General features: G+C 67.2%; 47 protein-coding genes (2 of these 47 only partly in view). 35 read left to right on the forward strand and 12 right to left on the reverse strand.

Going from position 1 to position 57,671, the window contains the following annotated elements; translation table 11 throughout:
* The 3 genes in view from ACIA8L_RS00565 to ACIA8L_RS00575 are tightly spaced (at most 20 nt apart) and all read left to right on the forward strand, a layout consistent with a single transcriptional unit that may run on beyond the window.
* Nucleotides 1-104: the final stretch of a helix-turn-helix domain-containing protein gene (locus ACIA8L_RS00565; RefSeq protein ID WP_395898920.1), read on the forward strand. 403 nt of this gene lie to the left of the window's left edge; only the last 104 of its 507 coding nucleotides appear in the window; its start codon lies beyond the left edge, outside the window; the stop codon is at nucleotides 102-104.
* Nucleotides 101-634, forward strand: a complete 534-nt coding sequence (locus tag ACIA8L_RS00570; RefSeq protein ID WP_395898922.1) for a DUF6036 family nucleotidyltransferase — start codon at nucleotides 101-103, stop codon at nucleotides 632-634. Before ACIA8L_RS00565 ends, ACIA8L_RS00570 begins: the two co-directional genes overlap by 4 nt.
* Before the next feature lie 20 nt (nucleotides 635-654).
* Nucleotides 655-1,110: a DUF488 family protein gene (locus ACIA8L_RS00575; RefSeq protein ID WP_395898924.1), complete on the forward strand. Its 456-nt coding sequence runs from the start codon at nucleotides 655-657 to the stop codon at nucleotides 1,108-1,110.
* Here ACIA8L_RS00575 and ACIA8L_RS00580 read toward each other — a convergent pair.
* The 3 genes from ACIA8L_RS00580 to ACIA8L_RS00590 all read right to left on the reverse strand — a co-directional run bounded on the left by ACIA8L_RS00580 (nucleotide 1,076) and on the right by ACIA8L_RS00590 (nucleotide 4,807).
* A complete protein-coding gene (locus ACIA8L_RS00580; protein ID WP_395898925.1) occupies nucleotides 1,076-1,915 on the reverse strand; it encodes a hypothetical protein in 840 nt (279 codons plus the stop codon). The genes ACIA8L_RS00575 and ACIA8L_RS00580 overlap by 35 nt on opposite strands.
* A gap of 258 nt (nucleotides 1,916-2,173) precedes the next feature.
* Nucleotides 2,174-3,067 (reverse strand): hypothetical protein, encoded by an 894-nt coding sequence (locus ACIA8L_RS00585; protein ID WP_395898927.1) that lies wholly within the window; start codon nucleotides 3,065-3,067, stop codon nucleotides 2,174-2,176.
* A 447-nt stretch (nucleotides 3,068-3,514) separates the two neighbouring features.
* Nucleotides 3,515-4,807: a glycoside hydrolase family 19 protein gene (locus tag ACIA8L_RS00590; protein WP_395898928.1), complete on the reverse strand. Its 1,293-nt coding sequence runs from the start codon at nucleotides 4,805-4,807 to the stop codon at nucleotides 3,515-3,517.
* Nucleotides 4,808-4,976: 169 nt separating this feature from the next.
* Here ACIA8L_RS00590 and ACIA8L_RS00595 point away from each other — a divergent pair, with 169 nt between their 5' ends.
* From ACIA8L_RS00595 to ACIA8L_RS00680, 18 genes are all read left to right on the forward strand, one after another.
* The gene (locus ACIA8L_RS00595; protein WP_395898929.1) at nucleotides 4,977-5,543 is read left to right on the forward strand and encodes an RNA polymerase sigma factor; all 567 of its coding nucleotides are present in this window, start codon (nucleotides 4,977-4,979) and stop codon (nucleotides 5,541-5,543) included.
* On the forward strand, nucleotides 5,540-6,340 hold the full coding sequence (locus ACIA8L_RS00600; RefSeq protein WP_395898931.1) for a zf-HC2 domain-containing protein: 801 nt from the start codon (nucleotides 5,540-5,542) through the stop codon (nucleotides 6,338-6,340). Before ACIA8L_RS00595 ends, ACIA8L_RS00600 begins: the two co-directional genes overlap by 4 nt.
* A gap of 41 nt (nucleotides 6,341-6,381) precedes the next feature.
* Entirely contained in the window at nucleotides 6,382-7,179 is a 798-nt protein-coding gene (locus ACIA8L_RS00605) for an ABC transporter ATP-binding protein (RefSeq protein WP_395898932.1), read from the forward strand.
* On the forward strand, nucleotides 7,176-8,519 hold the full coding sequence (locus tag ACIA8L_RS00610) for a hypothetical protein (protein WP_395898934.1): 1,344 nt from the start codon (nucleotides 7,176-7,178) through the stop codon (nucleotides 8,517-8,519). Before ACIA8L_RS00605 ends, ACIA8L_RS00610 begins: the two co-directional genes overlap by 4 nt.
* A 77-nt stretch (nucleotides 8,520-8,596) precedes the next feature.
* Nucleotides 8,597-9,130 carry a hypothetical protein gene (locus tag ACIA8L_RS00615; protein ID WP_395898936.1) on the forward strand — a complete coding sequence of 178 codons (534 nt, stop codon included), beginning with the start codon at nucleotides 8,597-8,599 and terminating at the stop codon, nucleotides 9,128-9,130.
* Nucleotides 9,131-9,149: 19 nt separating this feature from the next.
* Nucleotides 9,150-11,834, forward strand: a complete 2,685-nt coding sequence (locus ACIA8L_RS00620; RefSeq protein ID WP_395898938.1) for an ATP-binding protein — start codon at nucleotides 9,150-9,152, stop codon at nucleotides 11,832-11,834.
* Nucleotides 11,835-11,908: 74 nt separating this feature from the next.
* Complete coding sequence (locus ACIA8L_RS00625; RefSeq protein WP_395898940.1) at nucleotides 11,909-13,357, forward strand: FAD-dependent monooxygenase; 1,449 nt, start codon at nucleotides 11,909-11,911, stop codon at nucleotides 13,355-13,357.
* A gap of 78 nt (nucleotides 13,358-13,435) precedes the next feature.
* A complete protein-coding gene (locus ACIA8L_RS00630) occupies nucleotides 13,436-14,152 on the forward strand; it encodes a hypothetical protein (protein WP_395898942.1) in 717 nt (238 codons plus the stop codon).
* A gap of 52 nt (nucleotides 14,153-14,204) precedes the next feature.
* Nucleotides 14,205-14,519, forward strand: a complete 315-nt coding sequence (locus ACIA8L_RS00635; protein WP_395898944.1) for a calcium-binding protein — start codon at nucleotides 14,205-14,207, stop codon at nucleotides 14,517-14,519.
* Entirely contained in the window at nucleotides 14,516-15,658 is a 1,143-nt protein-coding gene (locus ACIA8L_RS00640) for a hypothetical protein (protein ID WP_395898946.1), read from the forward strand. Before ACIA8L_RS00635 ends, ACIA8L_RS00640 begins: the two co-directional genes overlap by 4 nt.
* Nucleotides 15,659-15,681: 23 nt before the next feature.
* On the forward strand, nucleotides 15,682-16,548 hold the full coding sequence (locus tag ACIA8L_RS00645; protein WP_395898948.1) for a heavy metal-binding domain-containing protein: 867 nt from the start codon (nucleotides 15,682-15,684) through the stop codon (nucleotides 16,546-16,548).
* Complete coding sequence (locus ACIA8L_RS00650) at nucleotides 16,545-17,357, forward strand: heavy metal-binding domain-containing protein (RefSeq protein ID WP_395898950.1); 813 nt, start codon at nucleotides 16,545-16,547, stop codon at nucleotides 17,355-17,357. Before ACIA8L_RS00645 ends, ACIA8L_RS00650 begins: the two co-directional genes overlap by 4 nt.
* 288 nt (nucleotides 17,358-17,645) lie before the next feature.
* The gene (locus tag ACIA8L_RS00655; protein WP_395898952.1) at nucleotides 17,646-19,175 is read left to right on the forward strand and encodes a hypothetical protein; all 1,530 of its coding nucleotides are present in this window, start codon (nucleotides 17,646-17,648) and stop codon (nucleotides 19,173-19,175) included.
* 5 nt (nucleotides 19,176-19,180) lie between these two features.
* Nucleotides 19,181-19,471 (forward strand): hypothetical protein, encoded by a 291-nt coding sequence (locus tag ACIA8L_RS00660; protein ID WP_395898954.1) that lies wholly within the window; start codon nucleotides 19,181-19,183, stop codon nucleotides 19,469-19,471.
* Nucleotides 19,468-20,043, forward strand: a complete 576-nt coding sequence (locus ACIA8L_RS00665) for a hypothetical protein (protein ID WP_395898956.1) — start codon at nucleotides 19,468-19,470, stop codon at nucleotides 20,041-20,043. The genes ACIA8L_RS00660 and ACIA8L_RS00665 overlap by 4 nt, the downstream gene beginning before the upstream one ends.
* Before the next feature lie 61 nt (nucleotides 20,044-20,104).
* Nucleotides 20,105-21,601, forward strand: coding sequence for a phytoene desaturase family protein (locus ACIA8L_RS00670; RefSeq protein WP_395898958.1), 1,497 nt, complete (start codon nucleotides 20,105-20,107; stop codon nucleotides 21,599-21,601).
* On the forward strand, nucleotides 21,598-22,398 hold the full coding sequence (locus tag ACIA8L_RS00675; RefSeq protein ID WP_395898960.1) for a fatty acid desaturase: 801 nt from the start codon (nucleotides 21,598-21,600) through the stop codon (nucleotides 22,396-22,398). Before ACIA8L_RS00670 ends, ACIA8L_RS00675 begins: the two co-directional genes overlap by 4 nt.
* A 16-nt stretch (nucleotides 22,399-22,414) precedes the next feature.
* Complete coding sequence (locus ACIA8L_RS00680) at nucleotides 22,415-23,014, forward strand: TetR family transcriptional regulator (protein WP_395898962.1); 600 nt, start codon at nucleotides 22,415-22,417, stop codon at nucleotides 23,012-23,014.
* Here ACIA8L_RS00680 and ACIA8L_RS00685 read toward each other — a convergent pair.
* Nucleotides 22,970-23,485 (reverse strand): tetratricopeptide repeat protein, encoded by a 516-nt coding sequence (locus tag ACIA8L_RS00685; protein ID WP_395898964.1) that lies wholly within the window; start codon nucleotides 23,483-23,485, stop codon nucleotides 22,970-22,972. The genes ACIA8L_RS00680 and ACIA8L_RS00685 overlap by 45 nt on opposite strands.
* Nucleotides 23,482-24,333, reverse strand: a complete 852-nt coding sequence (locus ACIA8L_RS00690; protein ID WP_395898966.1) for a TetR/AcrR family transcriptional regulator — start codon at nucleotides 24,331-24,333, stop codon at nucleotides 23,482-23,484. Before ACIA8L_RS00690 ends, ACIA8L_RS00685 begins: the two co-directional genes overlap by 4 nt.
* Nucleotides 24,334-24,423: 90 nt before the next feature.
* Here ACIA8L_RS00690 and ACIA8L_RS00695 point away from each other — a divergent pair, with 90 nt between their 5' ends.
* From ACIA8L_RS00695 to ACIA8L_RS00715, 5 genes are all read left to right on the forward strand, one after another.
* A complete protein-coding gene (locus ACIA8L_RS00695; RefSeq protein ID WP_395898968.1) occupies nucleotides 24,424-25,554 on the forward strand; it encodes a YceI family protein in 1,131 nt (376 codons plus the stop codon).
* 9 nt (nucleotides 25,555-25,563) lie between these two features.
* Complete coding sequence (locus tag ACIA8L_RS00700; protein ID WP_395898970.1) at nucleotides 25,564-27,006, forward strand: plasmid pRiA4b ORF-3 family protein; 1,443 nt, start codon at nucleotides 25,564-25,566, stop codon at nucleotides 27,004-27,006.
* Between the two features lie 177 nt (nucleotides 27,007-27,183).
* The gene (locus tag ACIA8L_RS00705; protein WP_395898972.1) at nucleotides 27,184-28,161 is read left to right on the forward strand and encodes a hypothetical protein; all 978 of its coding nucleotides are present in this window, start codon (nucleotides 27,184-27,186) and stop codon (nucleotides 28,159-28,161) included.
* A gap of 62 nt (nucleotides 28,162-28,223) precedes the next feature.
* Entirely contained in the window at nucleotides 28,224-28,772 is a 549-nt protein-coding gene (locus ACIA8L_RS00710) for a hypothetical protein (RefSeq protein WP_395898974.1), read from the forward strand.
* A gap of 124 nt (nucleotides 28,773-28,896) precedes the next feature.
* Entirely contained in the window at nucleotides 28,897-29,793 is an 897-nt protein-coding gene (locus ACIA8L_RS00715) for an esterase-like activity of phytase family protein (protein ID WP_395898976.1), read from the forward strand.
* Nucleotides 29,794-29,849: 56 nt separating this feature from the next.
* On the opposite strand, the gene ACIA8L_RS00720 is transcribed toward ACIA8L_RS00715, so the two are convergent.
* A complete protein-coding gene (locus tag ACIA8L_RS00720; RefSeq protein ID WP_395898977.1) occupies nucleotides 29,850-31,142 on the reverse strand; it encodes a restriction endonuclease in 1,293 nt (430 codons plus the stop codon).
* Between the two features lie 235 nt (nucleotides 31,143-31,377).
* Between ACIA8L_RS00720 and ACIA8L_RS00725 the strand changes: the two genes are divergently transcribed.
* Nucleotides 31,378-32,454 carry a DNA cytosine methyltransferase gene (locus tag ACIA8L_RS00725; RefSeq protein ID WP_395898979.1) on the forward strand — a complete coding sequence of 359 codons (1,077 nt, stop codon included), beginning with the start codon at nucleotides 31,378-31,380 and terminating at the stop codon, nucleotides 32,452-32,454.
* A gap of 44 nt (nucleotides 32,455-32,498) precedes the next feature.
* On the opposite strand, the gene ACIA8L_RS00730 is transcribed toward ACIA8L_RS00725, so the two are convergent.
* The 6 genes from ACIA8L_RS00730 to ACIA8L_RS00755 are packed head-to-tail and all read right to left on the reverse strand — an operon-like array spanning nucleotide 32,499 to nucleotide 40,244.
* On the reverse strand, nucleotides 32,499-32,936 hold the full coding sequence (locus tag ACIA8L_RS00730; RefSeq protein WP_395898981.1) for a very short patch repair endonuclease: 438 nt from the start codon (nucleotides 32,934-32,936) through the stop codon (nucleotides 32,499-32,501).
* A 43-nt stretch (nucleotides 32,937-32,979) separates the two neighbouring features.
* A complete protein-coding gene (locus tag ACIA8L_RS00735; protein ID WP_395898983.1) occupies nucleotides 32,980-33,789 on the reverse strand; it encodes a DUF6339 family protein in 810 nt (269 codons plus the stop codon).
* The gene (locus ACIA8L_RS00740) at nucleotides 33,786-34,712 is read right to left on the reverse strand and encodes a hypothetical protein (RefSeq protein ID WP_395898985.1); all 927 of its coding nucleotides are present in this window, start codon (nucleotides 34,710-34,712) and stop codon (nucleotides 33,786-33,788) included. Before ACIA8L_RS00740 ends, ACIA8L_RS00735 begins: the two co-directional genes overlap by 4 nt.
* Nucleotides 34,712-36,583, reverse strand: coding sequence for a hypothetical protein (locus ACIA8L_RS00745; protein WP_395898987.1), 1,872 nt, complete (start codon nucleotides 36,581-36,583; stop codon nucleotides 34,712-34,714). Before ACIA8L_RS00745 ends, ACIA8L_RS00740 begins: the two co-directional genes overlap by 1 nt.
* Nucleotides 36,580-37,605 carry a PD-(D/E)XK motif protein gene (locus ACIA8L_RS00750; RefSeq protein WP_395898989.1) on the reverse strand — a complete coding sequence of 342 codons (1,026 nt, stop codon included), beginning with the start codon at nucleotides 37,603-37,605 and terminating at the stop codon, nucleotides 36,580-36,582. Before ACIA8L_RS00750 ends, ACIA8L_RS00745 begins: the two co-directional genes overlap by 4 nt.
* Nucleotides 37,602-40,244, reverse strand: coding sequence for a Z1 domain-containing protein (locus tag ACIA8L_RS00755; protein ID WP_395898991.1), 2,643 nt, complete (start codon nucleotides 40,242-40,244; stop codon nucleotides 37,602-37,604). The genes ACIA8L_RS00750 and ACIA8L_RS00755 overlap by 4 nt, the downstream gene beginning before the upstream one ends.
* A 529-nt stretch (nucleotides 40,245-40,773) precedes the next feature.
* Here ACIA8L_RS00755 and ACIA8L_RS00760 point away from each other — a divergent pair.
* From ACIA8L_RS00760 to ACIA8L_RS00795, 8 genes are all read left to right on the forward strand, one after another.
* Nucleotides 40,774-45,381 (forward strand): sacsin N-terminal ATP-binding-like domain-containing protein, encoded by a 4,608-nt coding sequence (locus ACIA8L_RS00760; RefSeq protein WP_395898993.1) that lies wholly within the window; start codon nucleotides 40,774-40,776, stop codon nucleotides 45,379-45,381.
* Between the two features lie 4 nt (nucleotides 45,382-45,385).
* Nucleotides 45,386-47,104, forward strand: a complete 1,719-nt coding sequence (locus tag ACIA8L_RS00765; protein ID WP_395898995.1) for a UvrD-helicase domain-containing protein — start codon at nucleotides 45,386-45,388, stop codon at nucleotides 47,102-47,104.
* On the forward strand, nucleotides 47,101-50,322 hold the full coding sequence (locus ACIA8L_RS00770) for a helicase-related protein (protein ID WP_395898997.1): 3,222 nt from the start codon (nucleotides 47,101-47,103) through the stop codon (nucleotides 50,320-50,322). Before ACIA8L_RS00765 ends, ACIA8L_RS00770 begins: the two co-directional genes overlap by 4 nt.
* Nucleotides 50,312-52,036, forward strand: coding sequence for a DrmB family protein (gene drmB / locus ACIA8L_RS00775; protein WP_395898998.1), 1,725 nt, complete (start codon nucleotides 50,312-50,314; stop codon nucleotides 52,034-52,036). The genes ACIA8L_RS00770 and drmB overlap by 11 nt, the downstream gene beginning before the upstream one ends.
* A gap of 270 nt (nucleotides 52,037-52,306) precedes the next feature.
* Complete coding sequence (locus ACIA8L_RS00780; RefSeq protein WP_395899000.1) at nucleotides 52,307-53,098, forward strand: hypothetical protein; 792 nt, start codon at nucleotides 52,307-52,309, stop codon at nucleotides 53,096-53,098.
* A gap of 38 nt (nucleotides 53,099-53,136) precedes the next feature.
* Nucleotides 53,137-54,546: a hypothetical protein gene (locus ACIA8L_RS00785; protein ID WP_395899002.1), complete on the forward strand. Its 1,410-nt coding sequence runs from the start codon at nucleotides 53,137-53,139 to the stop codon at nucleotides 54,544-54,546.
* Complete coding sequence (locus ACIA8L_RS00790; protein ID WP_395899004.1) at nucleotides 54,543-55,253, forward strand: hypothetical protein; 711 nt, start codon at nucleotides 54,543-54,545, stop codon at nucleotides 55,251-55,253. The genes ACIA8L_RS00785 and ACIA8L_RS00790 overlap by 4 nt, the downstream gene beginning before the upstream one ends.
* A protein-coding gene (locus tag ACIA8L_RS00795; RefSeq protein ID WP_395899006.1) for a hypothetical protein crosses the window boundary here: on the forward strand, nucleotides 55,253-57,671 show its 5' portion. Its footprint extends 1,901 nt past the window's final position; the window shows 2,419 of its 4,320 coding nt (coding positions 1-2,419); its start codon is at nucleotides 55,253-55,255; its stop codon lies beyond the right edge, outside the window. Before ACIA8L_RS00790 ends, ACIA8L_RS00795 begins: the two co-directional genes overlap by 1 nt.

A 57,671-nucleotide genomic window follows, 5' to 3' on the forward strand; every position in this document is an offset into this window, starting at 1 on the left:
TCCGGCAGAACACGCCGTTCGCCGGCCTGCTGACGGACCGGGAGCGGTTGAAGGTGCTGGCGGCGTTCGACGCCACCCATCCCCGGACGGCCAGGTCGGCATGAGACGCGCGCAGCTCGAACACGTGCTGCGAGCCGTGTCCGCGATCGTCGACGACCCCGACGTTCTGGTCATCGGTAGTCAGTCGATTGTTGGTGCGATACCGGAGCATCTCCTGCCGTCGGCCGTCACCCGCTCGTCTGAGGTCGACATCGCGTTCTTCAACGACCCGGACGGGCGCAAGGCCGACCTGGTCGACGGTGGCATCGGCGAGATGTCTCCGTTCGACAGCACCTACGGCTACTACGCCCAGGGCGTCGACACCTCCACGGCGATCCTGCCCGACGGCTGGCGGGACAGGCTCGTCGTGGTCGCCAACGCCAACACCGGTACCGCGCAGGCCCGCTGCCTCGAGCCCCACGACTGCGCGGCGTCCAAGCTCGCCGCCGGCCGGGAGAAGGACCTCGTCTTCGTCTCGGCACTGCTCGAAGCGCGCCTGATCGATGCCGACACCCTCACCGACCGCATCAAAGCGATGGACATATCCACGATGCTGCGTCAGCGCATGCTCAGCTGGGTAGCCTCGGCAAGGTAAAAGTATCGGAGGTACGGATCGTGTCGCCTGGCATCGTGGGCGTCGGGTACGAAGGCCAGACGCTCGAAGAACTCGTCGAGAGGCTCGTGACTGCGGGTGTTTCGCGGCTCGTGGATGTCCGGATGACGCCGATCTCCAGGAAGCGCGGGCTGAGCAAGACCGCGCTCGGAGCCGCGTTGGCAGAAGCCGGCATTCGGTACGAGCATCGACGCGAGCTGGGTAATCCGAAGTCGAACCGGGCCGGGTTCGGCGGTTCGCCCGAGGAGCGCCGAGAGGCGAAGGCCGTCTTCGCCGGCCTGCTCGAAGTCGCGGATGCCGCCGATGCGCTCGACGCGTTGGCGGAGGCGAGCCGGCGGGAGCGGGTTTGCGTGCTGTGTTTCGAGGCCGACCAGAGCCGCTGCCACCGTGACGTGGTGCTTCGCGAGGTGGAGCGCCGCCGGTCTAGCGCTTTGGGTAGTACACGCCCAGCACGCTGAAGACGTTCACCCGCTTGGCCTGGTTGCCGACGTAGAACGCCACCTCGCGGTCGGCGGCGCACATCTGGCTGAAGAACTTGTCCTCGATGGCTCGGCGGGCTTCGTCATCGGTCGTGTCGCCGAGGTTGCGTTGGAAGGCGACGAACTCCCAGTCCAGCAGACCTTGATTGTGGCCCTTGCAAAGCGGGTCATGGCAGCGGTACCGATAGTGGCCCCGGAATCGCGGTGCCTCGAGCGGGGTGCGATTGCTGCTGTCGAAGAGGTCGGGCTGGTTGACGTACGCGTCGATCTTCTTCCGTTCCTCAGGCGTCCAGCCAGGGTGCGGTTCCACTTTGAAACCGCCGATGTCCTTAGGTCGAACAAGCGCGAGCGACTGGGCGTCGGCGTGGTCGCGAGTGTTACGGAACAGGGTGCACATCGAGTCCTCGATGTGCGGGTCCAGATGCGGCCGCCGCGGTCTCCATGGCTGCAGATGCCCGTGGTTGGCGATCGTCTTCGGGTACGGCTTCCAGCTCTCGCGGCGCTGGTCCTGGCGGGCCGGTCGCGCGTCGACGCTGATGATGTCGTACTTGCGGAACCGGTCGTCGAAACTGAGATCGCGGAAGTTGATCGGGTACAACCTGATCCACCGTCGTGGACTCAGGTCGACGCTGAGGCCGGCGATGCAGACTGTCTCGCCGTACTTTTCCGACGGATTCGGTGCCGCCTTGACCGTGATGAGCACCCGAAGCCGCACCAGGTCGTCAGTACTGGGCTTGCGCTCCGGTTCGCCATCGCCGGGTCCGAAGAGCGACAGCTGCGTCATCGTCACCTCCGTTGCGACTGTTCGTACTCGCTCAACTACTGTGTGTTGTATAGCGTGACATGGATGTGTCTCATTGGGAAGGCGCGGCAGAGTCGGCCCGGCGTATCGTCGAGCCCCGTGCTGTACCGCCGACCGTCAACGCCCCGTGGCCGTCGGAGTCGAGCCGGAACTTGCCAGCTGGTCAAGTTCTACGACAAGACATTCGCGCCGAGTTGAACGACGGCGACACCGATGCGCTTGCGAGCAATTCGCGGGTGGCTACTCGATACGACCCTGGTGATGTGGTCCACGAGCGTTCGGAGGCCACGGTGGGTCGTCATAAGCCAGTGCGCGGCGCCCATCGGCGAGGTCGGCTCGACCGCCGGCCAAGTCATCGGCGAGGTCCTGCAGCGGCGTTTGAATGACCAGGCCATACCGGGCTAGGTAGATCACGACATCGCTGACGTCATACCCCTCAGCCTCGGCGAGCAAGGCGTACTTCACGGTCTGCAGCACCGCCTCGGCCAGTTGCTGATCCTCCATGCGCCCGGTCTTGATCTCGACCATGCTGGTCCCGGCAATCAGGTCGCCCATACGGTGGCCGCCGCGGAACGGCACGTCCGCGGCGCGCACAGAGCCGAGCGCCCGCAGCATCATTCGGGGTCCGGCGGTATGCAGGCGCCAGAACGCGTGGAATGTCAGAGCCTCGCCCCTCGCGATCTGGCGGCGGGCTGTGAACGACTCAGCGCGGGAATTCCAGACCTCCAGCATGGCACGGTTTGCTTCGACGGTGTCGCCGAAGCGGTACAGCATCGGCATGAGCTGGGCCAGATTGCTGCCGGCGGCGTGGAGCCATGCCGGCGAGACCGCCTCCCGCCGGTTCCACCGGCCGAAGTTCGCCGCAGGATCATCCAGCGGCGGCGCGAAGCCGGTGCGCCAAGCGGTCCAGATCGCCTCGAATGACGGCAACGCGTCCAGCAGATGCGGGTAGGGCATGCGCTCGGCGAGGTCCAGCACGGTGCACAGTTCGAACGTCGACCCGAAGAGCTGGCCGTGAGGTGCCACTGCCGGCACAGCGGTTGCGCGGTGCACAAGGTTGCGGGTTTGCCGGAGCCAGTCGCAACGGTCGCGAATGGGCGAGCGCAGCCAGCGCGGCAGTTGGGGATGGGACATGGTGATGCTCCTCCTCAGAACGGCATGCACCTGCTTGCATGCGCCCCCGGGTCGGGCGCGCATGGGCAGGTGAGGGCGAACGAGGTCCGTCGTCACGCAAAGACAGATGAGAGAGAGGCCGCGGTGCGGGGTCTCAGCCCGGTGACGGATCTACCGTCGTGATGTGGGCTCCGCTATCGGATACGGCAGTGTTCGAAGGACCAGATCGACGAGGCGACGAACCGATCGAGTGATGTAACTGTACGATCCGTGCCGCTCCAACGGAAGAGCATACCGCCCACCACCCGTCGCGGCTGGGGCCTGAAATCGTCGCCGCGGCCGGACCCCAACTCCACCCAGATCGACTCCTACGTCGGTGACCTTCGGAGTCGAGGAGGCCTTTCGAAAGTAAAGGGCTGGTCACGCCGCAGTGGCGTGACCAGCCCGATAATGCTGCTGCTCAGTGGTTCAGCAGGAGAGGTTGCCGCCCGTGGGGACGCCGAGGATGCTGGCGAACTGGTTGTACAGGTTGACGCGGCTCTGGACCTGGCCCGGGTTGCCGCCGTTGCATTCGATGCTGTTGATGGCGCGGATCGTGGTGCCGAAGCCCTGGCTGTTGACCATCGCGTTGTGGGACGTCGTGCCGGCGTTGCCGGTGCCGGTCATCCAGTACCACAGGCCGGTTTGCCAGGAGATTGATGCGTTGGTGCCGACCAGGCCGGGGTTGTTGAGCAGGTCGACGCCGAGCGCGTCGCCGGCCGCCTTATAGTTGAAGTTCCAACTCAGCTGGATGGGGCCGCGGCCGTGGTACGCGGACTGGCCGGCCGGGCAGCCGTAGGGCTGGCTGGTGTCGCAGTAGTGCGGCCAGTTCGCGGTGTTGATCTCGTCGATGTAGACCAGGCCGCCGGTCTCGTGGCTCACGTTGGCCAGGAACGCGGCGGCTTCCTGCTTCTTGACGGTTTCGCTACCGGTGGTCGCGAACGCGGGGTACTTCTTCATGGCGTCGGTCAGGCCGGCGTAGGTGTAGAAGCCGTTCCGCGACGGGAACATCTGGTTGAACTGCGCCTCGCTGACGACGAAGCCGCCGCCCGTGCTGGGGCCACCGCCGCAGTTGTACGGCGACCAGAACCAGGTGCTGATGGTCGGGTCGTAGCCCGGGTTGTCGTGGGTGGCCTGGTAGAACTGGCCATTCGTGTACCGCACGATCGCGCCGGTGGCGTAGGACTGGCCGGCGACCCAGTTCGGGTAGTTGCACGAACCCGTGCCGCCGCCCGGAACCGTCCACTTCTGGTTGGCGCCGCCGTGGCAGGACCAGGTCAGCAGCGGCGTGCCGTCGGCCGTGCCCCAGCCGGACGCGTCGAGGCACTTGTTGGCCTGCGGGTTGACGATGTCGTTGGCGCCGCTGACGGCCCACTGCTGGGCGCCGGAGTTGTTGCAGTCCCACAGCTGGACCTTGGCCCCGTCGGCGGTGGAGCCGCCGGAGACGTCGAGGCACTTGCCGAGGGCCCGGATCGTACCGTCGGTGCCGACCGTCCAGTTCTGAGCGTTGGTGCCGTTGCAGGTCCACAGCTGGACCTGGGTGCCGTTCGCGGTGTTCGCGCCGGCTACGTCGACGCACTTGCCGCCATAGCCGGAGATGGCACCGGTGCCGGCGGCGGCCGCGGTGCCGGGGTTGAGTGAGACGAGGGTGACGGCGCCGAGCGTGAGAGCGGCGGCCGCGACGAGTGCCCGACGCAAACGCGCCGATCTCGATCTGTCCATTGGGGACGCTCCTCGGGAGGGGGAGTCCTTTTTATCGCAAACCTCGAATAACTGTAAAGACTGTTTACTTTTGTCTGAGCCTGACAAGAACATCGATCGATTCGGAGTCTGTGACTCAGGTCACACCTATTAATGATCCGGCGGGGGCGTCGCGGTCGACCATCTAAGCGTGGGAGGTACTGACCTGGACGAGGAGCGGCTGCTGCGGCGGGTCGCGCGGGCCGACTTGGACGCGTTCGACGAACTGTATCGGCGGACCTCGCCCTGGCTGGCGATTCGGCTGCGGCGCCGCTGCAGCGACGACGGGATTGTCGCCGAGGTCTTGCAGGACACCTACCTGACGGTGTGGCGGGCGGCGGGGTCGTTCACCGGGCTGCGGCAGATCGGTGGGGCCGACTCGCCGGGTGGTACTGCCGTCGGGTGGATCTGGACGATCGCGGCGCGCCGGCTGGTGGACGCGTTGCGGCGGCGGGCGCGGCTGCGGGAGGTGCCGACCGAGGTACTGCCGGAGCGTGCCGTGCCCGCCGCCGAGGACGAGGTGCTCGGCGGGTCCATCGGGCTGGAGCTCGGCGCGGCGCTGGACAAGCTCGCGCCGGAGTTGCAGGCGGTCCTGGCCGCGATGGTCCTCGACGGGCTCACCGTTCGCGAGACCTCGATCCTGCTCGGGTTGCCGGAGGGCACCGTGAAGAGCCGGGCCCGTCGCGCCCGCACCGCACTACGGGAGGCGCTGACATGACCGCGCACGTCGCACCGCCGGCCCTCGCCGCGTACGCCGCCGGCACGCTCAAGCATGACCACGCCGCCACCTGGGCGCTCGAGGTGCACCTGGAGGGTTGCGCGCAGTGCCGAGCGCGGCTGGCCGACCTGATGACCCCGCCGCTGCGAACGCTGCTGGACGACACCCGTACCGCGATCCTCGACCAGGCACGTAACGGGCCGCGGCCGGTGCCGCCACGACGGCTGCGGCGGTGGCGGCTGCGGTGGGCCGACTGGTCAGTGCTCGGCTGGGCGGCCATGACGTTCACCGCGATCCTCGCCGCCGTCCTGCTGGATGTGAGCTACCCCGGCCGGCCGTCGACGGTGCTGCTGCTGGCTCCCGTCGCGCCCCTGGCCGGGCTGGCGGTGGCCTGGTCGCGGCGGGCCAATCCGGCCTGGGAGATGGTCGCCGGGACCGCCCGGGCCGGGCTGGAGCTGTTGCTGCGCCGCACCCTGGCCGTCCTCGTGCTGATCCTGCCGCCGCTGGCGGTGGCCGGGCTGGTGCTCGGGCGCAATCCGGCACTGTGGCTGCTGCCCTGCCTGACCTTCACCGCCGCAACGCTGCTGCTCGGCAGCCGCATCGGTGTGCCGCTCGCGGCCGGCGTGCTCGGCGGTGGCTGGCTGGTTGCGGCCGGCTCGGTGACGTTGACGACCGCGCCCGCCGAGATGCTCATGCGGGCCGAGACCATGCCGGCGTGGGCGGGCGCCGCCGTCGTACTGGCCCTGCTGACGGCGCTGCGGGCCGACCATCTGCGCAGCCCGGTCACCTGGCGCTGACGCAAAAAACAAGCTGACGCAAAAGCAAGAAGGAGACGGCATTGGTACGCGCAGTAAGTGCTGACGAGGTCGCCCCTACCCGGCACGCATGGCCCATCGAGGCGGCGGGACTGTCGGTGAAAGCCGGCCGGCACCTCGCGGTCGACGGGCTCGACCTTCGCCTCGGCGTCGGTGTGCACGGGCTGCTCGGGCCCAACGGCGCCGGCAAGAGCACCCTGATGCGAGCCCTGGCCACAGTCGTGCGCCCGCACCGTGGCCGGCTGCAGTTGCTCGGCGCTGACGCCACGGCGGGTCGGGCATTGCGGCCCGTGCGAGCGCGGCTCGGGTACCTCCCGCAGCAGTTCGGTTTCTATCCCCGCTTCACCGTTCGCGACGCCGTCGAGTACATGGCGTGGCTGCGGGAGATGCCGGCCGCGTCGGTGCCGGCGGCCGCGCAGCAGGCCATCGACCGGGTGCGGCTCACCGACCGCGCCGACGCCAAGCTCAAGTCGCTGTCGGGTGGCATGTTGCGCCGGGCCGGGATCGCGCAGGCGATCGTCAACGAGCCGGAGCTGCTGCTGCTGGACGAGCCGACCGTGGGGTTGGATCCAGAGCAGCGGGTGGAGTTCCGGGAGCTGATCCGGGAGCTTGGGGCCGACAGCTGTGTGCTGGTCTCCACCCATCTCGTCGAGGACGTGGTCGCCGCCTGTTCTGATGTCGTGTTGATGGATCAGGGGCGGCTGGTGTTCCAGGGGGTCCCCGGTGACCTGATCCGGCACGGTGAGACGGGTGGTGTCGGGGACAGCCCGGCCGAGCGCGGGTACTCCGTCCTGCTGCACCGGCACCGGGGCGCGGCATGATCCGGCCGCTGCGCACCGAGCTGCGCCGGTCCAACGCCCCGGCCGTCGCCGTGCTGCTGATTGTCATCGGGGGTCTGTCCGTCGCCAGCATGTACACCTTCTGGCAAGGGCAGTGGTTGCGCTTCGGCTATGTGCAGACGACGGGCATGTTCATCCTGGTGCCCCTGGCCCTGGCCGGCGGGGCGGTGCTGGGGCGCCGGGACCGCCGCACCCGCGCCGAGGATCTGCTGCTGAGCACCGGCCGGCCCCGCTGGCAGCGGGCGCTGCCGGCGATGGGCGCGCTGGGCATCGCCGTCGCGGCCGCGCACCTGCTCGTCCTGGCCGCCGGGGCCGTTCTGGTCGCGGGCACGTACCTGGGGCTGCGCGGGGTCGTGGCAGCGCTGGTCGACGCGCTGGTGCTGGTCGGTGCGGCGTGGGCGGGGGTGGCCGTCGGCCGGCGCTGGTCCGCGCCGCTGCTGCCGCCCGTGCTCGCCGCCGCCGTGCTGGTCGTGCAGGTCGGCGCGTCCGAGGTCGCGCACGGCGACGATCGGCTCGGCAACCTGTCGCTGATGATCTCGTGGCCGCCGGACACCGACTGGGAGACGATGTCCACGCGCCTGCTGCTCAGCCACTTCACTCTCGGCGCCGGGCTGCTGGTGGGCGGCGTCCTGCTCGCGGCGGGCGCGTCGTGGCTGTGGCGGGCCGGCGCGTTCGCGAGCCTGGCGGCCGGCGTGGCCGGTCTGGTCCTGATCGCCATCCCGGGCCCGAACGGCATCTGGCAGCTCGATTCCGGCGCATACCGGTATGTCTGCACGGACAGTACCCCCCAAATTTGCGTCACCGCCGTGCACGCGCATCTTTTGCCCGGGATCACCACTGATGCCCGGCGTGCTTTGCACGCTCTTGCCAAACTGCCCGGTGCGCCGACTCGCGCCGTCGAGCTGCGGCTGGACACCATTGGCCAGAATGACAGTGATCAATGGTATCGGCCGAAGCCACAGCCCGGGACCGTACAATTCCAGCTGGAGATCGACCCCGCCACCGGACGTGATCCCGACGTGGCGGAAAGCATAGTCATGGGTGGGGGTACTCGCTGGTCCGGCTGCGGTCACGGTAGCGACGACATCGCCCAGGCCATCGCCGCGGCGTGGCTGCTGGATACGGACACGGTTCGGCTGTGGGACTCGTGGACCGGTTTCGAATACGCGGACAAATACCAGCCGGACGTGCGGGCCGGGGTGCAGGCGCTGCGGGCACTGCCGGCGGCCGAGCAATTGCAACGGGTGACCGCGCTGCGGGACGCGGCCGCGCGATGCGAGGAGGAGCTCATGCCGTACCTCACCGGTCAGGCTTCGGCATGAATCGCGGACCGTGGCTGTATCTGCGTTCGCGCCGTTTCTTGATTGCCGTCGGCGGTTCGGCGGGCGCGGTGGCACTGGTGACGGCGGCCTGGGCCGGCATGATGGAGCGCGCCGAAGTGCCCGCCGGCCTCGCGGTGCTCACCACCGCCTTGGCGGCGGCGCCGTTCGGGTCGACGCTCGCCGGGCCGGACCCGGCGCTGGACCGGACCGCCGCGCTGCCGTGGCCGCCGCGCCGAGCGTTGCACCTCATCGGCTGCGGCGTTGTGGTCGCCGTGCTGCTGCTCGCCGCCCGGGCGTTCGGCGCCGACTTCGGGTCGGTGGGGGTGGTGCTGCGCAACTCGGCCGGGCTGGTGGGGGTGATCGGGCTCGGCGCCGCCCTCGCCGGGGCGCGCGGGGCCTGGCCGGTGCCGGTGGCTTGGGCGGCGTTCGCGGCGTTCACGGCCGCGCCCGGGGGACCGCGATGGCGGCAGATCGCGCTGTGGATGGTGCAGGAATCGGGCAACCGCATCGCCGCGGTTACCGCTGTGGTGCTGCTGGTGGCCGGGGTCGTCGCGTACGCGGTCCGGGTCGGGCCGCAGGTCGCCCCGGTTGAGGCGACGCTGGATCAATAGACGGCCGTACGATCCCTGCATGCTGCACGGCCGTGAGCATGAGTGCGGGTTGATCGACAGTTTGCTCGACGATGCGCGGGCGGGGCGCAGTGGCGTGCTGGTCGTGCGGGGCGAGGCCGGCATCGGCAAGTCCGCATTGCTGGAGTTCGCGGTGGCGCGGGCGGCCGGGATGCGGGTGCTGCGGGCGCGCGGGGTCGAGGCCGAGGCCGAGTTCCCGTACGCGGCCGTGCACCAGCTGCTGCGGCCGGTGCGGGATCGCACCGACGTGCTGCCGGCCCGGCAGGCGGCGGCGGTGCGCGGGGCGTTCGGGCTCGGCGACGTCGTCGAAGGCGACCGATTTCTTCTCTCGGTGGCCGTGCTGAGCCTGCTCGCGGAGGCGGCTGAGGAGCGGGCGACGCTCTGCGTCGTGGACGACGCGCAGTGGCTCGACGGCTCCTCGGCGGACGCACTCGCATTCGTCGCGCGCCGGCTCGAGGCCGAAGGGGTCGCCCTGCTGTGCGCGATGCGGGACGGTCCCGGGTCGCCCTTCGCCGGGCTGCCGTCGGTGCGGCTGGGCGGGCTGACGTCCGAAGCCGCGCGGTCGTTGCTGGCCGGGTCGGCGCCCGTGGTGGCCGACCAGCTCGTGGCCGGCACCGGCGGCAACCCCTTGGCCCTGCGTGAGCTGCTCGGCGCGCTGACTCCTGGCCAGCGGGCCGGCATCGAGCCGCTCCCGGCGCGGCTTCCGGTCGGTGCCGGTGTCGAGCAGCTCTTCCTGGACCGGGTGCGGCACCGCCCACCGGCCACGCGCACGCTGTTGCTGTTGGCCGCGGCCGAGGAGCGCGGAGATGTCGGCCCCGTTTTGCGAGCGGCAGAACTTTTGGGGGTACCGGCTGAGGCGCTCGACGACGCGGAGCGCGCCGGTCTCGTGCGTATCGAGGACGCGTCGATCGTGTTCGACCATCCGCTCGTGCGATCGGCGGTGTATCGGGGCGCGACGTTCGTCCAGCGGCGCGAGGCGGAGCAGGCCCTCGCGGCCGCCCTCGTCGGCGATGCCGACCGGCGCGTGTGGCATCTCGCGGCGGCGGCGACCGCCCCCGACGAGGCGGTCGCCGAGGAGCTCGACCGAGCGGCCGACCGGGCGGCCCGGCGCGGTGGGCACGCCACGGCGGCCCGGGCCCGGCACCGCGCCGCCGCACTGAGCGGCGAGCCGCGCGCCCGCGTTCGGCGGCTGCTGGCGGCGGCCGAGTCGGACTGGCTCGCCGGCCAGGTCGATCGCGCCCGGACCGCGCTCGACGAGGCGGCCGCCCGGTGCGACGAACCCGGCGAGCGGGCCCGCTGCGCCTGGCTGCGCGGCACGATCGAGGGAGTCTGCGGCCGGCCGGACACGGCGTACGCCATCCTGGCCACCGCCGCCGAACCCATCGAGCCGACCGACCCCGCCGGTGCGGCGCGCCTGCTGGCCGAGGCCGGCCGGCTCGCCTGGGTCAGCGGTGACCTGCCCCGAGTGGCCGCCGCCGGTCGCCGGCTCGCGCGCCTGCCGGAGCGCGGTAGCGCCGTCACGGCCGCGACCCAGCTGGTCCTGGGCATGGGCGCACTGCTGGACGGGGACACCGCGGGGGCCGCCGGGCCGTTGCGCGAAGGCCGCCGGCTGGCCGAGTCGACGGCCGAGCCGGCGTCGCTCGCGTTCGCCGCCGGAGCCGCGCTGTTCCTCGGCGAGGACGCCACGGCTCTGGACCTGTTCACGGTGGCCGTCGTGCAGGCCCGGTCGGCCGGTGCGGTCAGCACCCTGCCGATGCTGCTCGCCCCGCTGGCGTCGCTGCACATGTGGACGGGGCGGTTCGACGCGGCCCGCAGCAGCGCGAGCGAGGGGCTGCGGCTGGCCCTGGACACGGGGCAGGACAACCCGGCGGCACACCACCGGGCGGTCCTCGCCTGGGTCGCGGCCGTCCAGGGGCGCGCCGACGACTGCCGGGACGCCGCCGAGGCCGCGCTCGCCCACGCCGTGCCACAGCGCCTCGGGCCGCCGGCCGCCATCGCCAACTGGGCGCTCGCCCTGCGCGACATCGGCCTGGGCCGGCCCGACGCGGCATACGACCGGCTGGTCGCTCCGGCCGACATGGGGCACCCGCTGGTTGCCGTGTTCGCCGCCGCGGATCTCGTGGAGGTCGCGGTGCGGAACGGGCAGCACGGATCGGCGGCGACGGCACTGGAAACCCTGCGGCGGTGGACCGGGCCGGCCGGGGCGGCGTGGGCGCGAGCGCTGGTGGAGCGGTGCCGAGGGCTTGTCGACGGTACCGATGCAGGCTTTGTCCGTGCCCTTGCCCTCCACGCCGGGGCCGGCCGCCCGTTCGACGCCGCCCGGACCGCCCTGCTGCTCGGCGAGTCGCTGCGCCGCCGGCGGCGCCGGGTGGAGGCGCGCGGGCACCTGCGCTCGGCGCTCGAGACGTTCGAACGGCTGGGCGCCACGCCGTGGGCGCACCTGGCCCGGGTGGAGCTCGAGGCGACCGGCGAGACGGTCCGCAAACGCGAACCCGGCGCGGCCGCCCGCCTCACACCACAGGAGTCGCAGATCGTCCGGCTGGTGACCGAGGGTGGCACGAACCGGGAGATCGCCGGGCAACTCTTCCTCAGCCCCCGCACGGTCGAGTACCACCTGCACAAGGTCTTCGGCAAGATCGGGGTGGCCTCCCGGACCGAGCTCGTGCGCTGGTCCCAGGCCCAGTGACCCCGGTCACCGGGGGCGCCGGACTGGGGAATCCACGGATGCGACCGGTCACGGCCGCGCGGGACCGTGAGGTCATGGAAATGACCGATGTCATCGTGGTGGGCGCCGGCCCGACCGGCCTCATGCTCGCCGACGAACTGGCCCTCGCCGGCGTGAGCGTCCGGGTGCTGGAGCGCCGGGCGGCGGAGCCCAACATCACCCGCGCCTTCGCCGTGCACGCCCGGACCCTCGAACTGCTCGACGCCCGCGGCCTCGCCGACGAACTGCTCCCGCGCGGCGTGCCCGTGCGCGAGATCCAGCCCGCCCCCGGCGCGACGCTTGACCTGCTGGAACTGCCGACGCGGTACCCGATGATCCTGATCGCGCCGCAGAGCGGCACCGAGAAGGTGCTCGCGGCGCGGGCCGACCGGTTGGCCGTCGCCGTGGAGCGCGACGCCGAGGTGGTCGGGCTGCACCAGGACGCCGACCGGGTCGCGCTGGACCTCGCCGACGGGCGCACCGTCGCGGCGAGGTACGTCGTCGGCTGCGACGGCGCCCACAGCACGATCCGCCGGCTGGCCGGGATCGACTTCACCGGCACGCAGTACGAGACGCACATCATGCTGGCCGACGTCCGGCTGACCAGCCCGCCGCCGCAGGCGATGTTCGCCGAGACGAGCCGGGCCGGCGTGGTCATCGTGGTGCCGTTCGGCGACGGCTGGTTTCGGGCCATCGCCTGGGATCGGCTCCGGGAACAGGTCCCGCTGGACGTCGAGCCGACCATGGCGGAGATGCGCGACGCGTTCGGCCGCATCGCCGGCACCGACTTCGGCATGACCGAGCAGCGGTGGAGCTCCCGCTTCCTGAGCGAACGGCGCCAGGCCGCCCGCTACCGCGCCGGCCGCGTCTTCCTGGCCGGCGACGCGGCCCACGTCCACTCGCCGCTGGGCGGCCAGGGCATGAACACCGGCATCCAGGACGCGATGAACCTAGGCTGGAAACTCGCCGCCGCGGTACGCGGACAGGCGGCACCCGACCTGCTGGACACCTACGAAACCGAGCGCCACCGGGTGGGCGCCCAGGTGCTCGCGCTGACCGACGGGTTCAACCGGCTCATCCTCGGCCGCAACCCGCTGCGCCGGGTGCTGCAAGGCCTGGCGATCCGGACCCTGCTGCGGTTCCGGCCGACCCGCACACGGCTCGCCGGCCGCCTGACCGGCCTCGGCATCGCCTACCCGGCCGCCCGTTCCGCCCATCCCTGGACGGGCCGCCGCATGCCCGACGTCACGTGCGTCGAGGGCCGGCTGTACGAGCTCCTGCGCGACGGCCGGTTTCTGCTGGTCGACAGCACCGGAGCGACCTCGCCCGACGCGCGCGTCCGGGTCGTGCGGTCCGCGGACCCGGCCGGCCTGCCGGCGGTTACCCTGGTGCGGCCCGACGGGTACGTGGCCTGGGCCACCGACGACCGTCCCGACCTCGCGGCCGACGCCGTGACCCGGTGGTGCGGCCGTAGCTCATTGGCAGAGCCCGGCCGGCCTTCCTAGGTTGGGCCTTCCTAGGGTGGGCCTTTGTAGGTTGCACACCGCCCCCCACGTATCGATGTTCTATGCCACACTCCCCGGGTGTCGCTGCCCCCTCAGCCGAACTACCAGGGCTATCCGGTCCAGCCCCCATATCCGGGTCCGGTCCCGCCGATGTACGGCCCGCCGATCCCGCCGCCGCGCAAGAGCAACGCCGGCCTCATCCTGGGCATCATCGGCGGCGTCCTCGTGCTGGTCACCGCCGCCTGCGTGGTCGGCGTGCTGGCCTTCACCACTTTCCGGGACAAAGCAAAGACACAAGCGGAAAACGATTCGCCGGTACTGACCTCAACGCGCGACCCGTATCCGACCGACACGTACACAGCGCCGGCCGCCGCCCCGCCCACCACGAAAGCCGCACCCCCACCAGCCCCGGCGCGGGTGGGGGAGTGCATCGGCGTCGACGAGGCCGGAACATATTCGGGGACCGGCAGCTGCAGCGGCACCAAGGGGACGTACAAAGTCATTTCCGTCGACTACTCGCGCGACACCTGCTCCGACCCCGAGTCGCCGTACATCACGCAGAGCGGCTACCGGCTGTGCCTGGAGCTGTACCTGGTACGCAGCTACTGCTACAAATTCCCGAGCGGCCCCGGCTGGGTCGTCCCCGCCCCGGCGTGCAAAGCCAAAGGAACCGTCCACGTCATCGACATCGTCCCGGGCGCGTCCAACGGCAACAACTGCACGAAGGACTACAAGTGGAACCGGTGGTACCAGTTCAACCACCCGACGGTCGTCTACTGCGTCATGCAGTACTGAGCTACGTCATGCGACGGCGGCGTCGGCTTGCAGCGCGGATTATGCTGCCGCGGTGAAGTCGTTGAAACGGGCGGAGCTCGATGCGCTGGTCGAGGAGGCGACCGTCGACTGCTACAACGGGGACGAGCAGTTGACCGGCCTCTACACCATGATCGAGGACAATCTCGCGATGCCGTTCACGACGCGGGTCCTCGGCGTCGAGGTTGTCGTTCGGCGAGTGGATCTGAGAAACGACCGGATCGTGGCGATCTGCCATCGGGGACGTGAGCGACAGGCGGTCGCGATTCTGGATCTTCCGTTGCCGGAGCCGCCGCCGGAGGGCTCGCAGTGGATCGCGGCGTATCGGCACTGGGCCGCTGAGTCGTGAGCGAATACCAGTACTACGAATTCGTGGCGATCGACCGCCCCTTGACCGTCGCCGAGCAGGGCGAACTGCGGGCAGTATCAACCCGCGGGCGGATCAGCGCGTCGAGCTTCGTCAACGACTACCAGTGGGGCGATCTGAAGGCCGATCCGCGCGAATGGATGAAACGGTACTTCGACGCGCACCTGTATCTGGCGAACTGGGGCAGCCGCCGGATCGCGCTGCGGCTGCCGAGGAAAGTACTGGACCCGGCGCTGGTGGCGACGTACTGCGTGGGTCACTCCGCCTCGTCGATGGTCACTAATGAGCACGTGATTCTCGACCTGTCCAGCGGCGACGACTACGACGGCGACGAGGAGTGGTGGGATGAGCAGAGTGCCCTCGCGTCGATCGTTCCCGCCCGCGACGAGCTCGCCGCCGGCGACACCCGGCTGCTCTACCTCGCGTGGCTGTTGTGCGTGCAGAACCAGGAGCTGGACGAGGACGAGCCGGCGCCGCCTGTCCCGCCGGGCCTGGCCAACCTGTCGGGTCCGCTGCGCAGCCTCGCCGACTTCCTCCGCTTGGACCAGGACCTGCTCGACACCGCGGCCAAAGCCAGCGCGTCGCTGACGGCACGGGGACCGTCGAAGGCGGCGATTGCCGCCTGGGTGAAGCAGCTGCCGGCGGCGGACAAAGACGAGGCCATCGTGCGGCTGCTGCGGGGTGAAGGCGTGCATCTGCGCGCCGAGCTGCTGCGCCGGTACGGCAACGGCGCGGCCATCGAGACCGCGACCGACGGACGCACGGTGGGCGAACTGCTGGCCGGTGCGGAGACCCGCTGGTCGGCCCGGCAACGGCAGGCGGAAGAGCAAGCGGCCGCCGAACGGGCTCGCCGGGAGGCGGCAGCCGCGGCCGCCCGCGAACAGCGCGTGGACGAACTGGCCGCCGACCCGGAGCGGGCCTGGCAACGAGTGGCGGAATTGATCGCGACGAAGAAACCCAAAGAATACGACGCGGCAGTGGTACTGCTGGTCGACCTGCGAGCGCTCGGTGAGCGCGACGGCCAACGTAAGAAGTTCCGCGGCCGACTGCACGATCTGCGCCAGGAGCACGCCCGCAAGCCAAGTTTCCTGGACCGGCTGGAGCGCGCCGGCCTCAGCTGATGACGGGGGATGGTGGGGAAGAGGTGCCGTTCACGTCGGGGCCGGCTCTCAACGACTTCGCCGGTCTGCGGACCCTCGGGTTCGAGCCGGTCGGGCGGGTGACCGGGTTGGCTGTGTTCCGGGTCGTTCAAGGCTTCGCGTCGTGCACGAACCGGCCGCGGTTGAATCCGGTCACCGACGAGGTGTCGCAGGAGTTTGAGCGGGAGGCTCGGCGGCTGGCGGTTGAGCGGCTGCGGCGGAAATGTATTGCTGCCGGCGGCGATGGCGTCATCGGGGTTGGGCTGGAGGTGCGGCCGTTCTTCGGGGAAGACACCCTTGAGTACGTCGCTTCCGGTACTGCGGTTCGGATCTGTGGCTCGCAAACGGAGCCTCGAGCGCGGCCATTCACGGCCGGTGTCGGCGCGGCTGATTTCGTGAAGCTGTTGCGGGCCGGGTGGATGGCGGCGTCGTTCTTGGTCGGCGTTGCGGTGAAGGTGGTGCACGACCGGGCCACCGATCTCGAACTGACCTCCGTGGACAATGTGGAGTTGACTACCGCCACCAAGCTGGTGCGGTCGGCTCGTGTCGCGGCGCGATCCGCACTCGCTGTTGAGGCTGCGCACGTTGGTGGGCACACGGTGATCCTTGACGATATCGAGCTGAGCACCTTCGAGCAGACCTGCAACGCGACGCGCAGAGAGGACAACCCCAGCCGCACGTGGGATGACCCGGAGCGCGGGAGTCTGGAAATCGAATCGGAGGATCGGGTCGCCCTCGCGGTCATGACCGGGACCGCCATTGTTCCGCTGCACCGGCCGATCGGACCGCCGGCCGGGCGGCCGCTCACCATCATGCGGCTCGACCGCGACCGTCGCCCCGCCGCGAATGTGAACCGGAGGAACTCGCCATGACGCTCGATCCGGCCGAACTCGGGGTGCCGCAGGACGCGCTCGATCGACTCGATGAATTGAAGCCCGGAAAGCCGGGGCGGATCTTCACCTCGGATCTGACCGTCAACGAGTTCCTGCTCGTCAAGCAGGCCGGGTTCACGCCGCTCGGCTTGGTGCTCGGTACGTCCGTGTACCACTGCGGGTTCCAGTTCGGGCGGTGGGCCAAGAATGCCGAGCTCGACGTGCTCTCCCAGGCCATGTACCACGCGCGCGAACTCGCCATGACCCGGATGCAGGCCGAAGCGGCGCTGCTCGGTGCGGACGGAATCGTGGCGGTGCGCCTTGCGGTGGACTTCAAAGAATGGGGCAACGACACCGCAGAATTTTTGGCCGTGGGTACTGCCGTGAAAGCCGACGACGGCGCGGACTGGAAGCCGAACACCGGTCGCCCGTTCACGTCTGACCTTTCGGGACAGGATTTCTGGACGCTGCTCCAGGCCGGCTACGCCCCGCTCGGGATGGTGATGGGCGTGTGCGTGTACCACGTCGCCCGCCGCACTTTGGGCAACGTGCTGTCCAGCATCGGCCGCAACGTGGAGCTGCCGCAGTTCACGCAGGCGCTGTATGAGGCCCGCGAGCTCGCGATGGCCCGCATGCAACACGAGGCCGAACAGCTCGACGCGGAAGGAATCGTCGGCGTCGACCTGACCCAGCGCAACCATTCCTGGGGTTCGCACACCACCGAGTTCTTCGCCATAGGCACCGCGGTGCGACCGATTCGCGCCGAGCACACCATTCCGGTACCCCAGCTGATCATGGGCCTGGACTGAGCCGCGCGGTCGGGCGACTAGGCCGCGCGGTCGGTCGACCACAAAGAGCACGTTTGGGCGACTGAGGAGCGCAGTCGGGCGACTGAGGAACGCGGGTGGGGGACTGGCGCGGGGCCGAGTCGCTGAGCCGCGCCGAGCCGTAAAGCCGCAGCCGAGCCACTGACCAGGCGGCCGAGCCACTGACCGCGCGGCCGGGCCACCGACCCGCGCAACCGAACCGCTGACCAGCGAGAGTGGCGCCGTGTCGGTACCGTGCCGGGGAGATCGATCGGCAGGAGGTCTTTCCCGGTGTCCGACAGTGCGTTCCAGGACTGGTTGGTCAGCGACAGCTGGCAGGACTACAAGCAGCAGCGGGCGATTCGCGAGATCGAGTCATCACTCGACGGGCAGCGCGCCGAGAGCCGGGCGTTGCGGTCGCAACTTTCCCGACTGCAAGGGTCACTGGAGCAGCGCCTCAACCGCCTGATCAGGTCGTTCGACGCGTTCGTCGAGCTCAGTGATCTCCGCGCCGAGCTCGCCGGATTCGACGATTCGGCGCGGGTACGGTACAAGATGCGCCAGGTCCTCGCCTTTCGCGCCGGTGCCGTTTCAGTCCTCCCAAGTGCATTCGAAGATGTTGATGGGTACTGGCTCGCGCCCGCCGCTGCTGGTGTAGCGGCGCTGACGCGAGGTGACGACGCCTCCGTCGACTTGGAGCGGGCCGTCGATCGCGATCATCGGCGTACCGCGCTGCTCCTGCTCATGTCCGGTGCCGCCGCCGAAGCGCGCTGGGTGAACTCAGCCTTCCCCGAGCTGCTGGCCGACACGCAGGTCACCGCGGCCGAGCGCGCCGTCTGGGTGGCGGCCGCGGACGGCCAGCTCGGCGACGCCGCCCTGGAAGTCGTCGCGGCACGGCTGAATGCGCTGGTCAGCGGCCTGGGCGACGAGCGCCGCGGAGACCTCGACCGTTGGTTGTCGGACCGAATTCAGGCTACGCCGGTGACCGGACTGACGTCCACGGCCGACCGAAAAGCCGTCGCCGCGCTCACCGTCGGTTCTCGCCTCGCTGCGCTCCGTGACTGGGCCGAGGCGCCAACGGAAAAGGTCGCCGAGAGCGAATCGCGAGCCGCCTTGGAGGCGCTGCTGCCGGGGCTCGTCGACGAGGGCAGCGACGAGGAGGCCGCGACCCTCCGCCGAATCGCGGAACTGCGCGCGGTGATCGACGACCGTGAGATCACGCCGGCGAAGCGCTGGAGCGACCCGACCGAACTACCGCTGACCCTCCTGGTCGCGGATGCGTTCGGCGAGGCGCCCGGTCTAAAAGCATTGGCTCGGCGGGTACTGCGAGAGCGTCTACTGGCGGTCGGTGAGGCGCTGCGCGCGCAAACGGACGTCCCGGACCCGCAGGAGCAGACGGTCGCCATCGATGGCCAATCGATTCGCGTGCGCGCCAACGGGGCGATGCCCGCCGATCTGACCGCACTGCAGCAGGCGATGGAGAAGCGCTACCCCGCGCCGGCGCCGAAGATGTGGCAGCGCTACGCCTGGTTCGCCGCCGCGGCCGCACTGCTGCTCGCAGCACTCGCGGTGCCGTTCGGATTCGCGGTTGTCCTCGTCATCGCCGCCCTGATTCTCGGCTTCGTCGGCGTCCGCCGCATCTTCGCCGACCGCGTGGAAGTCAACGAACGAAACGAGCGCATCCGAGCCGCGCAAGAACGAGCCGACAAGGCGGTCGAGCAGGAGCGGAAGTCGCTGGCCGAGTTGAGCCGCCGCCTAGAGGAAACACGCCGCAGGGCACCGGAGGATCTCACCGCCCTTCGTGCCGCCCTGGCATCATGACCGGCATGCGGGCAGCTGTGACGCTCGATGTGAGCGGCGACGACCTGGGCATTCCATACCTCACCAAGCCGATGCTGGACCTGTGGGTCCACGCACTACATGGCCCCGACCCGTTCCTCGTTGTCGGCCGAATCGACGACGACCTGCAATTCATCCAGACGTACCGCAACGCGCCCGACGACTTCACGGTCGAATACCGCGCCGGCGCCGACGCGGACATCGTCTCCACCACAGTGGACACTCCCGGCGCGGTGGTCGAGGCCATCTGGGACTGGATTCAGGAGAAGGCACGATGAGCTACTCGATCATGCCGTACAAAATCCGCCTCTCCGCCCTGAACGACGTCCTGGCCACCCACGACGAAGCGCTGGCAACCTGGGCCCAGACCCGCTGCCAAACCGAACTGGCCGAACTCGACGACTACTTCGAACCGAGCCGCCCCGCCGCCGAATACCTGGCCGACCTGATGCTGGGCCGCCCCTATGTCCAAAGCGACGCGCACCTTTACGGGTACTCCCTGAAAGCGCTCTGCAACCTCTGGGGCGCCCCAATGGCCAACGAAGGTTGGTGGGGAATGCGCTACGCCTGGTTCGAAGACGTAACCCAGGCCGCCGCCCAGTCCGGCGCCGCCTACGACTTCACCGACCTCATCACCGGCGGCCCAGGCGTCAACATCCCCGCCGGCGACGACTTCCCGTCGATGGGCCACATCGTGCACGACCACCTGCAGTCCCACCTCAACCGCCTGAACGCCACAGACCCGTCCCGCCTCACCGACGCACAGGCCGCGACCGCCGTCAACCAGGTCCGCTCCTGGCTGCAGGAATGCCAGCGCGACGACATGGACCTGGTCTGCTTCTACCACTGACCACCACCACTGCTCACGGGCCGCGGTTGTGGTGGCATCGGCATGGGCGTATGTTGAACATGTGTTCAGAACTGGCGTTCAGAACAGTGAGTTTGATGTCGCGGTCGTTGGGGGCGGGCTGTCTGGGCTGGCCACGGCGATGCGGCTGCAGGCTGGGGGGCTTGCGACGGTCGTGCTTGAGGCTCACGGGCACGCCGGTGGTTGCGCGGGGTATTACTGCCGGCGAGGGTTCTCGTTCGACGTAGGCGCTACGACGCTTGTCGACTTCGAGCCCGGCGGTGTCGGGGCTGAGCTGTTCGATGCTGTCGGGATGGCGGCGCCGGCGGCTGAGCTGCTGCCTGGGTATGTCGCTTGGCTGCCGGACCGGAACGTCGTGCTGCATCGGGATCAGGTCGCCTGGCGGGAAGAGCGGCTGGCGGTGCTCGGGGACTCGCCGGCGCATCGGGAGTTCTGGGCGTTGCTTGATCGCCTGGCTGAGGTGTTCTGGCGGGCCAGTCGGGCCGGCGTACGTATGCCTATGCGTAGCCTCCAGGACGTAGTCCATAACGCTCGGGCCGTGCGACCTGGCGATCTTCCGCTGGTCCGGCACCTTGGCGGGACGCTCGGGGGAGCGTTGCGGCGGCATGGGTTGCGCGGGGACGATCCGCTGGTCGGGTTGTTGTCCATGCTGGTCGAGGACACCGTGCACAGCACTGTCGATCGGGCTCCGCTCATCAATTCGGCGCTCGGAATCACCATTCGTGGAGCTGGGCTCAGCCGGGCGGTTGGCGGGATGCGCGGATTCTGGCGGGCGATCGTTGCGCATTACCGCCGGCTTGGTGGGCAGCTGCGGTACGGGTGGCGAGTTGACGGCATCTCGGGAACGCACGGCGGTTTCGAGCTTTCCGGGCGTCGAGGGGGCGTCCGGGCCAAGCAAGTCGTCAGTGCGTTGCCAGTTGCTACGACCGCGGACTTGGCCACTGTGCCCGGAGTTCGGGAAGCGCTGGAACCGTTTGTCCGCCGGGACTCCGGTGACCTCGGCGGGGCCGTTGTCGTCTTCCTCGGTGTGCCCGAAGACGAGGTTTCCGGGCCCGGGTTCACGCACCATCAGTTGCTGCGGTCCTACCGGGAGCCGCTCGGGAACGGCAACAACATGTTCGTCTCCGTGTCGGCTCCCGGGGATACCGACAGCGCACCCGTCGGGCACCGGGCCGTCATGCTTTCCACGCACACCGAGCTCGCTGATTGGGACGGGCTCAATGATGCCGAGCACGCCGAGCGGCGGGACCGGTTACTCGGCAGCATGATTCGAGAAGCGCGGCGGGTGTACCCCAACCTCGGCGACCGGCCCGAGGTGTGTGAAATCGGCACGCCTCGGTCGTATGAGCGGTACACGTCGCGGCCGCGCGGAGCGGTTGGCGGGGTTCGGCAGAGTGTCCACAATGCCAATCAGCGGGCCGTGCCGCATGACATCGGCGTGCCGGGGTTCTGGGTTGTCGGGGACTCCACCTGGCCCGGGTTGGGGACCGTGGCTTGCGTGCTCGGCAGCCGGATTGTCGCGTCGAAGGTGTTGCGGTGAAGCCGGGGCTGGCCGAGCTTGGCGCGGATCTGCTCACCACCGGTCGGTGGCGGCGGATTGTGGCGTTGAGTCGGCCGTTCGTGGGGCTTGCCGGCTATGTGCTCGTCTGCTTCGCGGCCTCGAGGTGGCCTTGGCTTTGGCTGCTCGCGCCGGTCATCGTGTTCGGCATCTTCGTCGCGGTTGTGACGGTCACGCATGACGTTGTGCATAGGGCGATCGGGCTCGGCACACGCAGTACCGAAGCCGCGCTCTTCTGCTTTGGGCTTGTCTTGCTCGAAAGCGGGCACGCCTATCGCGCCAGCCACCTCCAGCACCATCGGCGGTTTCCGCACGACGACGATCCGGAGGGGTACCCGGCTCGGATCAGCGCGGTCGCGGCGGTGTTCTATGGGCCGGTGTTTCTGGCTCGGCTCTGGTGGTGGGCGTTTCACTCGGCGAGGAAGGATCGGGGGTGGCTGCTCGCGGAGGCGGCCGCGTTGCCGGTTGCGGTTGTGGCCGGGATTTTGCTGTGGCCGCATACTCCGGCGGTGCTGGCGTACGTCGTGATGGCGGTTGTCGGCAGTTGGGTGTATCCGTTGCTCACGGTGCATTTGCCGCACGACCAGCACGGGGATTCGGCGCTGACGCAGACTCGCACGCTGCGAGGTCGGATTGTGCCGGCCGTGTTTCTCGAGCTGACGTATCACCTCGAGCACCATCTGTACCCGCAGGTGCCCAGTCACCATCTGGCCGAGCTGGGGCGGCGGCTCGATCCGTTCTTCGCCGCGAACGGAGTGCGGCCGCGGCGGGTTCCCTGACTTACTGTTGTCAGCGATGAACCGCAAAGCCGAGGCCCGCGAGCGCATCCTGCGCGCTGCCGTTGACACACTCGCCGCACAGGGGTTCGCGGCCGCGACCGCGCGGGCCATTGCCGGCACCGGCGGCTTCGCGCCCGGGGTCATCTACTACCACTTCGAGGACCTCGAAGACGTGTTCCTGGCGGCGATGAAGTACACGAGCGACAGGCGGATGCTTCGATATGTCGAGCTGACCGCGGCCGCCGCGGATCCGGCGGCGATGGTGCTGGCGTTGCGAGAGCTGTACGAGGAGGACGTCGCTACCGGGCACATTGCGGCGGTGCAGCAGTTGGTTGTCGGTGGCGCTTCTTCGACGCGGCTGGCCGAGGGGGTGCGGGCCGAGATCGATCGCTGGGAAGCGTATGGCGAGTCGTTGCTGCTGCGCCTGATCGCCGGCACGCCGTTTGAAGGGCTGGTGCCGGCCCGGGCGGTCGCTTCGGCCGTGATGGCGTTCTATCTCGGGCTGGAGATGATGACGCATATCGACGGCGACCGGGCCCGTGTCGAGTCCGTGTTCGCCGCGGTTGAGCCGTTAGCCGCGATGCTCGGTCAGCTGCCGGGCGTAATTGGCCATTGAGCGCTGGTAGCGCGGCAGGTGCGGCGCCAGGGCGGCGACGGCGATCGATACCGCTTCGCGTTCGCGGCCGGCGTCGGTCAGGCACAGGGCCTGGACCGCGCTGATGGCGTCACCCAGGCCGCGGGTCAGCTCGTCGAGGGTTTCCGGGTCGATTGCTCGTTCGGCTTCCAGGTGCTTGATGGCCTGATCGAGCTCCCCGATGTTGCGCAGGGAGCTCGACATTTGAATGACGGCCCGGCGGCGGCGATAACCCGTCAGGCCGTCGTCGAGGGCTTGGCGGTAGAGCGGTACGGCCCGGTCGGAGTGGCCGGTCGAGTCCCACGCGCAGGCGCGTTCGAAGGCGGCGATCGGGTCGCCGTCGGGCAGTTCGGCGGCGAGGCTGTCGATGCGGGCCCGAAATTCGGCCTCCCGGCCGTCGTATTCGTCGATGGCGGCCCAGGCCTCGGTGACCCGCTGTTCCCACGCATTCATGGGCGGCCGGACCAATCGTCGAGGGCATCGTGGATCATGGTCATCCGGTCATCATTCCATTCGGTGTCCGGGTCCGGCTCGAGGAAGGCCATGGCAATGTTGGCCATCGCGAGGGCCGGTAGCGACCACGGCTCCTGACCGGCCGCGCCGGGAGGGCTCGCGACGATTACCTGAGTGGCCAGGTCGGGCGTCGCCAGGGCGGCCAGAACCAGGCCGTGCATGCTGGCGCTGAGCAGCGTAGCGAGGGTGCTGAAGTCGGCCGCGACTTGCGGCCGCGGACGATAGCCCAGTACCCCCGCGATCTGCTTCCAGGCTTTTGCGACGAGCGCGTTGTGGTCCGCTTCGGCCTGGGTGAGGGCCGCTTGGACCTGATCGCGCAGCTCCCCATTGGCGAGGCCGGAGAATGTCGCGCGGAGGGCGAGGTACGTGCGCCATCCGGGCGAGGCCAGCACGTTGCGAAAGTCGAGGAGTGCGAGCTGGCGGATCAGTTCGAGAATCAGGGCGTGGCGGCGCTCAGCGGTGCGGAGCCAGTCCTCGTGCTCGGTGACGATTTTGCGGATCAGGGCGACCTCGTCGGCGACGATGCCCGGGGTGGCGGTGCGGGCCAGTTCCTTGATGAGGTCGCTAAAGAACAGATCGCGATATGGCCAGTGCCGGTAGGCGGTGCTGCGCGCGACGTCGGCGTCGCGGATGACGTCCTCGAATCGAATGTGGTCGAGGCTCACCGTCAATCCGGTCCGGTTGATCATGTCGATCGCGGCGCGCAGCATCCGCTCGCGGGTCTCCTCGTCGGAGAGGCGGCGGTGGCGCCGGCCGAGGCCGGTGGTCGCGGTCGGTTCGTTCCGCATAGCCGAATCTAACATCGGGACTTTGGACTCTGTATCCCAAGTCTCAAGCGCTGCATCCTCATCAACAGGTGACGATGAGAGGGGCAGGCAATGCTGTACAGCGACGACGCGCTTCGGGCCATGTACGTGGGCGGCCGCGGGAACGCCACGGCCCGCCGGTTCGCCCGGTTCTGGGCGGCGGTGCAGGGCGCCGGCGTGTTTCCGCGGCGGTGGGTGACGCTCGAGGTGCCGGGTCGGCGCACCGGGCGGACGACCCGCTTTCCGCTCGGCCTGGCCGACTATCGCGGCGACTGGTATCTCGTGTCGATGCTCGGCGACTGCAATTGGGTCCGCAATGTGCGCGCCGCCGACGGCCAGGTCACCATTCGGCACGGTCGCGCCCGGCCCGCTCACCTTGTCGAAGTGCCCGTTGCGGAGCGGGCTCCGATCATCCGGCGATACCTGCAGAAGGTTCCCGGCGGGCGGCCGCACATCCCGGTGCGCCGTACCGCGCCCCTCGCCGAATTCGAGGCGATCGCCGCCCGGTATCCGGTTTTCCGCATGGACTCCGCCGCGACCTCACCGCGTAAGCGGCGGCGCTGGCTGCGCTGGACGTTGGCCGTTGTCGTGGCGCTGGTGGTACTACTCGCCGGCGCGGTTGTGGCGGCTGTGAAGCTGCAGCCGGTACCGCCGCCGCTGGCATTGCCGGCCAGTGCCGCTGCTCCGGTCGGCGGCGTTGACGGCAGTTATGCGGCGGCTTCCGGTTCGCTGGCCGGCTTCCGTATTCAGCAGACCGTTCTGGGGCTGACGAGCGACGTTGTCGGGCGCACGGGTGACATCAGCGGCACTGCGACGGTCGCCTCCGGTCAGGTCACCGCCGCGACGTTCCGGATCGGGCTGCTGGCATTGACCTCGGGTGATGGCAAACGCGCGCCGCAGTTCGACATCAGCCTGGACACCGAGCATCACCCGGACGCGACCGTGACGCTCACGCAGCCCGTGGCGCTCGACTCGGCCACACGTTCGGCGACCGCCACCGGAACCCTTACCCTGCACGGCATCACACGGCCCGTCACCGTGAGGGTGTCGATCCGCCAAGACGGCACTGCCCTCGACGTGGCTGGATCGACACCGGTCACCTTCGCCGACTACGAACTGCTCTCGCCGCAGGGGTACGGGCCATTCGGTTCGCTGGCTGATCACGGCACAGCGGAGTTTCTCTTCATCCTTCGTCGCGCATAGGGTGCTGTGGTGACCGCTGCGCTGCGTGATGCCGCCGACGACTGTCCGATCATGAGGCGAGCCCGGAGCCTGGCCGGTTGGGTGGGGGACGGGCGGGCGGTGACCCCGAAAGGTGTCCTGCGGCCGGTCGACGTCGCGGCGGCGATGGTCGCCATGGGGCTTGAGGCGCCGGAACGGGTGCGGACCGCCGCCGATGTCGGAGTGCTGCATCGGGCCTGGGTGGCGGCGCTGGCGGCCGGATTTGTCGAGGTCCGCTCGGGGAAGGCGACGACTGGCAGTACCCCCGGAAAAGGCTTGGAAGCCTGGTGGGCGGCACTCCAAGGGCAGAGCGACCCGGCGTTGTGCCTGGCGTTGTTGGCGGTTGCCACCGGTGATGATCGATTGGCCGACGAGGTCCACGATGCCGGACGGCGGACGGTCGAAGTGACGCTGGAGCTGCTCGCGGAGTTCGGGGCGATCGACGCCGGTCGGGATGTGACGGCGTTGGGGCGGTGGGCATTTGAAGCGTTCGCGGCGACCGCGATCACGGCGGATCTGTCGGCCGCTGAGCTGCTGGTTCGGCTGGTGAGGCGGTCGGAGTGGGAGCTCTGGGAGGCGGCCCGGCTCTGGCTGGCCGAGCGCGATGTCGACGTGGCCGTCCGTGCATTGCTGACGGCGGCCGAGGAGGCCACGCCGGCCGGGCGGGTTGTCGGGGTGGATCTGGTCGCGGCGCTCGGTGAGGCGATGCGGCCGGTGTGGCGTTCGGTGTTGGACCGGCCGATGCTGGCGGCGCATGCGCGGGCGATGCTGGCCGCGTTCGACGGGCGGGGCGAGGCGCCGTCCGAGGTGGATCACCGCTGGCTGGCCGTCGAATATGCGCTCGCGGCCGAGGACCTCGAGGAGGCTTGGTACCTCGTTGAGGACTTCGGGGGTTTAGAGATCGTCGCCGGGAGCACGCATCCCGGCGCGGCCGCGCTGCTTGGCGAGCTTTCTTCGGCGGGGGCGCCGCCGCAGCGGGTGTACCAGCTGAAGGTTGTGCTTTCGGGCGTTCGGCCGTCTGTGTGGCGGCGACTGCGGGTGCCGGGTTCGCTGCCGCTCGAAGCGCTGCATTACGTGCTGCAGGCCGCCTTCGAATGGGAGAACAGCCACCTGCACAGCTTCGAGTGCGCGGGGCGGCGGTATTCGTCGCCGGAGCTCGACGACTGTGAGGACGAGGCCCTCGCCCGGCTGGCGAAGGCGCTGCCCGTTGACGGCGTCATGACGTACGTCTATGACATGGGCGACTGGTGGGAGCACCGGATCACCGTCGAGCGGGTCGACGAGCTGGATGGTGCGGCGATTGCGTGTCTTGACGGGCGGGGTGACGCGCCGATCGAGGACTCGCACTCGGAGGCCGGGCTGCCCACGACGCCGTTCGACATCGCGGCGATCAATCGACGTTTGGACGTGCTGTTCGCCGAATCAGTTGCGTAAAGCGGTCCGCCGCCGAGCCGGGCCGGTCGGCGTCTGGATGGATGGATGGATGAGCGCTGATAACGGAGAGAGTGGCAGGATCGACGCATATCGGTCTAAGGTGTTGACGATCATCTTTCGCAGGTGCACGGGGGTGTCCTGCTGCTCCCGTGCGCCCTCGTTCTGAGGAGCGTCAAATTGAAGCAGCGCATGGGGGCGGCTCTGGCCGGGCTGTGCGTCGGGTTGCTGGCCGCGACGGCGTTGGTGCCGTCGGCCGCACAGGCATCCCGGCCCGCCACGCTCACTATTCCGGGCGACAACTACTACCCGGAAAGCATTTCCGCCGCGGCCAACGGCGACCTGTACGTCGGCAGCATCACGACCGGTGCCGTCACCCGCTTCAAGGCCGGATCGACGACGGCGGAAACGTTTGTCGCGGCCGGCGTCAACGTCGGCACCGCGGGCGTTCTGGTCGACGACGCCCGGCGGGTGCTGTGGACGTGCAACATCGACCTGAGCTTCCAGCAGCCGACGACGCTGCGGGCGTTCTCGCTACGTACGGGTACGCAGGTCGCTGACTACGTACTCCCCGACGGAGGCGTATGCGCGGACATCACCAACGTCCGCGGCGCCCTGTTCGTCACCGACACCACCAACCCGACGGCGTCACCGCAGCTGCCGGGCCGGATTCTCAAGTTCACGACGCCCAGCCCGGTCAGCGCGGTTGGCGGGTCGCTCACCGTGTGGTCTTCGGACCCGGCCTTCACCGCGGGGCCTGGCCTGCAGATCAACGGCATCGCGTTCGACGGCTTCGCCACCGTCTACACCACGAACTACGGCTCCGGGCAGGCGATCCGGGTGCGCATCGCGCCCGACGGCAGCGCCCTCCCGGCCGATCTCATCGCGACGTCGCGGCCGCTGGTCAACCCCGACGGAATCCGCATGCTGAGCCCCACTCGCCTGCTCATTACGGAGAACCCGGGCCGGCTCAGCTACGTCGACGTACGTACCGGCGCGGTCGTGCTGATCACCGACGCCGTCGACCAGCCAACTTCGGTGGTGCGGGTCGGCCGTGACTTCTGGGTCGCCGAGGGCCAGGTCCTGCGCCTGCAGTCCGGCGAGGCACCTCACCTGCCGTTCACGGTCCGCCGCGTGCCGGTGCCGGCCGGGGTCTGACAGGTGGAAGGCCGGGGTGGGCGGTCAATCGACGGCCCGCCCCGGTCTGACAGACTGCGCCTATGACCCGGAGGGGGATCATCGCGCTGGCGGTCGTCGCCGTGCTCACGGTGCTCGGCGGCGTCGCCGCGCTGATCATCGGGATGCTCGGTGGCTCGCCGGTCGGGCCGCACTCGAACCGATACATCAGCTGCGCCTATACGGGTGCCGACGACGGCTACTGCGATCGCTTCGCCGAGGATGTCGTCCGGCGGACCGAGCTGACCGACGAGCAGCGCAACCGGCTCGAAGCCGACGCTCGAAAGGCGCAGCAGGCTGTTCAGCTGGCATCGCCGTGCGTGGAGGAGTCCACACAGGGAGTGGTCACCCGCATACACGGGTGCTCGGGCCAGTCCGCCGATGAGGCAATTCGGCTCGCATTGGACCGGGCCGGCTACCCGGGCGCCGTGGTCCGCAAGTCCCGCGCCGACGATCCCGCGCCGCACGACACCATTGTTTTCGGCGTGCCGATCGCCGACGCCTGCCTGGTCGGGTGGACAGTCTGGCCGGCCGGCAACGGCGGGTACGGACTGCAGGGCCGACTGCCCGGCGACGGCTGCTTGAGCGCATAGTCGGCGTCTGCACGCTGAACGTCGACGGCGAGCCCACTTCGGTCACCTGCTGCCCATTCCCGGCCGCGACCTCCTCGCCGTCTCCAGCGAGGAAGGCGACGCGTCCGTTAACGTCCGCTCCAGCGTGAGCCTGTTCCAACTGGGCCGCGACGAACCCGGCTTCCCGAGCATCGTCAGCCGCGACACCATCGGCTGGGGCGCACTCGGCGCGCTGTCGTCCGTTCCCGGCCAGCCGTCGAAGCTGTACTCGGTAACGGACGCCGCCTACACCCCGACCCGAGTCCTGACGATCGACCACAGCCACAAGCCCGCCGAACTCACCACCGCCCTGACGGTGACCGACGCGGCCGGCAACCCGATCGGCTACGACGCCGAGGGCATTTACGCCCGCCCGCAGGGCGGTTTCTGGCTCGGCGTCGAAGGCGCGACCGGCGCCGCGAACAAGCTCGTCCGTTTGGACGCGAACGGCAAAACCGTGGATACGGTACCCCTCCCCGCCGACGTGGCCGCCGGCCTTTCGAAGTGGGGCATCGAGGGCGTCACCGGCACCGGCCAGTACCTGTACGTGGCCCTGCAACGCGAACTCAGCACCGACCCCAAGGGCGTGGCCCGCATCGGCCGCTACAACCTCACGACGAAGCAGTGGACGTGGTTCGGGTACCAACTCGAAACCACGACAACCCCGGGTGACTGGATCGGGCTGTCCGAGATCGTGGCCGTGAACGCGAACACCCTGGCCGTGATCGAACGGGACAAACTCAACGGACCAAACGCGAAAATCAAGCGGGTGTACACCGTGCAGGTGCCCGACACCGACACGTTCCCGGTCCTCACCAAGAAGCTCGCCGTCGACGTCCTGCCGTACCTGCGTGCCGACAACGGCTGGACCCAGGAAAAGCTGGAGGGCCTCACCATCGGCGCCGACGGCCAGGTCTACGCGATCACCGACAACGACGGCGTGCAAGACGCCACGGGCGAGACCGTCTTCCTGCATCTCGGTACCGCCAAAAGGCTCTTCTAGCGGAGAAGACTCTCGGGCACGGTGGAGTGCGTCTTCACCGTGCCCAAGGCGCCGACTCAGCCGTACAGAATCTCGTCAGGCCTTCGATACGTGATGGCGTTGTCGTAGTCGCCGGTGACGGAGTTCAGGAAGGCATCAAGGTCGCCGTTGTGGTCTGCGGCCGCCATGAGAAGTACCTGTTCGGCAAGCGTCCTCCCGTCGACGAGCACCAATGGATACTGATCGTCGATGACCTCGACCTGGGCCTGGCGCGAGAAGACCCCGGTCGTAACGAAGACCCCAATCCATCCGCGACGGAGGCGAGCCACCACCCGGGCGACCTGGTCAGGGCTGATCGACGACGTCGGCGTGATGCACTTCGCCTGGCCGAGAATCACCAGCGGAACGTTGTTGCCGACCGTGCCGACGTCGAGCCGGCCGACGAAGTCGACTCCACCGTCGCCTCCGGGTCGAGTGAGCCAGCCGTCGTGGTACCGAGCGCCGGAGCGACTGAGAACCTGAGCGGTGATCTTGGACGCAAGCAGCTCGAAGGCATGCTTACGCCCGTCGAAATAGTCGTACAACCGTTGGAGTAGATCGGCCTCCGGCGATCCGGGGGTCGGGCGTTGCTCCTCCGTCGACCGAACCCGAGAGGAGACGACGCGCCGACGGGCCCGGGGAATCGCGGCGCGTCCGTCTCGAATCCACCGCCACCAGGAGGCGGGTGCATGACGGTTGGCCTGCTCGGCGCTCAGTGCGGGGTCGCGGCGATCATCGATCCACCGCATGTCGAGAGCGTCGCCGGTCGCGGCCAGGTCGATGACAGCAAGGTCCAGTACAAGATTTGGGAAGCTGCGCCTGGTCTCCGGGTCGCGCTGGACGACGTGTTCGAGCCGTTCGATAATCGCCGCACCACAGAACTCGACGTGTCCCTTCACGAGGTTGCGGCCGTCCCGGTTGATCGTCGTCGAGCGGTAGATCAGCAGTGGCGGCGCTTTGAACCGCTCGATCGGGTCCGTGGCCGCGTGCAGCGCCCAGGTCTCCAACAACGCTCGGTTGCCTGTTGTCGCGCCCGGAAGTCCCACTGTGGTCGCCTTGTGATCTCCGTAATAGCGGACATGCCCGTGGTCAAGGTCGAACTCGTCATGCCAGGGGTTGGTCGCGTGTCCCGCCTTCCACGGGCTCGACCGCAGGCTGACGACTGGGCGTCGTGGCCCGTCAGGACCCGTCGCAACCGCTGCCGTGTTGATACCGGCCTCGAGCATCAACTTCGGGAAAGTTGCCGTCTCCGGGGGCGCCGTGACGAAGTGGTAGTTCAGGTAGCCGTCCAGCTCTACGTCGACTCTGCTGGCGCCCTGTGCGTAGCGCATGACCTCAAGCATCTGAATCGGGCGAACGTGATCCACCCAGGTATTTTCGACTATCCCGGTCCGGGAAGACAGCTCTGTTCCGAGCGCTCCTGGCTACGGCGTCTTCGGGGCAAGGAGGCCATCGTGGCGGGTTGTGAACGACCGAATCCCTAACCGGGGTACATCTTCAACTTGACAGGGGCCGAGCTGGCCAGTTTGTTGGCGTTGGCCGGCCCGGCCGGCTAAGGTACAGCCCATGCCGAAGATCTTCAGTGTCGTGGATCTCTTCGCCGGATGCGGAGGACTCACGGAAGGCCTGCGGCAGGCCGAGCGGTTCAGGTCGGTGGGTGCGGTTGAGATCGACGCGGCTGCTGCGGCGACCTACGCAGAGAACTTCGGCAAGCACATCCATCAAGGCGGAATTGCCGAATGGCTCGACTCGGGGCTGGTCCCGACCGCCGATGTCGTTGTCGGGGGACCGCCCTGTCAGGGTTTCTCGAACTTAGGCAAACGGCTCGACGACGACCCGCGGAATGAGCTCTGGCGTGAGTACTGGCGTGCTCTCAATCTCATCAAGCCCCAGGTCTTCGTGCTCGAGAACGTGGATCGTTTCCTCGACAGCGGACAATTCCAGCAGCTGGAGGCTCTGACCCAGGACGAAGAGCTCCGAGACTACGAGCTACGGGCCGACGTGATCACGGCCGCGGCGTTCGGCTCGTCGCAAATTCGGCGTCGGGCCATCATCATCGGCACTCATCGCGACTTGAAGCCCATCGACATTCCTATATCCAGCCTGAATCGGGAAGAGTGGAAAACTGTCCGTACGGCACTCGCCGGGGTGCCAACCCGGGTGCCAGCACACCGGCAGGCACTGCCACAACGCTCCGTGAGCCCTTTCGGTCAGGCCCTGCCCGGAGCATTCGAGAGCACGGAACTCCACATCACGCGTAACTATCAGGATCTCTCGCTCGAGCGCTTCGCATTCATCCCGGCCGGCGGGAACCGGTTCAATCTTCCCGACCGCCTGAAGGCGCCGTGCTGGCTCAAACACACCACCGGGTCCGGCGATGTCATGGGGCGATTGCGGTGGGACCGTCCGTCAGTCACCATCCGAACCGAGTTCTTCAAGCCGGAAAAGGGCCGTTACCTTCATCCGTCGGAGAACCGGGCTCTGACGCACTACGAGGCGGCCAAGCTGCAAGGATTCCGTGACGACTTCATGTGGTGCGGTACCAAGCTGCAGATCGCACGTCAGATCGGCAACGCCGTCCCTGTAGAGCTTGCGAAAGCCATTGGAAAGCACATCGCCAAGTCGCTGGATGAGCAGGCCTGACGACGGTCACTCCGGTGGTCGGCCCACCACGTCGGCGTGCTCGGTCAGCGCCCGTCGGGTCGACGTTTCCCGTTCAGAAGGTCGACGATGCGCGTGACCGCGTCAGCAGGCCGCTCGTGCTCCCAGATCCTGACGACGGTCCAACCGGAGGCCTCGAGGTGAGCGGTTGTCGCGGCGTCCCGTAACCGGTTGGTCTCCAGCTTCTCCGACCACCACTGTCCGTTGGCGTTCGGGCTGGTCTTGTGTTCGGGACACGAATGCCAGAAACACCCGTCGACGAATACAGCGACCTGGGCCCGTGTGAACGCGATGTCGGCGGAGCGCCGACGCAAGCCGGGTATCGGCCACGCCACGCGGTATCGATAGCCCTGCGCGTGCAGCAGCTGTCGGATCGACACCTCCGGCGCGGTGTCGCGCCGCCGCTGACGGCTCATGCGACCGGACACGCCGGACGAACTCGGGACGGGTAGCTGTGCCGCCATGACCGAAACCGTACCCGTTCTGTTCAAGGTTCGACCCTTGGCCTCAGTCGGTCGGATCTTCCAGATCGGCCGCATTGACTCCAATCGCGGCGATGAAGCGCCTCGACTCCCGCCTCTGCTCCCGGACGAGTTCCAGAATCGCCTGCTCCGACAACCAATCCAGGTCGAGGAACGCCGTCAATCGCAGCAGTCGTCGCAATGAGTCGCGATGAACCGCCCGAGCCGGGATGCCATCGCCGGTGTCGCCGTCCTCGACGTGTGCTCGTACAACTGCGCGTACGAGCGCGGGCGTGGCCGCCACGGCGACGCGTCGACTCATGACCTGATCCAGGTCCGCCTCTCCGAGTCCGGACAGCAACTGATAAGGATCGGGAAGCGTTGGATCGTGGAGAACGTAGGCCCGCGTCCACAGCCTTGCCAGTGTGTGTCGGGTCAGGTCGGTCCCCTTGAACCGGTCGCGGTTGTAGGCGCCGTTCTTCATCGGGAATCGCCAAGCGCAGATGTGGGGAACCAGTACGAGTCCGAAGAACGCCCAAACCTGCCGCTGCGACGCTTCACCAGGCAACATCCCGGACCTCTCGTGGAGCTGGCGTGCGACCGTCCGGTCAAACTCGTTCTTGGCCGCTGTGCCTGGTGGCTCAGGAAATCCGCACACGCTGGCGACCTTCTCCAGATCGGTGACGAGGAGTCGCAACTGGTCGCGGCTCGCCCGCGTTCCTCCCGATGCGGCATACACCGCTCGGTCCGAGGCAATAGCAGCAAATCGAGCCAGTTCCTCCGCTTTCCGCCCGTGGAAACTTGCAAACAACCGTTCGGCTTCGCCCGGCAGGAGGCGCGGATAGAGGATGCTCATCGGCTTCCTCTTCCGGGAAGCTGCAAACTGTGTTGCACCCTCGCACGCAGTCTTGAGGGGTCGCGTCGACGTTCCTCGCGCAGGCGATCCATCGCATCGGGGAGAGGTTCGTTGGGCAATCGCAAGAATGCCCTGACCAGTCCGAGTATCAAAGCCGCAGTTGTCACCTCACCGTCTCGTTCGGGGGTCTCGTGCTCCGGAAACTCCTCATCCTCGAGCGCTCGGCTGACCAAGTCGTAGACCACATCTACGGTGAGAGCATCCCAGAGCAGCGTCGATCCGGGATCGTTGGGCTTCCTGATCGCCTCGTTGACCCGTTCGTTGTCGTCGTTGAGCAATACGAGCAAATTGCCCATGGCGGCACTGTCCCACTCGGCGGAATCGACGCTCACGTACCAAGCGGCCCGCTCGGGCAAGCCCTGCTCCTTGAAGCTGACCGGAGCGATCGGCAGAAGCCCGGCGGTGCCTTCCAACCGGACGGAATCCTGCTCGCGCCACAACACACTGCCGGATCGACGCGCAATGAACGGATCCGAGTGATCGGACGAGGCGACGAGAACGACCGTCGTCTCCAGAACCAGAGAGCCCGCCAGATCCGCACCCGCGACCTCGATTTCGACAACCGTCTCAGCCGGTCCGTTCATGCCCTCGCCGTTCAGGAGAACGTGTGCAGCGGAGTGCCTTAGCAGCGAGGTCGACGGCCAGTAACGGACATTGAGGGCGAGGGTTGCAGCTCTGCCGAACCCACAGGCCGCTCGTAGCCCGTCCACGTCGACGGTGACCCGCCGTGAGAAATGGAGCACCGAGCCGTAATCCCAACTGGGCACATGGTCGACAGCGGCCGCCCCGTCGTCGATATGGACCCAGGGCTCAGCCGACACCTGGTCGCTCGCGGTCCGGTATGGCAAGGCCCTCGTGGTCATTACGGCACCACCTCAACCGCGACCTCGATGGCGGCATCCACGACAGGCAGCACCAGCAGCTCGAATTCATTGGTGCCCTCGTCGACGTCGAGAAGGGCGCCTGGCGAGAGGCCGCCATCGGAACGCCACCCGAGAATTTCGGGATCGTCACTTCCGACAGGTCCCTTGGTCTCCAGCGTCCAATCTCCCGTGAATACCGACGCCACGCCCTGAATCGTGGCCGGCCCCGAGACCCGGACCTTTTGGACCAGAACGGTGCGCCCCTGGTACGACGAGTAGGTGGGATTGCCCACGAGAGCCGGCCTGGCTCGGCGTCGGATCGAGGAGGCGACGCCGAGCCCGTGCCGGGGAGCCTCGGCACCGGTTCCAGTCCTTCCGGCGCTGCGTGTGGGCGTGGGAACGGAATCGCCGCCGCCAGGCGTCGGATTTGTGTCGGCGGCGCCGGCACCGCCGACACCGGCCAGCAGGAAGCCGAGTTTCTGGGCAATGTTGCCCACCGGAACGGCAACGGCTTGAGAGTTCTGGGTCTTCGGACCGACGATCCCTGCGCACTGTTCCAGCATGCGTTTGCGCGCCATCCTGACGAAGGTCGCGTCACGCCCTGCCAGCTGCGCGTCGATCCATGCGTCATGGGTCGGCGGTTCCGACTTCGAGAACGTCTTGTCCAGCTCGTCGTTCAGTTTGAAAACCGCGGCGTAACCCACATCGGGGTGGGCCTTGGTGGGACCGGCAACGTACTGCACCGCGAGATCCGGTCTGCGCATGAGGCAAACATGGTGCGGCGAACCGATGAGACCGAGTTCGGCTGCCGCGGGTGACGCCACCTTGGCGCCGAACGTGTCCTGATGGCCGAACCGGCCGAGCTCCTGTTTCGGCCGTAGACAGAACAGCGGGGTTCCGCTTGCGCCCCTGGCGGTTCGGTAGGCGGCTGCGAAGCTCGCCAGAACAGGGTCGTCGTGCTCCGTCGGGACAGGAATACGAACGCCGTGCGCGGACACCGTGATGTCCATACGAGGAACATGGTCGCGAAGAGTGACCGGCCACAGGTTCCACGCCGCAGCCTCAGCCAGGTAACGGCCCGCATCGTCGATCGACATCTCGCTGCTGTCGTCGTCGGGCAGCGCGGGATCCGCGAGCTCCGGATCGAGGACGACGACGGTGGTGCCGGTCTCGGAGCCCTCGAACCCGGGCAGGCCCAGCCGACGCGCCACGCTGTCGGCGTCCTGGTCGCACAGCGGCTCACAGTGATCCGCACTCGGGACTCCCCACCAGTGCCGCCCGGTGTAAGGAACGCCGTTCGTCGTGGTGGAGCTCAACAACGCCGATGCGATCAATCGAGAACGGACCTGATCATCGTCGCGGAAGCGGGTATAGATGAGGATGGTACCGACCCGAGAGGCGAGGAAGAACGCTCCCTTTCCGTATCCGTAGGTGCCACCGCCTCCGTCGACGTCCTGACGTTCTCCGCTGTTCAGCACGAACGACAGCCATCCGCGTTGGTTGGGTTCCGCCTCGACGTCCGAACGTGTCGGCCCGCCGAGACCGCTGGTTCCCCGATCCGTCACGGCGAGGTAGCGGATATTGGAGCTGCGAAGGAAGTCGGGCAGTGTTCGGACGGCTGTCGGATCGTCAGGCGCGTTGATCGCGAGGAGCTCTCTCCAGGCGGCCCGGTGCGCCGGCGACACGGTCACCAGGTCCAGCCTGAACGTCACGTCGCCCGACGTTTTGGCGTCCCAGCTGTTTTGGGCGGACTCGCGGACCAGAACCGTCAGGAGTGAAAGAGCCGGTCGCCCGAGTTGGTTCCGTAGGCCCTCGGCGGTGATGCCGCCGTCCGGCCGGAACGGCTGGGCGTACCAACCGAGCGTTGTCACGGTGCCCCCAGAAGTTGCTTGGCCGCCCAACGTAGGTCGCCGCCCTGAGGCGGGACAGTGTCCAGATCGACGTAATACTCGATACCGCTGATGCCGGCTGGGACCACTCCCGATGAGAACCGCGCAGGGGTGATACCGGGGAAGTCGTCGTTGACGTCGAAGAGGCGATGATCGATCAGCGAGAAACGCACCGTCCGGATCTCGGGTGAGGAAAGCGCCGGAAACCCGAGGCGATCCAGGCGGGCGAAGATGGTATGTGGTTCACCGAGCGCCGTGCAGCGTTCGATGATCGACGGAAGACCATCGGCGACGTCCGACCCGGACGTCGTCACCCTCAGCCAGACCATCGTGAGGGAGCCTTTCGGCTGACGGACGAGCTGCTCGGCTCCATGGATGCGGACCAATCGCCCTTGCGGCGAGGTCGTCGTCTTGACCTCAAGTGCGTTCGGATGTCTACGGAAGTCCTGCGCGGCTCCGTTCGGGCCTGTCCACGCATCCGTCGCCTTGGCGTCGAGAGTGAGCAGCTGCTCCAGGACCAGAAGTTCACCGTACAGGCCGGCGAGCCGTTGTACGGTCCACTGCTCGCGCCCGCCGAGGAGCTCCCGCCAGGCCTCCAGGGCCTTCGGTACAGCGTGCTCCGGCGTGGATTCGGCCCGTGCGAGAACTATGCAGATATCTGCGGCCAACCCGGTGAAGACGCCCGCCACACTTGCTCGACGGCACTCGAGATCCAGAAAGCGTACGAGGTGGTCATCGACGACCAGAGTCCGTGTCGTCAGGTGGACGCCGGAGCTGCGTTTGTCCTCTACGTCGTTGGCGTTCCTCAGGAGTGGCACCAGCAGGTGCGGCAGGCCGTGAGCGTTCGAGGCCAGTCGCACCGGACCGGCCGACGTGGGCAGCGCAAGCTCGACGCTGTGCAGGGTTGTTCCGCCGCTCGTGCGGGCTTGTTCGGCGGTGTGATGCCAGAGAGTCTCAAGAGTCCGTCGGAGAGCCGCCTCCCGACTGTGCTGCGCGGCCGTCATGGCGTCTGCGTGGAAGTCTCGACGTCGAGGTCCTGGTCGAGGACGGAAACGTCTTCGGGCTCTTCGTCCGTTGCCGCTGGGAACACTCGCGACAGATCGGCGGCCAGGTAGTCGTACTCGACCTCGACGTCCTCCCCGCGGATCGGCTTTGGAAAGACCAGAGCAGCTCCCCAGACGACATCGGTGCCGGCGACGTTCAGATCGGCCCGGTCCGGCCGCGTTGCCTTCGAATCCGCATGGATCGGGTAGAGCAGCACCAGACCCTTTTCCGGTTGCTGCTTCGAGCGCTCCTTCTGCAGCCCGGCCCGATTGACTTCCGTAACACCCGTCAGGTCGAGATCGAGGCCTTCGTCGCGGGAACCCGTCAGCGTCTTGATGTCGGCAACGTCGTCGTTGCGACTGGCGCTCAGACGCGTACGAGCGACGGTTCCGACGACCCGATCTCGGGGCAGCGTCACCGGCTTCACATCACGGTCGGCCGACGGCTTCTGTGTCGGATCGACGCCGACGACGCCGACGTTCCATCGCATGAGGCCGCCGGTGGCCATGCGCCGTTCGATGTACGCGCCGATGAGGCCGGTTGCGGTGTCGGTCGATCTCTCGTGGAAGCGGTACGTCTTAACGAACTGAAGGATGTGGTCACCCGGCACGTTGCGCCACAGAGGTTTGGAGCTCGACGACGAAGGCTCGAGCCGTCCGTCGCCGTTGCTGGCTGCGAGAAGCTTTGCCACCGCATCGGCGTTGCTGGCATGCCATCGCTCCGTATCGTCGCCGGCAGCAGCGGGGAAATATCGGCTCTCGACGAGCGCCCCACCGTACGCGGCCGCAGCGCGGACCGCGGCCTTCTGCTTGCTCGGGGCCGTGACACGCATCTTCGGATGGCACCGAATTCGGATCGCCATCTCAAGTGGTGTCTTGTGTTCGACCAACAGACGATCGATCTCGCTTCGCATCTCAGCCTCGACCGTCGCGAGATGTGTGAACCAACGACGCATCTCGACGGGCATGTAGATACGGGGGAGATCCTTGTAGCCCGGCCGATACCCGAACCATCGTCCCATCTGCAGCAGCGTGTCGTAGACGTCGGACGACCGGACGAACACGCTGACGACGAGGCCCTCCAGCGTCAGACCACGGGAGAGGGTATTGCCGCCGACGGCGATGACCGTTGCCGCACCTGACTCGTAGTCGAGGCGGTTCGAACTTCTGTAGTGATCCATGATGATCCTGGTGTCGGCAACGACTTCGGGCAGGAGGCGCTTCAAGTCCTCGAAGTCGACGTGGCGCTCGCCCAACGACTCGGCCGGCACGCGGCCGATCTCCTTCGCCCACAGCGCGTCAAACTCCGCGAGCAGCGTCGTGTCGCTGGCGGCGAGGCGTTCGCCCACCTCGGACCTGAGCTGCTCCAACGGGGCTCTGTACGAGTCGTGAACCCTCGTGTCGGAGTGGGCGTGGACGAGCATCGAAGAATGTTGTGCGGTGCCTGTCCGCGCCCGGCGTGCGGCGGTCGACAGCCAGAACCACTGTGCAGCCTTGCGCAACGACGGCGTCACCACAGGTTTGAAGTCGGGGATGTCGGCCTTCTTCGCCGGGCGTAGTGCGGCGACCTCACGGTTCGGGATCTCCCGAATCATGTCGAGTCCACCTGGAGCGTCGGCCGGATCCTCGCCGTCGAGCGGTGAGCGCCCGAAGAGGGTTTCCGGACCTTGGTACTCCGCGCTCCGCGGCAAACTCAAGACGAAATCACGCGGGTAGAAGTCCTCTTTGTCGACCGGATCGGCCAGCAGGTTCGCGAAGGGTGTTGCCGTGTAGCCCACGTAACAGACCCGCGGCAGCTGTCGAAGCACGTCGGCGATCAAAGGGTTGATGCTTTTCGTTGCAATCGTCGCCTGATCGGCCTCGTCGTCGATGAGTACGGCAGGACAGTTCTGCAGATGCGGCCGAGCGCTCGCCAGCCATTTCTTCAGTTTGCGTAGAACGACTGCATTCTTTTTCACCACGAGCAGTAGATGTTGATCCTTCGCGGCGAGAAGGGCCGCCGGATTCGGGGGCGGGATGAAGTCGTGTTCCGGAGTGGTGATCTGGTGCCACAAGGTGGGATTCAGCCGGACCACGTCGCGGATAAGTCGGGTCTGGGTCTGACGCCGCAAGGCATTGTGCACTCCGGACAGGACGATGAACATCCGGTAACCGCGGTCCGCGGCCTTGCAGATGACCGCCGTGAAGTTGCTGGTCTTCCCGGACTGCACGTGCCCGACGACGAGACCTCGCGAGTCGAATCCGGATGTCGCGGGATGGTCCAGCATCGCGACGACCTTCTCGGAGGCGTCGTGGATCGTATCGATAGCGTCCTGGTCCAGCGTCTTCTTCAGATGCGCCGCGAAGGCAGGCCAGTTACGATCGTCCTGGCGCGGGCCCGGATACCACTTCTGCAGGTTTTCCCGACCGAGCCCCAGCGGCTCCTTGAGCTCGAGAATCTTCGTCGTCTCAGTCTCATGGCGCTTGATGAGCTCGGTGATGAGGTCCTCGGGGACCATGAGGCTGCGCAGCTGTTGCGTGACCTCATGCGGCAGCGCATGGTCAAGGAAGTTGCGGTAGGCGTGCCACGCGCTGCTGATGCGTGGATCGTCCTCAACCATCAAGCACCTCGATTCGAGCCGGACACGCCAGGTCGGGCGATGTCGGGAGGCATGCATGACGGCTTGCTTAGATCGACGGAGACGACTGTTTCGCAGGTCCGCGGCGTGTTGGTGAGGGGGTGCGGCGGCGGGATGGTGTGCACGGAACTTTACTAGCATCCCGGAGGCCTGCGGGATAGCTGGGTCATACGACTCGGCGACGAGCCCCGGCCGTACGTCCCATTGATTCCGGGTGTATCGATTATTAATGTGACTCTCGCCGTGTCGCATCAACTTCACGCAATATTTTGAGTCCTACGGACCTTTGCATCGAGGTACGAACACAAGGTACCGATCCCGTCATCGTTGCATACCGCTCAAGCGGTAGATAATCCCCCAACGGGGTGCAAAATTCAGTCAGTCGGAGCTGGGGCGATGGCGATGATATTGTGATTCGCAACTGATCGTCCGATGTCTCTTGTTCTCCGTGCTGGCGAGTCTCGTGGTCCATATCCGGTCGGATCCGGGCGCGGCGGCGACGTAATGGGGGATGCAGATGCTGGGGTGGGCCGGTCCCGAGGAGGGACTGAACGCCGCGGTGACGCGGCAGAGCGATGCGTGTCTCGGTGCGTACCGGGAGGATCCGGGACGTGTCGAGTCGGACGCGAACATCGAGATCTCGACGGCGCAGGGCGGATACGGACGCAAGCAGATATTCGAGTTGGTGCAGAACGGTGCCGACGCGATGAAGAATGCGCCTGGTCGGATTGAGGTCCGCCTGACACGCGAATGCCTCTACGTTGCGAACGAGGGCATTTCGCTGACGGAGGCGGGGGTGACGACATTGTTGTCGTCGCACGTCTCGCGGAAGCGCTCCGACGAGATCGGCCGCTACGGTCTCGGATTCAAGTCGGTGGTCGCGCTCACCGACACACCGCAAATCTTCAGCAGGTCCGGATCATTGGGCTTCGATCGTGAGGAAGCTGCGGCCCGGATCCGTGAGGTTGTGCCTGCAGCGCCGAAGTTCCCGCTTCTGCGGTTGGCCCGAGTCCTAGACCCCCACGAGTGGGCCACGAACGACAACGTACTCGCCGATCTGATGACCTGGGCCTGCACCGTCGTTCGTCTGCCGCTCAAACACTCCTTCCGCGCGGTCGCGAAAGACATGGAGGCGTTTCCCGGCCAGTTCGTGCTGTTCTCTCCGCATGTGCTGAATCTCGTGCTCGACAATCTGATCGACCCGGATCGGCGAACGATCAAACTCTCCGTACTTGACGACGGATCGCTGGAGCTCAAGGACCGGGAAAAATCCTCGAGATGGCGGGTGCTGAAGGCCAGGCATCGGCCGAGCGTCGAAGCAGCCCAGGACGCCGGTGAACTCGCGGCCAGGGACGAAGTCGAGCTGCAGTGGGCGGTCCCAGTCGGGGGCACGGCAGGGGTCGGCACGTTCTGGGCCTTCTTTCCCACCGAGTCCCGTACGACCCTGTCGGGTGTCGTAAACGCGCCGTGGAAACTCTCCGACGACCGTCGCAGCCTGTTGCCCGGCGCCTTCAACGAGGAGCTCCTGACACAGGTCCTTCCACGGCTGATTGCGCGATCGCTTCCCGAACTGGTGGATTCGGAGAATCCAGCTGCCGTCCTGGACCTGCTACCGGCCCGTGGCCGCGAGTCTCGAGGCTGGGCAGACAGTGCCCTCAACCAGCCGGTGATGGACATGCTGGCGAATTCCCAGTCGTTGCCCGACATCGAGGGCCGCCTTCGGCGGCCGGATCAACTCGTACTCCATCCTGAAAACCTGCAACAAGTGTGGATGGAGGACTGGCGCGAGTCATGTCCGGATCCGGCCGGCTGGGTACATCACGATGTGTTCGGCGACGAGCGTCGCGCCAAGGCCTTGCGCTTGATGAGCGGCCCCGGAGAACGAACCGCTTCGCTTCGAGCCTGGATCGAAGCGCTTGTCGTCCCTCCGAGCGTCGGCACCAGCGCAGGCGCGATCCGGTTGGTCGCACGAATCGTCCGCGACTCGTCGGCGCTCCGCGACGCTGCAACGGACGCCAACGTATTGCTGCTTGACAACGGCGAACTCCGAACGCCGAAGCGCGGACACGTCTTCGTCCGCGGGCCGGGAGACGCAGACGGTCCCGACTTCATCGACCCCGAGCTGGCGGAAGTGCCGGATGCCCGACGGGCACTGGAGTCTTTGGGCATCACTATCTTCGACCACAGCGGCGAGCTGCGCCACGCGCTGAGTGCCGACAAGGTCGACTGGACCGGGGTGTGGACGCGCTCCAGAAAGCTGCCGCCGGATCTGGCCGCCGGCATCGTACGAGAGCTCGTGCCGGAACCGCTCGAGCGCAACATCCAGGCGCGGACCAGCGACGGCCGGATGAGCAGCCTCGCCTCGGCGTACCTCGCGGGAGAGGTGGTGCCCTCGTCCGGCGACCGGGATCACGCCTTCCTCATCGATCCACGATTCCATGCCCATGACATCGACCTACTCACCGAGCTCGGTGCGGTAGGAGCCCCTGTCGTTCGGAACGGGATGGCCGAAGAGATTTGGCTGCGCGCGCTGAAAGACGTCGTCAGAGAGCAGTACGTCAAGGACTGCACAGGACGTCGGGTCGATCCGGACCGAGTCGACGTGAATGGGCCGACTCCTCCCTGGCCACTTCAGCCGTTGTCAGCGCTTTCGCCCGAGGGCCGTGCGGCACTGACGGAAGCTGCGCTGGTCATGGACAGCGGCGACGACTGGACCGTCCGCCATGTCAGCGACAGAAGCCTGCCGACGACGAAAGTGCCATCGTTGACGATGGACATCCTGCAACGGCACGGGTACCTCCGCACCAAGGTAGGTGCCTGGCCGGTGGCGGACTGCCTCATTGCGAATGAGGAGCTGGACCCCGAAGTTCTGCCGGTCGTCGAGGTGACGCCACGGATGGCGCAGCGGCTTGCGTTGAAGGCACATCCGACCGAGCTCCCCGCCGAAGCATGGGCACGTCTGTTCGACGTGGCCGCGTCCTGGGCCGATCCCGAACGGCGCTTCCGTCTCTACGCCTGGGCCGCGTTCTCGAAGGTCGATCCTCCGACGAACGTCAAGGTCACCGTAGGCTCTCGGCAGCTCCCCGTTCTGGCAACTAATACGGCGGTCACCGCCGACCGGGCGATCTACGAATCGCTGCAGGCAGCCCAGATCCCGGCGCTGATCGTCCCAGAAGGAGACCAGCAGTACCTGATTGACTCGTGGAACGTCGCCGACGGTGCCGACATGCTCCAGGAGGAACTCGTTGTGGTAGCAGACGGCGCCACCGAGGTGCTCGTCGATCTGTACCCCCCGTTGAAGCTCTATCTGCCGCGAGATCAGCTTGGAATTGAGATCCAGCGGTGCACGACCATCGAGATCCTCACCTCAACCCCGAAGGGCCAGATCTCTCGCCGCATCGGTAGCAAGGTGCAGGACGGTCGGGTGCTTGTCACCGGTACCGACGACACAGCGGTGCTCGGCCAGGTGATCGGCGAACTACGCCTTGAGGTGACACCGCAGTCGGTGCTACGCCGGATCGAGGATCAGAAGAAGCAACAGCTTCGCGCCAAGGTGCGGCGAGCGTGTGACGACAGCGAACGACTGATCCTTGCGGTAGGCGCAGACGCGCTGAGACGAAACCTGCCACGCACCGCCGTGGAGTCGTTGTCCACCCACCTCGGACGGTCGCTCGATGATCAAGAGCTGGCGAAACTCGCCTTTTCCGTTCATGGCTACGGAGTCCTGCAGCAACACCGAGCGGCGCTGGAGTCGAACGGCCTCGTACCGCCGAACAAATGGGCTGGAACCGGGCCGGCGCGGCTCTGGGTCACCGAGCTGGGCTTCCCGAAGGAGTACGCGGGATTCAGCGACCGACAGCCGCCCGCTGCTTTCGAGGTCGACGGGCCGGCCAATCTTCCGGAGCTGCACGACTATCAGCGCACGGTCGCCAGTCGGATCAAAGGGCTCGTCCGCGGGGCCGGCGGCAGGTCGAGAGGACTGGTTGCGCTGCCGACCGGCGCAGGTAAGACGCGAGTCGCCGTTCAGGCCCTGGTGGAGCAGGTGCGTGACGGCGAACTGGAAGGCCTGGTCATCTGGATCGCCGAAAGCACTGAACTGTGCGAACAGGCCGTGCAGGCCTGGAGCCACGTCTGGCGGGCGATCGGACCGACGTCCAAGCGCCTGGCTGTTGCCCGGTTGTGGGGCAATAACGATGCTCAGGAGGATCCGGAGAACTTCCAAGTCGTCGTCGCCTCGGTGGACAAACTCCACAGAAGGGTCGGCGCATCTGAGTATCAATGGCTGGCCGGGCCCTCGCTGATCGTCGTCGACGAGGCGCACGGCTCGATCGCACCGACGTACACAGCAGTGTTCAACTGGCTCAGCAGCAGTAAACGAGTCTCCTCTATGGAGACTCCGCTGCTCGGCCTGACCGCCACGCCCTTCCGAAATACGAACGTCGCGGAGACCACCCGTCTCGTCGAGCGGTACCAAAGCAATCGGCTCGACGATGGCGTGTTCAAACGCGACCCATATGCGGAGCTGCAGGACCGTCGAATCCTAGCTCGCGTTCGACAACGGCTGCTGACCGGTGCCGAAATCGCCGCGACTCCGCAGGAGCTCGAGGAGCTCTCGAAGTACAGGCGCGTGTCGGCCTCAGTGGAGAGCCGCCTTGCCGAAAACGAACAACGCAATCTCACAATCGTCGACTCGATCTGCGGACTGGAGACGGACTGGACCGTACTGCTCTTCGCGACCTCCGTCGAGAACGCTCGCGCATTGGCGGCGTTGTTGGCGTTCCGTGGTGTGCCCGCAGTCGCCATCGATGCTGAGACCGATTCGCATGCTCGCCGTCGATATATCGAAGATTTTCTCGACAAAAAAATCAGGGTCATCACCAACTACAACGTCCTCACGCAGGGTTTCGACGCACCGGCGGTCCGCGCTGTCTACGTGACCCGGCCGACGTTCAGTCCCAACCTCTACCAGCAGATGATCGGCCGGGGCCTCAGGGGAACGATCAACGGAGGCTCCGACGAGGTGCTGATCGTCAACGTCGCCGATAACATCGTGAACTACGGTGAGCAGCTGGCATTCCACGACTTCGACTACCTGTGGGGTGCCACGGATGCACGTTAACGAGATGGTGCTGGACGACGACCAACGCCGCATCGCCGAGGCCGAGCCGGATCACCGTCAGTTGGTCATTGCCGGTCCAGGAGCCGGCAAGACCGAGGTCGTGGCCGCTCTGGTCGGGAATCTGGTCGGTGTGCATGATGTTTACGCGGACGAGATTCTCATCGTCAGTTTCTCCAGGGCCGCGGTGCACGCTGTCCGCCAGCGGCTTGCCGACGCGATCGAGGACGCTTATCTCATCGAGGTCAGGACCCTCGACTCACTGGCGTACGAACTGACGGTCGGCGACCGCGATGAAATGTCCGGCTTCGACGCGACGGTAAGGGCAGCGACCAAACGCCTTGAGGAGGACGGCTGGCAGTACCTCGAGCAGGTACGCCACGTAGTTGTCGACGAAGTTCAGGACGTTGTCGGCATTCGCGCCGACTTTGTCCGAGCGCTCTTGCAGCGGGTCGATGCCAGCTGCGGGTTCACGCTCCTGGGCGACCCGATGCAGGCGGTTTACGACTTCCAATTCGCGCGCGCACGCAAGGCCCGCCGAACCCGACTTCTCGACAGCGTCGGCTCCGACGCCGCGGTCGGGAAGCACCATCTCGTGAATGAGTACCGTTCTCGCAGCCCTGACGCCTCGCGGGCGGCCAGCCTCCGGAAGTGTCTGGCCGAGGCGACGGACGACGTCACGAGACGCAATCTGATCCAAGATTTCGTCGCGGACGTCGTACCCATGGGGAACATCGAGACAGAAGGCCGTCTGATCGACCGGTGGAGCGGCTCGACGGCCGTTCTGTGTCGCGACAACATCGACGTACTCAGAACGGCTGGCGTACTGCGCCGCGCCGGTCTCTCGGTAACCATCCAGCGGGCGGCGAGCGAACGGTCTTATGCACCGTGGATCGCGGGACTGCTCGGCGAATTTCCGACGTCGACGATCAGCCGGCACTCGTTCCTCGACCTTGCCGGAACTGCGGGACTCCAGGACGCCGAGCTTCTGTGGTCGGCGTTGCGACGAACCGCCGCTGGACGAGGCGCCGATCTTGATCTCCGAGCTCTTGCCGCAGGTCTGAGCGGAGGCCGACGCCAAGCCGAGCTCGAGTCGTCGACGGATACCTCGATCGTTGTATCCACAGTGCACCGTGCGAAGGGACTTCAGTTCGACAACGTGGTCCTCGTCAATGCCGATCAATGGTTGCGAGACGATGATGCCGAGTCGGTTCGCGTGCTGTTCGTCGGTCTGACGAGATCACGTGACCGGCTCGCCGTGGCAGTGCTGGAGCAGCAACGCGGTTGGTTTCAGGCCGGCCGGAGCGAGCGCTACTTCCGGCGTGGTCGAGAGGGCTGGCAGACGTTCGGCGTCGAGATTCGCGGTTCCGATACGAGCGGCCTCGGCCCGACGTCGGCATCGCTGACTGGCGGCATCGGCCTCCCGGTGTCCTGGCAGCTGGACAGGGACAAGTCTGACCTGACTGCACCCGTGTACTGCGCAGTCCAAGGCGACAGCGTGGTAGCCAGAACCACGAGCGGTTTCGGCGAGGACTTTGCAGCGCGGATCGGATCGGCGGAGAGGCGCGCGACGCCCTGGCCATTTCTGCTCGAAGGAGCATACGTCGAGGCGCTGGAAACCGTAGCCGGCAATCCGCCTGCAAGCTCTGGAACTGGCCGCCACGGACTTTGGCTGAGTACGAGAGTTACCGGCGCGGTGGATCTGAGTTGGAGGGAGCCGTCATGACGCTCGACCTAAGCCCATGGTACGAGGCGAGGGAGCACATTCGGCTGGCGCTCGAGCATGATCTCCAGGGCGGTCCGGAGGATCAAGTGATCGACGAGCCGCCACTCGATCGGTTCATCGTCGGCATCCTTCACCCGCAGGACGACGGCCGGGAATCCGTGGACGACGAGCAGGACGACACCGAGAACGCCGCGGTCAAGGGCGACGACGCCGTCTTCGATCCCGCTGTGGCGCTATCTCGGACCCGGCGGCCCTCGTCGATGGGCCTGACGTTCGCCGTGTCGCCGGAGTTGACGCGACAGCTGAAGATAACGGTCAGCGCTGCAAGATATGTCGAAACGGATGATCACAACAGTGAAGACTCGCAGCGGGAGCAACCCATTCGCCACCGTGGCCGCCGGTCACATCGCCGTTCTCGGTGGACGCGGCTGTCGGTCGGTCCGCTCGAACACCGGCTCGATGTCACGGCTCCCGAGGTTGACCGGACCGACCTCGCCGAAGGTCTGCAGCTCTACTGGTCGGTTCGACCGCCGGTCGACGGTATCGCCTCGATCACGATTGTGCTGATCAACACCACCGATGCACCTGGCAGTGGCATGCGCGACGGTCTGTGTTGGTTCCAGCCATCGATCACGATTGCGTGCGAGGACGGCGAGTTCGCTGAACGGCCCGTCGGCTTGTTCGCGGGCGTCGTCGACGACGACGTGAAATCATCCGCACTGCTGTTCAGGGGCGTTCGCAATCTCGCAGTCGGCCATGGCTGCGCAGTCACCTGGGCCGACGACGAATCTGTGAAAATACTCGCGACGACCTTCATGCCATGGCACGATCTGCTGCTCAGCGAGGCATCGGGCGGAGGTGTCGCACCACAGCGGATGCGTACGTTGGCCGAGGAGGGCAGCGACTTTGGAGGCCTTCGTGCCCTCCTGGACCAGTATGCGGTCTGGATCAGTGGTCTCGGACAGCAGCTCGATCAACTGCCCGCCGGCATGCGCAGGACTGGAGAACGCCACGTAGGCGCTGCGACGATCGCTCTCAAACGAATGCGGCGTGGACTCAAGGTGCTTGAGTCGGAGCCTGAAGCGGCACGGGCTTTTCGGCTGATGAACGCAGCCATGGCTGACCAGCGCTCCCGTCAGGACTTCATCCGCGCAGATGCCGCGGGCGTCGTGGACGACGGATCGTCGCAAAGCTGGCGACCTTTTCAGATCGCCTTCATCCTGCTCAACATTGATGGGCTGACTCACTGCGAATCCGATGACCGTCAGATCGCAGACCTTCTCTGGTTCCCGACCGGCGGTGGCAAGACGGAGGCGTATCTCGGCCTGATCGCCTACGCGATCCTGCTTCGTCGGTTACGCGATCGGACCGACGGCGGCGTGTCGGTGCTGATGCGATACACACTTCGACTGCTCACACTCCAGCAGTTCGAACGCGCGGCTGGCCTGGTCTGCGCCCTGGAGCTCATCCGAAGGAAGCATCTTCCAGATACTGTCCCCATCAGCCTCGGCCTGTGGGTCGGGCGGAAAGCCACACCGAACACGGTCGACAGAGCAGGTACCGCGTTGCGGAAGCTGCAGCAGGGCCAATCTGTCGACGAGGAAAACCCTGTTCAATTGCTGGGTTGTCCCTGGTGCGGCGCCGATCTCGGACCCGATGATTACAGGATTCGAGTAGGGCCCCCACCTCGGATGGAGGTCATGTGTTCCGACCGTGAATGTCCGTTCGGCTCGGGTCTGCCTGTCCACGTCGTAGACGAGGATGTCTATCGCGAGCGACCGTCGTTGGTCATCGCGACCGTCGACAAGTTCGCCATGGTCGCCTGGCGCGCGGACGTAGGCGCTCTGTTCTCCACGGACGGTTCCTATTCCTCCCCGGATCTGATCATCCAGGACGAACTGCATCTGATCAGTGGCCCGCTTGGCACGATGGTCGGGCTGTACGAGACGGCGGTCGACGCCGCCGCATCACGATCGGGCCGACCTAAACTCGTGGCCTCGACCGCGACGATCCGTCGCGCGACCAGTCAGATGCGAGCGGTGTTCGATCGCGAAGCACACCAGTTCCCGCCCGCAGGTCTGATAGCCGATCAGTCCTTCTTCGCGCAGCCTGCGATTCCCCACGAGAAGGGTACCCGCCAGTACGTGGGTGTCCTCGCGCCCGGCATCAGTCAGACGACCCTCCTCGTGCGTACCTACGCGGCGTTGCTGCACGCGGCGTCCACGTTGACCGATGACAAAGTAAAGGACGCCTACTGGACCCTGCTCGGCTATTTCAACAGCCTTCGAGTACTCGGCGGCGCCTACATGCAAGTCGTCGACGACGTCCCGGACCGAATGAAGGTTGTTGCAGAGCGACTGCAGCAGCCGCAGCGGGAGATCCGTGAACCGCGCGAGCTGACATCACGCAAACGCTCGTCGGAAATTCCATACGAGCTGAAGGTGTTGGGCACCTCGTTCCCGGACCCGGACGCGCCTGACGTCGTACTGGCCACAAACATGATCTCTGTGGGCGTGGACGTCGACCGACTGGGTTTGATGGCAGTCATGGGACAACCCCAGACGACGGCCGAATACATCCAGGCCACGAGTCGCGTCGGCCGGAAGTATCCGGGACTCGTGGTGACCATGTATAACGCGACAAGGTCACGTGACCTGTCCCACTACGAGAGCTTCATGACCTACCACCGCAGCCTCTACCGCCAGGTCGAGGCGACCGGCGCCACACCGTTCGCGCCGAGAGCTCGGGACCGAGGGCTGCACGGTGTCTTGGTCGGTCTTGCTCGGCTCACCGTTGCCGGTGTTGCACCGGACAATGCCGCCGGGCAGGTCGGAGACTGGGAGGACGACATTCGGCGCAGCATGGGAGTGATCGCACAACGCGCGGCCCGTGTCAGCGCTGCGGAATATCAAGACGCGGATGGTGAGGCCGTCAGAGCCCGTCAAAAGGCGGAGCAGGAGGCTGTAGCGGAGCAGCTCGAGGACCTTCTTGATCTTTGGCTCGACGCAGCTGACGACGGGAGACAGCGCTACCCGGGCTGGTACGGAAGACACCAGGACACCCTGCTCACTGAGGCGGGCAGAGCGATGGCCGACGAGGACGTGTCGTTCCCGGTACAGGACGCGCCGTGGCCGACCCTGACGAGTCTTCGGGATGTAGACGCTGAAAGCTCGCTGTATCTGATCCGCAGACGGAGGAGCGCTCGCCGTGACGCATGAAGTCGCTGATGCACGTCGTTCGCAGCTCGTGTCCACGTACGGCGTCGGTTCGCTGTTCCCGGCCGGTGACGAGAGCTTCATGATCTGTGGACTCGACGACTGGCCGATCGACCCATGGGCGGTCGAGATCAGTGAACCGCGCCTTGCACGGAGCCTGGGTGTGATGACGTTCCGGCCCCCGCCGAGCGGAAGACGCGATGGAGACGTTCCGGTCGTCCGATTCCCCGACTACCATTTCTGCACACAGTGCCGTGCACTGAAACGGCGCCAGCAGTTCTGCAACGATCGAAGCAGCTACTGCCGCACTTGCGGCCGGCGGATCACTCCGTCGCGCTTCGTCGCGTGCTGTCCCCGGGGCCATATCGAAGATTTCCCGTTCCACCAGTGGGTTCATGCAGGATCAGGCGCCGCTGGCGGCGAGCACAATCTGACGCTGTCCTCACAAGGCCGGTCGTCCTCACTCGCCGACATCATCATCGGCTGTAGCTGTGGCGTCCCGTCGGTGTCGATGGACAACTCGTTCAGACCGACGGCACTCAAAGGCATCGCTAAGTGCCACGGGCGTCGTCCCTGGCTGGCGGATGCGGACGAGGACGGCTGTCAGGAGACGCTCAGAGCCCTGCAGCGTGGTTCGTCGAACGTCTGGTTCCCCGAGGTGCGTTCGGCGATCTCAATCCCGCCGTGGTCGGACCGGGCACATCAACTGGCGCGACGCCATTGGGCGGTGTTCAAGAACGCCAACGATGCCACCCTACGGGAGGCGCTCGCGGACATGGACCTCGCCCGGCAAGGCCTGTCCGTCGAGATGATGCTCGAGGCGGTGGCACAACTGCGAGGCGACGGCACAGATGACGACCCCTACACCGATGAGAGGCTCCGCCGCGAGGAATACCAGGCGCTGACGACAGGGCATCCGGAAACATCGTCCCGTGACCAGTTCGTCGCCGTCCCGGTCGCGATCAACGGCGAACTTGCCATCGCTCCTGTGCTCGAGCAGGTTTCAACAGTCTCGCGACTTCGTGAGGTTCGTGCGCTAGCCAGTTTCTCACGCATCACGCCCTGGTCGCCCGGCACGGATGAGGCATACCGGGGCGCAATCACCGCGGGGCAACCTGTGTGGCTTCCTGCGATGGAGGTTCTCGGGGAAGGTATCTTCCTGCGATTCGATTCAGGTGCGCTCGCCGACTGGGAAGCAGCGAAGTTCGCACATGATCGAGCTCAGCTCGTATGCGACGGCATGGCTCTCCACGGCAACATGTTCGGGCGGCGGGCCGACGCGACGGTGTCACCCCGCGAACTGCTGTTGCACAGCTTCGCTCATGTACTGCTGAACGAACTGAGCCTGGACGCCGGTTATCCGGCTGCATCGCTTCGCGAACGGCTCTACGCCGGTCCCGACGAAGCGGGCGTTCTCATCTACACCGCCTCTGCGGACAGCGCAGGTAGTCTCGGCGGTCTCGCCGCGCAGAGCGCAGCAGCTCGGTTTGACGCCGTGGTCCGATCGGCGATCAGGCGAGCGCGATGGTGCACCGCTGATCCCGTGTGCATCGAAGCGACGTCATCTGGCGCGGGTGGTGTGAATCTTGCGGCATGTCATGCTTGTCTGTTGCTGCCGGAGACGAGCTGCGAGCGGTACAACTCGGTTCTGGATCGGGCAACGCTGGTCGGGGTTCCCGAAGAGCCAGAGGCGGGTTTCTTCTCGGCTCTCAGCTGAGCTAGTAGCTCGGCTCCGATCCATATATGGGTCGGCGCCGAAACGTCCGGCCGCTGCGACCGTCTTTTCGAGCCGTGATCCAACGCCAGCGGCTCTAGCTTCTGCGAGCAGTCGTTCCTGACTAGAGGATGGTGCAAATGTGGTCGCCCTCCGAATGTCACCCGTCCGGGCGGTTTGGGGTTCGCTTGGCGAGCACAGTAGGTCGCTAAGCGGCCTGCGGTCGTTTGTCCCTTATGTACCGGTATGCAGACGGACAGGAGGGATAGAACGATGCGACTTCGTCAAGCGTTCACCGCGGCCACCGTTGCCGGGGTTGGGCTCATGCTCGTTGCCGGCACGGGGGCTTATGCGGCGGGGCAGGCGAGTGGGAAGTTGGTTCGGCTGGCGCCTTGCAGCACGGTTCGGCATGGCAATACCGACGGGATTCTCACCACCTCCAACGGGGAGGCGCCGAGTAGCAGCAATGCGAACTCGACCGCTGTGCTCAAGCTGCAGCGGGAAGGGGTCGACGCGACGCTTCCGGACAACAGCGCCAAGGCGTTGTACCTCGAGGAGCCCAGTCGGGCGGTCAAGCTCAACCGGATCGGCAAGTTGACGTATCGGACGGTTCAGCTGGCGTCCAGCGGGGTTGCCGTTTGGTCGTACCAGATTCCGATCGACATCAATGGTGGAACGTTGCAGGCCGGGGACTTCACCACGCTGGTGTATGAGCCCTACCAGGATGGGCAGACCATCACGCCCGGCAAGTGGCAAAACTGGGACGCGCTGCGCAACGGGCAGGCCAAGTGGTGGAGCACCCGGGCGCTCACCAACGTGGCGAACGGCGCCACGCAGACATTCCCGACCGCCTGGTCGACCATCACCGCCGCCTACCCCGACGCCACCGTGCTCGCATACGGCATGGACCTCGGGAAAGGGGCCACTGGGGCCTCGTCGCGCGTTGACAGTTTGACGTTCGGGGCGGACACCACGTGTGCGAAGCACCAGTGGTCGTCGCGGTTCGGGCGCACGTCACACCCGCTTTCGCTGTTCCAGATCTGGCGGAAGTGGTTGCTACGGTAGGGGCTTAAGCAGCTCGGCGACGCAGGGGAGGGCAACGGGTGACGGAGAGTCGTCAACCGGAGCTTTCCCCTGTGGCGCACAGCTCGATGCGGGCGCGTTGGCGGGCGCTCATCCTCACCGATCCGGTCGCGCGGCTGGTGCGCAATGCGGTGCACGCGGACATACATGAGCGCTATGACCTGCGGCAACTTGCACTCGCGGCGGTCGACCTGGCCGTCGCTTCGCTCGGATTTGCTCGAGCGCTCACGCTCGCTGAGCTGATTGAGTCCATTGCCGAGCTCGCCGGGCACATGCGGCCCGGAGCTACCGGCGAACACGAGGACGCGGCCCGGTGGGTGGTCAAGGGACTGCTCAATGACGCCGACAATCAGCGCGCGTTCGTGTACACCTTCGACAACAGCGAAGAGTACGCATTCAAGCTCCTGCAACTGCAGGACGGGCCGGACGGGGCCGTGGTGCTCGCTTCACCGCAGGCTGTCATGTTGTACCTCTCCGGGCTCGACCTCGACGTCGACGACGCTGAGGCCGCGTTTTCCGTCGTGCTGCAACGGCAGCTGAGGGATCGGCGGTTTGAGGCGGCCGGGCGGACGGCAATGCAGGCCGAACGGGTTTCCGTCGCCATGTCGGCCTCTCTCGCCGACATTCTTGACGCGACCAAGCGGGACGTTCGGTCCGTCGACTGGGAAGCGGATGTGCCGCAGCGGCTCGCGCGGGCGCGGGAGCATGTCGAAGCGCGGATCGCGGCCGACGCGGACGTGCTCAATCACGTCGCGGCCGGCATTGACACTGAGACCGACCCCGCCGTTCGGCGAGCGTCCGGGGAGCTCGTCGACACGTTGCGGCGGATCCGGCAGGTACACCTCGATCTGGCCGAGCGGGTCGGTGACGCCCGTAGCGTGTTTCTCGAGGCGCAGCTGCTGCAGGTGTTCGCCCGGCGAGTACACCTGCGGCTTCTCAATGTTGAGCAGGAATTGCTCCATCCCGTGCTGCGCCTTCCGCAGGATCAGGCCACGCGGGTGGCGGAAGCATTTGGCGATCGGGTCGTCGGGATGCAGATTCCGCGGCTGTTGCAGCTCGACAACCTCGTCGACGTGCTCCTCGCACCGCCGCGGTTGAGCGGGGCCGAGGACGACGAATCCGAGGAGCCGGGGGAGAGCGAGGGCGTCGAACTGCAGGCCTATCCGCCCGCCGTTGTCGCCGAGGCCACCCGCATTCTGCGTCGCGCGAAGGAGCGGCCGGCCCGGCTCTCGGAGTTGCTTGTGGATGCCGGCGATGAACAGATCGCGGAGCTGGTGCTGCTTTCGGCTTTGTGGGCCTACGCGCCCGATGTTGCCGAGCCGGATGAGGAAAACCCAATCACCATCCAGGCCGAGCGGACCGACACATCGATCGACCACCCGTTGGTGTGGGGAGACAACTTGCTGGTGTCGTACACGGAGGAAGCGTGACCATTCCCCTCGAGGACGTCCGGGCGGCGGCGGAACTGGTCGCGTTGGGGCTGCGGACCGGGGCGCGGCCGACCGACGGGAATCCGTACGGCCGGTTGCTGGAGCGGTATCGCACGCAGACGTTGTTTCGCGACGCCGTCGATACGCTGGCCAGCGGGCTCGGGCTTACCGTGCTCGGTGCGCCGGCGCGGACCGGGCTCGTGCTCAGTACGCAGCCGGGCAGTGTGTTCGCGGTGCGGATGGGGGATCTGCGCAGCACGGGCATGACCGCGGACGAGAAACTCATCTCCGGGCTGATCGTGCTCGGGGTGGCCGCATACGCGTTTCCGCAGGAGGCCGACCTCGACAGCACCGAAGTCAAAACCGTTGAAGTGGCGGCCCTGGACAAGTTCATCCGCGACACGATCGATCGGGTCCAAATGATCCCCGGTGATGACGACACCGTCGATGGGCAGGCGCGGGTCGCGGCCGAGATCTATCGGCGGACCGCGGCATTCAAGCCCAAGGACCGGCAGCCGGGGCCGGCCAAAGGGTGCACCCAGTTCGCGGTGGCCGAAGTATTGGGGTGGCTCGTCGAGCGCGGGGCGGCGCGGCCGATGCCGCAGCTCGGGCCGAGCACATTTCAGCTCACCGACCGGTTCCGGCTGCTCGTCGCGGATGTGGCCGGCGGGGAAGCCCTGGAAGCGATGCGGACGGTGAAGCACTGATGGCGGCGCCCGCGAAACTCTGGCGGATTCGGCGGATCTACCTCGACCGGATCGGGTCGCCGGCGGCTCGGTTCCGGGACGTGTGGCTGGACTTGACCGGCCGCGACGGCACCCCGCTCGACACCATTCTGTGGATGCGCAACGGCGGCGGGAAGTCCACCCTCATCGCGCTGCTGTGCGCGCTGATCCGGCCCGACCGGCGGGACTTTCTCGCCACCGCCACAACCGGGCGGCACCTCGAGGACGCGATTCTCGGCGCCGACACCGCGCACGTCGTCGTCGAATGGATCGACCCGGCCGGGCAGCGGCTCGTCACCGGCGGCGTCTACGAATGGGCCGACCGGGTGCAACCTTCGGACCCGAACGCTGCCCACGAACGGCTCCGGCAGACGTGGTATGCCTTCACACCCGCCGACGGTGTCGAACTCGAACAACTGCCCTACGCCTCGGCCGAGCTCAAGGACTTCGCGAAGGCGATCGAGGCATTGCCGTACGACTGCGAAATGGTCGTCACCAGCAAGCAGGAGCGGTGGGCGCAGGCCCTGCAAGACCGCGGGCTGGACCCGGGGCTGTTCACCGCCATCCTCAAAATCAATGCCACCGAGGGCGGCATCGAGCACCATTTCAAGTTCAAGACCGCCGATGAGTTCGTGCAATACCTGCTCACGCTCGTCACCGAGCCGACGTCGGCCGGCAAAGTGGCCACGATTCTGCGCACCACGCGTGACCGGCTGGCCCGGCAGCCGCGGCTGCGGGCCGAGGTCGCGTTCTGTGACGAGGCCGCGACGCTGCTCGCCGACGGGGCCGCGGCCCGGGACACGCTCGTCGACGCCGAGCTCGCCGCGCGGGCCGCACGCCTCGACGCCGCCGGTCTCGCGGGTGCGTTGCGCGCCGCCGTGCAGGCCGCCACTACGGTGGCCGAGCGTCAGGACGCCGTCGCTGAGGGGGCTTCGGCGGGGGTACTGCGGGCAGCGGCCGAATCCGCGACTCTCGATGCGCACATGAAGCACTATCGGTGGCGGGCTGCGCAGCTCGTGCACGAACGCGCGGTCGAGGCTGCGCGTTCGGCGGAAATGCTCGTCGCCGAACGTCGCCATGTGCATCGGTCGTGGCAGTTGGTGCCGACGCTGATCCGGCACGTTGAGCAGGCGCAGCGCCTGGACGTGGCGCGGCGGCAGCAGGAGCAGGCCGAGGCCGGGGCCGCGCCGTTGCGTCGGGACCGGGCTGACGCTGCGGCCGTGCTGCTGGCGGTGTTGCGCAATGCTGCGGACGAGCTTGATGCGCGAATGGACACGTTTGCGCAGGAGGCGTCGTCGGCGCGGGAGCGGCAGGTGTCCGCGCGGTCGCTCGCCGACTCGCTGCGTGGGCGGCTCGGGAGCCTGGATGCGCAGCAGCGGACCATTGAGGCGCAGCTCGGGGCGTACGACCGGGATCTCGCCGCCGCCGCTGCACACCTCGGCGACGACGATCTGGATGTCGCGCTCGCCAAGGCGCAGGAGGCCGAAACGGCGGCGGCGCACACGATCGAACATGATCTGCCGGCTGATGCTGCGCGATTGGACAGCGAGCGGCGTGCGTATGAGCGTGATCGCGCCGAGGCGCAGACTTCGCTCACGGAGTTGCTGCGGGACAAGGCCGTGCTTGACGCTGAGCGGGGGCCGCTGCTTGCGGAGATCGAGGCGCTCGCGACCGATCCGCGGTTGACGGCCCTGGCCGAGCAGGACCGGGTCGATCCGATCGCGTCGCAGCGGTATCTCACCGATCTCCTTACCGAGGCCGTCATCACCGCCGATCGGCATCGGATTCAGCTGGCCGTCGCGGACGCTGAGGACGATCGTGCGGTGCAGGCGCTCGCGTCCGCGCGGGGGCTGCTGCCGGCGGCGCTGGACCTGGCCCGGGCGGCGGATGTGCTGGCGGCGGCGCGCATTCCGGCTACGACTGGGTGGCACTTCTTGGCCGATTCGGTACCGCCCTCTGCTTGGCCTGTCTTGATCGCCGACGCGCCGCATCTCGTTGGTGGGCTGCTTGTGCACGACCCGGACGACTTGGAGCGGGCGCGCGCCGAGTTGTTGGGGGCGGAGCTGTTTCCGACCTCGGCCATTCAGGTCGCGGCGACGGCTGATCTTCGGTCCGTTGTGGACTCGGATCCGGCCAAGCCGATCGGGTTCGTGTTGCCGCCGGCGCCCGCGATGTACGACCGGACGGCCGCGGCTTCCGAGACCGATCGTCGCAGTCGGGGGCGGGACGAGCGCAACCAGCGGGTGCACGAGCTGCTCGAGATGCGCGATGGTGACATTCGGTTGCGCGGGTCGCTGCTCGATCTGATCGCGCGTTGTCCATCCGGGCACCTTGAGCATTTGGACGCTGCGCACTCGAACCTTGAGGATGCGCTCGCGACCGTGCATGCGCGGATGGGCG

The organism is Dactylosporangium sp. NPDC051541 (assembly GCF_044454505.1).
Taxonomy (GTDB): Bacteria; Actinomycetota; Actinomycetes; order Mycobacteriales; family Micromonosporaceae; genus Dactylosporangium.

What these genes read in the sequence shown, in the direction of transcription:
- ACIA8L_RS00570 (WP_395898922.1), top strand. Translation starts at nt 101, where the DNA reads ATGAGACGCGCGCAGCTCGAACACGTGCTGCGAGCCGTGTCCGCGATC.
- ACIA8L_RS00580 (WP_395898925.1), bottom strand. Translation starts at nt 1,915, where the DNA reads ATGACGCAGCTGTCGCTCTTCGGACCCGGCGATGGCGAACCGGAGCGC.
- ACIA8L_RS00585 (WP_395898927.1), bottom strand. Translation starts at nt 3,067, where the DNA reads ATGTCCCATCCCCAACTGCCGCGCTGGCTGCGCTCGCCCATTCGCGAC.
- ACIA8L_RS00590 (WP_395898928.1), bottom strand. Translation starts at nt 4,807, where the DNA reads ATGGACAGATCGAGATCGGCGCGTTTGCGTCGGGCACTCGTCGCGGCC.
- ACIA8L_RS00600 (WP_395898931.1), top strand. Translation starts at nt 5,540, where the DNA reads ATGACCGCGCACGTCGCACCGCCGGCCCTCGCCGCGTACGCCGCCGGC.
- ACIA8L_RS00610 (WP_395898934.1), top strand. Translation starts at nt 7,176, where the DNA reads ATGATCCGGCCGCTGCGCACCGAGCTGCGCCGGTCCAACGCCCCGGCC.
- ACIA8L_RS00620 (WP_395898938.1), top strand. Translation starts at nt 9,150, where the DNA reads ATGCTGCACGGCCGTGAGCATGAGTGCGGGTTGATCGACAGTTTGCTC.
- ACIA8L_RS00625 (WP_395898940.1), top strand. Translation starts at nt 11,909, where the DNA reads ATGGAAATGACCGATGTCATCGTGGTGGGCGCCGGCCCGACCGGCCTC.
- ACIA8L_RS00650 (WP_395898950.1), top strand. Translation starts at nt 16,545, where the DNA reads ATGACGCTCGATCCGGCCGAACTCGGGGTGCCGCAGGACGCGCTCGAT.
- ACIA8L_RS00660 (WP_395898954.1), top strand. Translation starts at nt 19,181, where the DNA reads ATGCGGGCAGCTGTGACGCTCGATGTGAGCGGCGACGACCTGGGCATT.
- ACIA8L_RS00665 (WP_395898956.1), top strand. Translation starts at nt 19,468, where the DNA reads ATGAGCTACTCGATCATGCCGTACAAAATCCGCCTCTCCGCCCTGAAC.
- ACIA8L_RS00680 (WP_395898962.1), top strand. Translation starts at nt 22,415, where the DNA reads ATGAACCGCAAAGCCGAGGCCCGCGAGCGCATCCTGCGCGCTGCCGTT.
- ACIA8L_RS00685 (WP_395898964.1), bottom strand. Translation starts at nt 23,485, where the DNA reads ATGAATGCGTGGGAACAGCGGGTCACCGAGGCCTGGGCCGCCATCGAC.
- ACIA8L_RS00690 (WP_395898966.1), bottom strand. Translation starts at nt 24,333, where the DNA reads ATGCGGAACGAACCGACCGCGACCACCGGCCTCGGCCGGCGCCACCGC.
- ACIA8L_RS00695 (WP_395898968.1), top strand. Translation starts at nt 24,424, where the DNA reads ATGCTGTACAGCGACGACGCGCTTCGGGCCATGTACGTGGGCGGCCGC.
- ACIA8L_RS00710 (WP_395898974.1), top strand. Translation starts at nt 28,224, where the DNA reads ATGACCCGGAGGGGGATCATCGCGCTGGCGGTCGTCGCCGTGCTCACG.
- ACIA8L_RS00720 (WP_395898977.1), bottom strand. Translation starts at nt 31,142, where the DNA reads ATGCGCTACGCACAGGGCGCCAGCAGAGTCGACGTAGAGCTGGACGGC.
- ACIA8L_RS00725 (WP_395898979.1), top strand. Translation starts at nt 31,378, where the DNA reads ATGCCGAAGATCTTCAGTGTCGTGGATCTCTTCGCCGGATGCGGAGGA.
- ACIA8L_RS00730 (WP_395898981.1), bottom strand. Translation starts at nt 32,936, where the DNA reads ATGGCGGCACAGCTACCCGTCCCGAGTTCGTCCGGCGTGTCCGGTCGC.
- ACIA8L_RS00735 (WP_395898983.1), bottom strand. Translation starts at nt 33,789, where the DNA reads ATGAGCATCCTCTATCCGCGCCTCCTGCCGGGCGAAGCCGAACGGTTG.
- ACIA8L_RS00740 (WP_395898985.1), bottom strand. Translation starts at nt 34,712, where the DNA reads ATGACCACGAGGGCCTTGCCATACCGGACCGCGAGCGACCAGGTGTCG.
- ACIA8L_RS00750 (WP_395898989.1), bottom strand. Translation starts at nt 37,605, where the DNA reads ATGACGGCCGCGCAGCACAGTCGGGAGGCGGCTCTCCGACGGACTCTT.
- ACIA8L_RS00755 (WP_395898991.1), bottom strand. Translation starts at nt 40,244, where the DNA reads ATGGTTGAGGACGATCCACGCATCAGCAGCGCGTGGCACGCCTACCGC.
- ACIA8L_RS00760 (WP_395898993.1), top strand. Translation starts at nt 40,774, where the DNA reads ATGCAGATGCTGGGGTGGGCCGGTCCCGAGGAGGGACTGAACGCCGCG.
- ACIA8L_RS00765 (WP_395898995.1), top strand. Translation starts at nt 45,386, where the DNA reads ATGGTGCTGGACGACGACCAACGCCGCATCGCCGAGGCCGAGCCGGAT.
- ACIA8L_RS00770 (WP_395898997.1), top strand. Translation starts at nt 47,101, where the DNA reads ATGACGCTCGACCTAAGCCCATGGTACGAGGCGAGGGAGCACATTCGG.
- ACIA8L_RS00780 (WP_395899000.1), top strand. Translation starts at nt 52,307, where the DNA reads ATGCGACTTCGTCAAGCGTTCACCGCGGCCACCGTTGCCGGGGTTGGG.